General features: G+C 69.8%; 54 protein-coding genes and 1 pseudogene (1 of these 55 running past the window's edge). 36 read left to right on the forward strand and 19 right to left on the reverse strand.

From position 1 onward, the window contains the following. Positions 1-115 precede the first annotated feature (115 nt). The 4 genes and pseudogenes from ACFWPA_RS02690 to ACFWPA_RS02705 form a co-directional block, all read left to right on the forward strand. Positions 116-820, forward strand: a pseudogene (locus ACFWPA_RS02690) (alpha/beta fold hydrolase); the annotation flags it as partial. Next, the gene (locus tag ACFWPA_RS02695; RefSeq protein ID WP_378509386.1) at positions 820-2535 is read left to right on the forward strand and encodes an FAD-binding protein; all 1716 of its coding nucleotides are present in this window, start codon (positions 820-822) and stop codon (positions 2533-2535) included. The pseudogene ACFWPA_RS02690 and the gene ACFWPA_RS02695, both read left to right, overlap by 1 nt. A 64-nt stretch (positions 2536-2599) precedes the next feature. Further along, a complete protein-coding gene (locus ACFWPA_RS02700) occupies positions 2600-3772 on the forward strand; it encodes a hydroxylase (RefSeq protein WP_378509385.1) in 1173 nt (390 codons plus the stop codon). 27 nt (positions 3773-3799) lie between these two features. Beyond that, complete coding sequence (locus ACFWPA_RS02705; protein WP_378509384.1) at positions 3800-4723, forward strand: VOC family protein; 924 nt, start codon at positions 3800-3802, stop codon at positions 4721-4723. Between the two features lie 264 nt (positions 4724-4987). Here ACFWPA_RS02705 and ACFWPA_RS02710 read toward each other — a convergent pair whose 3' ends face one another. Further along, positions 4988-5464 carry a hypothetical protein gene (locus ACFWPA_RS02710; RefSeq protein ID WP_378569586.1) on the reverse strand — a complete coding sequence of 159 codons (477 nt, stop codon included), beginning with the start codon at positions 5462-5464 and terminating at the stop codon, positions 4988-4990. Between the two features lie 96 nt (positions 5465-5560). Here ACFWPA_RS02710 and ACFWPA_RS02715 point away from each other — a divergent pair, with 96 nt between their 5' ends. After that, a complete protein-coding gene (locus ACFWPA_RS02715; RefSeq protein ID WP_378569587.1) occupies positions 5561-6181 on the forward strand; it encodes a TetR/AcrR family transcriptional regulator in 621 nt (206 codons plus the stop codon). A 45-nt stretch (positions 6182-6226) separates the two neighbouring features. Here the strand turns inward: ACFWPA_RS02715 and ACFWPA_RS02720 are convergent, their stop codons facing one another. Then, a complete protein-coding gene (locus ACFWPA_RS02720) occupies positions 6227-7291 on the reverse strand; it encodes a saccharopine dehydrogenase NADP-binding domain-containing protein (protein ID WP_378569588.1) in 1065 nt (354 codons plus the stop codon). Between the two features lie 100 nt (positions 7292-7391). Here ACFWPA_RS02720 and ACFWPA_RS02725 point away from each other — a divergent pair, with 100 nt between their 5' ends. The 4 genes from ACFWPA_RS02725 (at position 7392) to ACFWPA_RS02740 (ending at position 10492) form a co-directional block, all read left to right on the forward strand. Further along, entirely contained in the window at positions 7392-8306 is a 915-nt protein-coding gene (locus tag ACFWPA_RS02725; RefSeq protein WP_378569589.1) for an AraC family transcriptional regulator, read from the forward strand. A gap of 192 nt (positions 8307-8498) precedes the next feature. Then, positions 8499-9230 (forward strand): flavodoxin family protein, encoded by a 732-nt coding sequence (locus ACFWPA_RS02730; protein ID WP_378509379.1) that lies wholly within the window; start codon positions 8499-8501, stop codon positions 9228-9230. A gap of 74 nt (positions 9231-9304) precedes the next feature. Next, positions 9305-9991 carry a glyoxalase gene (locus ACFWPA_RS02735; RefSeq protein WP_378569590.1) on the forward strand — a complete coding sequence of 229 codons (687 nt, stop codon included), beginning with the start codon at positions 9305-9307 and terminating at the stop codon, positions 9989-9991. A gap of 90 nt (positions 9992-10081) precedes the next feature. Next, positions 10082-10492 carry a VOC family protein gene (locus ACFWPA_RS02740; protein WP_378509377.1) on the forward strand — a complete coding sequence of 137 codons (411 nt, stop codon included), beginning with the start codon at positions 10082-10084 and terminating at the stop codon, positions 10490-10492. 6 nt (positions 10493-10498) lie between these two features. On the opposite strand, the gene ACFWPA_RS02745 is transcribed toward ACFWPA_RS02740, so the two are convergent. Beyond that, positions 10499-11158 carry a TetR/AcrR family transcriptional regulator gene (locus ACFWPA_RS02745; protein ID WP_378509376.1) on the reverse strand — a complete coding sequence of 220 codons (660 nt, stop codon included), beginning with the start codon at positions 11156-11158 and terminating at the stop codon, positions 10499-10501. Between the two features lie 181 nt (positions 11159-11339). Between ACFWPA_RS02745 and ACFWPA_RS02750 the strand changes: the two genes are divergently transcribed. Continuing rightward, positions 11340-13445, forward strand: coding sequence for an ABC transporter permease (locus ACFWPA_RS02750; RefSeq protein ID WP_378509375.1), 2106 nt, complete (start codon positions 11340-11342; stop codon positions 13443-13445). Between the two features lie 126 nt (positions 13446-13571). On the opposite strand, the gene dmpG is transcribed toward ACFWPA_RS02750, so the two are convergent. Genes dmpG through ACFWPA_RS02765 form a run of 3 tightly spaced genes read right to left on the reverse strand, consistent with a single transcriptional unit; the run spans position 13572 to position 16365 of the window. Further along, on the reverse strand, positions 13572-14603 hold the full coding sequence (gene dmpG, locus ACFWPA_RS02755; protein WP_378509374.1) for a 4-hydroxy-2-oxovalerate aldolase: 1032 nt from the start codon (positions 14601-14603) through the stop codon (positions 13572-13574). Continuing rightward, positions 14600-15544, reverse strand: a complete 945-nt coding sequence (locus ACFWPA_RS02760) for an acetaldehyde dehydrogenase (acetylating) (RefSeq protein WP_378509373.1) — start codon at positions 15542-15544, stop codon at positions 14600-14602. Before ACFWPA_RS02760 ends, dmpG begins: the two co-directional genes overlap by 4 nt. After that, the gene (locus ACFWPA_RS02765) at positions 15541-16365 is read right to left on the reverse strand and encodes a 2-keto-4-pentenoate hydratase (RefSeq protein ID WP_378509372.1); all 825 of its coding nucleotides are present in this window, start codon (positions 16363-16365) and stop codon (positions 15541-15543) included. Before ACFWPA_RS02765 ends, ACFWPA_RS02760 begins: the two co-directional genes overlap by 4 nt. 68 nt (positions 16366-16433) lie before the next feature. On the opposite strand from ACFWPA_RS02765, the gene ACFWPA_RS02770 reads away from it, so the two are divergent. Continuing rightward, the gene (locus ACFWPA_RS02770) at positions 16434-17195 is read left to right on the forward strand and encodes an IclR family transcriptional regulator (protein ID WP_378509371.1); all 762 of its coding nucleotides are present in this window, start codon (positions 16434-16436) and stop codon (positions 17193-17195) included. Here ACFWPA_RS02770 and ACFWPA_RS02775 read toward each other — a convergent pair. From ACFWPA_RS02775 to ACFWPA_RS02790, 4 genes are all read right to left on the reverse strand, one after another. Continuing rightward, positions 17192-18352 carry an alpha/beta hydrolase gene (locus tag ACFWPA_RS02775; RefSeq protein WP_378569591.1) on the reverse strand — a complete coding sequence of 387 codons (1161 nt, stop codon included), beginning with the start codon at positions 18350-18352 and terminating at the stop codon, positions 17192-17194. The genes ACFWPA_RS02770 and ACFWPA_RS02775 overlap by 4 nt on opposite strands. Positions 18353-18506: 154 nt before the next feature. Then, complete coding sequence (locus ACFWPA_RS02780) at positions 18507-19298, reverse strand: SDR family NAD(P)-dependent oxidoreductase (protein ID WP_378569592.1); 792 nt, start codon at positions 19296-19298, stop codon at positions 18507-18509. Between the two features lie 59 nt (positions 19299-19357). Continuing rightward, positions 19358-19618: a hypothetical protein gene (locus ACFWPA_RS02785; RefSeq protein ID WP_378509368.1), complete on the reverse strand. Its 261-nt coding sequence runs from the start codon at positions 19616-19618 to the stop codon at positions 19358-19360. Then, complete coding sequence (locus ACFWPA_RS02790; RefSeq protein WP_378509367.1) at positions 19599-20756, reverse strand: Rieske 2Fe-2S domain-containing protein; 1158 nt, start codon at positions 20754-20756, stop codon at positions 19599-19601. Before ACFWPA_RS02790 ends, ACFWPA_RS02785 begins: the two co-directional genes overlap by 20 nt. Before the next feature lie 160 nt (positions 20757-20916). On the opposite strand from ACFWPA_RS02790, the gene hsaA reads away from it, so the two are divergent. Continuing rightward, positions 20917-22083 (forward strand): 3-hydroxy-9,10-secoandrosta-1,3,5(10)-triene-9,17-dione monooxygenase oxygenase subunit, encoded by a 1167-nt coding sequence (gene hsaA / locus ACFWPA_RS02795; RefSeq protein WP_378569593.1) that lies wholly within the window; start codon positions 20917-20919, stop codon positions 22081-22083. 9 nt (positions 22084-22092) lie between these two features. Here the strand turns inward: hsaA and ACFWPA_RS02800 are convergent, their stop codons facing one another. Beyond that, positions 22093-24039, reverse strand: a complete 1947-nt coding sequence (locus ACFWPA_RS02800) for an acyl-CoA dehydrogenase family protein (protein ID WP_378569594.1) — start codon at positions 24037-24039, stop codon at positions 22093-22095. 116 nt (positions 24040-24155) lie between these two features. After that, the gene (locus ACFWPA_RS02805; RefSeq protein ID WP_378509364.1) at positions 24156-24575 is read right to left on the reverse strand and encodes a pyridoxamine 5'-phosphate oxidase; all 420 of its coding nucleotides are present in this window, start codon (positions 24573-24575) and stop codon (positions 24156-24158) included. A gap of 173 nt (positions 24576-24748) precedes the next feature. On the opposite strand from ACFWPA_RS02805, the gene ACFWPA_RS02810 reads away from it, so the two are divergent. The 3 genes from ACFWPA_RS02810 to fahA are packed head-to-tail and all read left to right on the forward strand — an operon-like array spanning position 24749 to position 28022. After that, positions 24749-25978 carry a homogentisate 1,2-dioxygenase gene (locus tag ACFWPA_RS02810; protein WP_378509363.1) on the forward strand — a complete coding sequence of 410 codons (1230 nt, stop codon included), beginning with the start codon at positions 24749-24751 and terminating at the stop codon, positions 25976-25978. Further along, entirely contained in the window at positions 25975-26850 is an 876-nt protein-coding gene (locus tag ACFWPA_RS02815) for a hypothetical protein (protein WP_378569595.1), read from the forward strand. Before ACFWPA_RS02810 ends, ACFWPA_RS02815 begins: the two co-directional genes overlap by 4 nt. Further along, the gene (gene fahA / locus ACFWPA_RS02820; protein WP_378569596.1) at positions 26847-28022 is read left to right on the forward strand and encodes a fumarylacetoacetase; all 1176 of its coding nucleotides are present in this window, start codon (positions 26847-26849) and stop codon (positions 28020-28022) included. Before ACFWPA_RS02815 ends, fahA begins: the two co-directional genes overlap by 4 nt. A gap of 119 nt (positions 28023-28141) precedes the next feature. Here the strand turns inward: fahA and ACFWPA_RS02825 are convergent, their stop codons facing one another. Then, positions 28142-29671 carry an FAD-dependent oxidoreductase gene (locus tag ACFWPA_RS02825; protein WP_378569597.1) on the reverse strand — a complete coding sequence of 510 codons (1530 nt, stop codon included), beginning with the start codon at positions 29669-29671 and terminating at the stop codon, positions 28142-28144. 163 nt (positions 29672-29834) lie between these two features. On the opposite strand from ACFWPA_RS02825, the gene ACFWPA_RS02830 reads away from it, so the two are divergent. From ACFWPA_RS02830 to ACFWPA_RS02865, 8 genes are all read left to right on the forward strand, one after another. Further along, the gene (locus ACFWPA_RS02830) at positions 29835-30452 is read left to right on the forward strand and encodes a TetR family transcriptional regulator (protein WP_378509359.1); all 618 of its coding nucleotides are present in this window, start codon (positions 29835-29837) and stop codon (positions 30450-30452) included. A gap of 90 nt (positions 30453-30542) precedes the next feature. Next, the gene (locus tag ACFWPA_RS02835; RefSeq protein ID WP_378569598.1) at positions 30543-31706 is read left to right on the forward strand and encodes a steroid 3-ketoacyl-CoA thiolase; all 1164 of its coding nucleotides are present in this window, start codon (positions 30543-30545) and stop codon (positions 31704-31706) included. A 102-nt stretch (positions 31707-31808) separates the two neighbouring features. Continuing rightward, positions 31809-34001, forward strand: a complete 2193-nt coding sequence (locus tag ACFWPA_RS02840) for an acyl-CoA dehydrogenase (RefSeq protein ID WP_378569599.1) — start codon at positions 31809-31811, stop codon at positions 33999-34001. A gap of 13 nt (positions 34002-34014) precedes the next feature. Further along, positions 34015-35220, forward strand: a complete 1206-nt coding sequence (locus tag ACFWPA_RS02845) for a lipid-transfer protein (protein ID WP_378509356.1) — start codon at positions 34015-34017, stop codon at positions 35218-35220. Between the two features lie 4 nt (positions 35221-35224). Then, positions 35225-36097, forward strand: coding sequence for a MaoC/PaaZ C-terminal domain-containing protein (locus ACFWPA_RS02850; protein WP_378509355.1), 873 nt, complete (start codon positions 35225-35227; stop codon positions 36095-36097). Continuing rightward, positions 36097-36747, forward strand: coding sequence for a PaaI family thioesterase (locus ACFWPA_RS02855; RefSeq protein WP_378509388.1), 651 nt, complete (start codon positions 36097-36099; stop codon positions 36745-36747). Before ACFWPA_RS02850 ends, ACFWPA_RS02855 begins: the two co-directional genes overlap by 1 nt. 99 nt (positions 36748-36846) lie before the next feature. Further along, entirely contained in the window at positions 36847-37635 is a 789-nt protein-coding gene (locus ACFWPA_RS02860; RefSeq protein WP_378509264.1) for an SDR family NAD(P)-dependent oxidoreductase, read from the forward strand. Positions 37636-37850: 215 nt separating this feature from the next. Next, positions 37851-38285 carry a hypothetical protein gene (locus ACFWPA_RS02865; RefSeq protein ID WP_378509189.1) on the forward strand — a complete coding sequence of 145 codons (435 nt, stop codon included), beginning with the start codon at positions 37851-37853 and terminating at the stop codon, positions 38283-38285. A gap of 39 nt (positions 38286-38324) precedes the next feature. Here the strand turns inward: ACFWPA_RS02865 and ACFWPA_RS02870 are convergent, their stop codons facing one another. The 4 genes from ACFWPA_RS02870 to ACFWPA_RS02885 all read right to left on the reverse strand — a co-directional run bounded on the left by ACFWPA_RS02870 (position 38325) and on the right by ACFWPA_RS02885 (position 41943). Continuing rightward, positions 38325-38813: a nuclear transport factor 2 family protein gene (locus ACFWPA_RS02870; protein WP_378569624.1), complete on the reverse strand. Its 489-nt coding sequence runs from the start codon at positions 38811-38813 to the stop codon at positions 38325-38327. 26 nt (positions 38814-38839) lie between these two features. Next, complete coding sequence (locus ACFWPA_RS02875) at positions 38840-39481, reverse strand: LLM class flavin-dependent oxidoreductase (protein ID WP_378569600.1); 642 nt, start codon at positions 39479-39481, stop codon at positions 38840-38842. A gap of 309 nt (positions 39482-39790) precedes the next feature. Then, positions 39791-40279, reverse strand: coding sequence for a nuclear transport factor 2 family protein (locus ACFWPA_RS02880; RefSeq protein ID WP_378569601.1), 489 nt, complete (start codon positions 40277-40279; stop codon positions 39791-39793). Between the two features lie 2 nt (positions 40280-40281). Further along, positions 40282-41943: a class I adenylate-forming enzyme family protein gene (locus ACFWPA_RS02885; RefSeq protein ID WP_378569602.1), complete on the reverse strand. Its 1662-nt coding sequence runs from the start codon at positions 41941-41943 to the stop codon at positions 40282-40284. 316 nt (positions 41944-42259) lie between these two features. Here ACFWPA_RS02885 and ACFWPA_RS02890 point away from each other — a divergent pair, with 316 nt between their 5' ends. The 3 genes from ACFWPA_RS02890 (at position 42260) to ACFWPA_RS02900 (ending at position 45564) form a co-directional block, all read left to right on the forward strand. After that, a complete protein-coding gene (locus ACFWPA_RS02890) occupies positions 42260-43933 on the forward strand; it encodes an AMP-binding protein (protein WP_378569625.1) in 1674 nt (557 codons plus the stop codon). A gap of 61 nt (positions 43934-43994) precedes the next feature. Then, a complete protein-coding gene (locus ACFWPA_RS02895; RefSeq protein ID WP_378569603.1) occupies positions 43995-44633 on the forward strand; it encodes an SDR family NAD(P)-dependent oxidoreductase in 639 nt (212 codons plus the stop codon). A gap of 49 nt (positions 44634-44682) precedes the next feature. Then, positions 44683-45564, forward strand: coding sequence for an LLM class F420-dependent oxidoreductase (locus tag ACFWPA_RS02900; RefSeq protein ID WP_378569626.1), 882 nt, complete (start codon positions 44683-44685; stop codon positions 45562-45564). A 70-nt stretch (positions 45565-45634) separates the two neighbouring features. Here ACFWPA_RS02900 and ACFWPA_RS02905 read toward each other — a convergent pair whose 3' ends face one another. Beyond that, entirely contained in the window at positions 45635-46195 is a 561-nt protein-coding gene (locus ACFWPA_RS02905) for a helix-turn-helix domain-containing protein (protein ID WP_378509194.1), read from the reverse strand. A 67-nt stretch (positions 46196-46262) separates the two neighbouring features. On the opposite strand from ACFWPA_RS02905, the gene ACFWPA_RS02910 reads away from it, so the two are divergent. Then, positions 46263-46973: an AzlC family ABC transporter permease gene (locus tag ACFWPA_RS02910; RefSeq protein WP_378509195.1), complete on the forward strand. Its 711-nt coding sequence runs from the start codon at positions 46263-46265 to the stop codon at positions 46971-46973. Next, complete coding sequence (locus tag ACFWPA_RS02915; RefSeq protein WP_378509196.1) at positions 46970-47293, forward strand: AzlD domain-containing protein; 324 nt, start codon at positions 46970-46972, stop codon at positions 47291-47293. The genes ACFWPA_RS02910 and ACFWPA_RS02915 overlap by 4 nt, the downstream gene beginning before the upstream one ends. A gap of 24 nt (positions 47294-47317) precedes the next feature. Here ACFWPA_RS02915 and ACFWPA_RS02920 read toward each other — a convergent pair whose 3' ends face one another. After that, positions 47318-47746 (reverse strand): nuclear transport factor 2 family protein, encoded by a 429-nt coding sequence (locus tag ACFWPA_RS02920; RefSeq protein WP_378569604.1) that lies wholly within the window; start codon positions 47744-47746, stop codon positions 47318-47320. A gap of 123 nt (positions 47747-47869) precedes the next feature. On the opposite strand from ACFWPA_RS02920, the gene ACFWPA_RS02925 reads away from it, so the two are divergent. The 8 genes in view from ACFWPA_RS02925 to ACFWPA_RS02960 are tightly spaced (at most 41 nt apart) and all read left to right on the forward strand, a layout consistent with a single transcriptional unit that may run on beyond the window. Further along, the gene (locus tag ACFWPA_RS02925) at positions 47870-49363 is read left to right on the forward strand and encodes an MFS transporter (RefSeq protein ID WP_378569605.1); all 1494 of its coding nucleotides are present in this window, start codon (positions 47870-47872) and stop codon (positions 49361-49363) included. Positions 49364-49404: 41 nt separating this feature from the next. Next, positions 49405-50571, forward strand: coding sequence for an acyl-CoA dehydrogenase family protein (locus ACFWPA_RS02930; RefSeq protein WP_378509199.1), 1167 nt, complete (start codon positions 49405-49407; stop codon positions 50569-50571). Continuing rightward, complete coding sequence (locus ACFWPA_RS02935) at positions 50568-51506, forward strand: bifunctional MaoC family dehydratase N-terminal/OB-fold nucleic acid binding domain-containing protein (RefSeq protein WP_378569606.1); 939 nt, start codon at positions 50568-50570, stop codon at positions 51504-51506. Before ACFWPA_RS02930 ends, ACFWPA_RS02935 begins: the two co-directional genes overlap by 4 nt. Then, positions 51506-52618, forward strand: a complete 1113-nt coding sequence (locus ACFWPA_RS02940; RefSeq protein ID WP_378569607.1) for an acyl-CoA dehydrogenase family protein — start codon at positions 51506-51508, stop codon at positions 52616-52618. Before ACFWPA_RS02935 ends, ACFWPA_RS02940 begins: the two co-directional genes overlap by 1 nt. Further along, positions 52615-53052: a MaoC family dehydratase gene (locus tag ACFWPA_RS02945; protein ID WP_378569608.1), complete on the forward strand. Its 438-nt coding sequence runs from the start codon at positions 52615-52617 to the stop codon at positions 53050-53052. The genes ACFWPA_RS02940 and ACFWPA_RS02945 overlap by 4 nt, the downstream gene beginning before the upstream one ends. Next, positions 53052-54230 carry a lipid-transfer protein gene (locus tag ACFWPA_RS02950; protein ID WP_378509203.1) on the forward strand — a complete coding sequence of 393 codons (1179 nt, stop codon included), beginning with the start codon at positions 53052-53054 and terminating at the stop codon, positions 54228-54230. Before ACFWPA_RS02945 ends, ACFWPA_RS02950 begins: the two co-directional genes overlap by 1 nt. 27 nt (positions 54231-54257) lie before the next feature. After that, on the forward strand, positions 54258-55064 hold the full coding sequence (locus ACFWPA_RS02955; protein WP_378509204.1) for a MaoC/PaaZ C-terminal domain-containing protein: 807 nt from the start codon (positions 54258-54260) through the stop codon (positions 55062-55064). Between the two features lies 1 nt (position 55065). Beyond that, positions 55066-55549 carry the 5' portion of an SDR family oxidoreductase gene (locus ACFWPA_RS02960; protein ID WP_378569609.1) on the forward strand. It continues 296 nt past the right edge of the window, so the window shows 484 of its 780 coding nt (coding positions 1-484); its start codon is at positions 55066-55068; its stop codon lies off the right edge, out of view.

Genomic DNA, 55549 nt, shown 5'->3' on the forward strand with positions numbered 1-55549 from the left:
GGGTGTGACCGCCCCCCGGGGGGCCGGCGCGGGCCGGGGGGGGGGGGGGGGCCCGCCCCCGGCCGGGGCGGCCCGGGGGGGGCCCAGCGCGGGGGGGGGCCGCGCCCCCGCCCCCCCCCACTTCCGGTGCCTGGTCCTCGAGTTCCCCGGCTTCGGCGTCAGCGACCCCGGCGACGGGCACCCGATGATGATGGCCGGCGCCTCCGTCGGGAAGTTCCTCGACGCGCTCGGCATCGACGAGCCGGTGCACGTGATCGGCAACTCGATGGGCGGCATCGTCGGCACCAACCTGGCGATCAACGCCCCGCACCGGGTCCGCAAGCTCGTCACCATCGGCGGCGTCGGCAAGAACGTCTTCGCCCCCGGCCCCGGTGAGGGCATCAAGCTGCTGATGGAGTTCACCGACGACCCGACCAGGGACCGCCTCGTCCGCTGGCTGCAGTCGATGGTCTACGACCCGGCCGTGGTCACCGACGAACTGATCGAGGAGCGCTGGCAGCTCGCCACCGAGCCGACCACCCTCGAGATCGCCGCGCGGATGTACAGCAGCAAGGCGTTCGCCGCCAACGCGGCCGCCGCGAAGGCGTCCGGCGCCACCCCGTACTGGGCGCAGCTGCACAAGGTGCAGGCGCCGACCCTGCTCACCTGGGGCCGCGACGACCGGGTCAGCCCGGTGGACATGGCGATGCTGCCGATGCGCGACATCCCGAACGCGGAACTGCACGTGTTCCCGAACTGCGGACACTGGACGATGATCGAAGCGAAGGCGGCATGGACGTCCGCGGTCCTGGCCTTCCTGCTCCGCGAGGACGCGAACTGATGACTGAACAGAGCGAGCACATGACTGCAGAGCAGTGGGACACCACCGTCGACTTCCTGATCGTCGGCAGCGGCGGCGGCGGCATGTCCGCGGGCGTCACCGCGGCCGAGCTGGGCCTGAACGCCCTGATCATCGAGAAGGGCAAGAAGTTCGGCGGCTCCACCGCGATCTCCGGCGGCGGCATCTGGATCCCCAACGCCCCGACGCTGACCCGCAAGGGCATGGTCGACGACCCGAACGAGATCAAGCACTACCTGCGCACCCTCACCGCGGGCACCGGGGTCAGCGACGCCCGGATCGACGCCTACGTCGACAACGGCCCGAAGCTGATGGAACTGCTCGACCGCAACAAGAACATGCAGCTCTACTGGGTGAAGGGCTACTCCGACTACCACCCGGAGGAGCGCGGCGGCAGCCCGCTCGGCCGCACCATCGAGTGCACGCCGTTCGACACCCGCAAGCTGAAGGAGGACGAGCAGTACCAGCGTCCGAACAGCATGAAGGGCCCCCTCGGCCTGTGGGTCACCTCGAAGGACTACCACGACCTGGCGATGGTCAAGCGGACCTGGGCCGGCCGCCGCGCGTCCCTCGTCGCGGCCTGGCGGGTCGCGTCGAACACGGTGCGCCGTCGGCACATGTCCACCGGCGGCCGGGCCCTGGCGGCCCGGATGCGCATGGTGCTCAAGGACTACGGCGTCCCGCTGTGGCTGCGCACCTCGATGACCGAACTGATCACCGACGCCAACGGCGCCGTGATCGGTGCCGTCGCCGAGCGTGAGGGCACGACCGTCCGGATCCGTGCCACCCGCGGCGTGCTGCTCGCCACCGGCGGCTTCGACCACAACCAGCAGATGCGCGACCGGTACCTGCCCGAGCACGGCCGGGCGAACATCAGCGCGGGCGCCAAGGAGAACACCGGCGACGGCATCCGGGTCGGCCAGGACGTCGGTGCCGCGGTGGACCTCATGGACGACGCGTGGTGGATGCCGTCGGTGTTCCACCCGATGGGCGCGGTGATCCCGCTGGTCTCGGAGCGGTGCATCCCGCCGTCGGTGATTGTCAACGGCGAGGGCGAGCGGTTCACCAACGAGTCGTCGCCGTACGTGAACTTCGTGCACGACCAGCTTGAGGGCGGACACGTCCCTGCCTGGTTCGTCATGGACACCAAGGCGAAGAACCGGTACCCGTTCGCGCAGGTGCTGCCGAACATGCCCTTCCCACAGGGGTTCTACGATTCGGGTGTCGTCCACAAGGCCGACACCCTGCGTGAGCTCGCCGAGCAGATCGGCGTCCCCGCCGACAAGCTGCTCGCCACGATCGACCGGTTCAACGGCTTCGCCAGGTCCGGCAAGGACGAGGACTTCGGCCGCGGCGACAGCGCCTACGACCGGTACTACGGCGACCCGACCATGAAGAACCCGAACATGGACGAGATCGTGAAGGGTCCGTTCTACGCGATCAAGTGCGAGGCGGGCGACCTCGGCACCAAGGGTGGACTCGTCACCGACGAGAACAGCCGGGTGCTGCGCGCCGACGGCACCGCGATCACGGGCCTGTACGCGACCGGCAACACCACCGCCTCGGTGATGGGCAACGAGTACGCGGGCGCAGGCGCCACCATCGGACCGTCGATGGTCTTCGGGTATCTCGCCGCGAAGTACGCCGCCGCGAATACGCTCCCACTGACCGAGAGCACCGAAGCCACGTCCGCCTGACGGCTGGGACGTTCACAACCAAGAGGCGGCCTCGCCGCCGGATCAGCGAAAGTTGAGGGAAGTCATGGGAGAGGTCCTGGACCGGATCATGCAGCACGCGGACGAGATCCGCGAGGGCGGCATCGAGGGCGAGAAGCTCATGCGCCTGTCGGACGGCAACGCCAAGCGGCTGCGTGACGCGGGCGTCATCCGGATGCTGCAGCCGAAGGAGTTCGGCGGCCTCGAGGCGCACCCGCGTGAGTTCGCCGAGACCGCGATGGGCATCGGCGCCGTCGACGGCTCCACCGGCTGGGTCTCCGGCATCGTCGGCGTGCACCCGTGGGAGATGGCGTTCTTCGACCCCAAGGCCCAGCAGGAGGTGTGGGGCGAGGACGTCAACACCTGGATCGCGTCGCCGTACGCGCCCATGGGTGTCGCGGTCCCCGTCGACGGCGGCTACATCCTCAACGGCCGCTGGTCCTTCTCGACCGGCAACGACCACTGCGAGTGGGTCATGATCGGCGCCGCGCTCGGCGACAAGGACGGCAAGCGCACCGGCAAGAACCTGCACGTGCTGGTGCCGAAGTCGGACTACACCGTCGACCACGACAGCTGGAACGTCGTCGGCCTGCGCGGCACCGGCTCGAAGGACTTCGTCGTCAAGGACGCGTTCCTGCCCGCCTACCGCACGATCGACGCCGACATCGTCCTGCAGGGCAACGGTGCCGCGCACGCTGGCCGCGACGAGACGCTGTACAAGTTCCCGTTCTCGTGCATCTTCCCGCTCGGCATCTCCTCGTCGCTGATCGGCATGGCCGAGGGCGGCCTCGGGCTGTACATCGCCATGCAGAAGGAGCGGGTCGCGGTCACCGGTGTCCCGATCAAGGACGATCCGTACGTCATGTACGCGATCGGGCAGGCCGCGGACGAGATCAACGCGTCCCGGGTCGCGATCCTCGAGACCGTCGACCGGTTCTGGGACAAGACCGAGAAGGGCGAGAAGATCACCTTCGAGGAGCGTGCGATCGGTCGCCGCACCCAGACCAACGCCGCGTGGCGCGCCGTCAGCGCCCTCGACGAGGTCTTCGCCCGCGCCGGTGGCGGCGCGATGAAGGTGACGCTGCCGCTGCAGCGTTTCTGGCGTGACGCGCACGTCGGCCTGTCGCACGCGATTCACGTGCCCGGCTCGATCAACCACGCATCGGCGCTGACCCAGCTCGGCGGCGAGCCGCAGGGCATCCACCGCTCGATGATCTGATCTGTCGACAAGGATTGGTGAACATTCATGGCTGACATCCGATCTCTCGGATACCTGCGGGTCCAGTCCCAGGACCTGCCCCGCTGGCGTGAACTGGTCGTCGACGGCCTCGGCATGGCCGTCGGCACCGGCCCCGACGAGGACGCGCTGTACCTGCGCGTCGACGAGCGGACCTCGCGACTGCAGGTCCTGCCCGGTGACGTGGACAAGGTCCTCGCGGTCGGTTGGGAGGTGCGCGACGAGTTCGGGCTCCAGGCCGTGCGCGAGCGGGTCGAGAAGGCGGGCGTCGAGGTCCGCGAGCTGACCCAGGAGGAGGCCGACTACCGGCGCGTCGAGCGGGCGATCACGTTTGCCGACCCGTCCGGCACGGTGCTCGAGGTGTTCTTCGGGCCGGTTCTCGACCACAGCCCGCTCGTCACCCCGCACGGTGGCCGGTTCGTCACCGAGGCGGCGGGCCTCGGCCACGTCGTGCTGCCGACGACGCAGTACCAGGAGACCTACGACTTCTACACGCAGGTCCTCGACTTCCTGCCGCGCGGCGCGATCCGGCTCGGCGGGCTCGACGCGCCCGGCCCGCCGCGTCGGGTCCGGTTCCTCGGCATCAACCAGCGGCACCACAGCCTGGCGATCTGCCCGGCGCCGCCGTCCGAGGCGCCCGGCATGGTGCACCTGATGATGGAGGTCGACACCCTCGACGCCGTCGGTCAGGCGCTGGACCGGGTCACCAAGAACGGCTTCTCGCTGTCCTCGACGCTGGGTCGGCACACGAACGACAAGATGATCTCGTTCTACGTGCGGGCGCCCGGCGGCTGGGACCTCGAGTTCGGTACCGAGGGCATGCTGGTGGACGAGAGCCACTTCACCGCGGAGGAGATCACCGCGGACAGCTACTGGGGTCACGACTGGTCCGGGTCGGAGCCGCTCGCGGCGTTCGCCCCGCCGAAGGCCTGACCCGACGGGCAGGATTCACCAACGCCGAACGCGGCGGTCGCTCACGAGGCGACCGCCGCGTTCGGCGTTTCACGGGTGGACGGGCGGGTCGCAGGACACGGTCCGGAGCGGTAGCCGGGCGGTGCGACCGAGGTGCTGTGCACACCGCTTCTGCAGCACGCGCAGGGGCGTTCGACGCAGAAAACCCCTGCGCACACCCGAAAAGGTATGTGCACAGGGGCTTTGCGCGTGGTGTGGGGGAGGGGCCGGAATCGGCCACCCGGTTCAGGCGCGGGCCAGTTCCTCGGCCATGCGGGCGGTGATGGTGGTCAGCACCCGGGCGGCGGTGGCCAGATCCTCGGGGGCGACCGCGCCGTAGGCTGCGGCCACGATTGCGCTCGATTCGCCGCGGACCTTGCCCGCGAGCGCCACACCGTCCTCGGTGGGCTCGACCAGATCACCCGAAGTCGCCCGCAGCAGGCCGCTTTCGAGCAGCGTGGTCAGGGCGATCCCGGTGTCGGCGGGATTCCACTGGGTCATGGCGGTGACGCGGGTGACGTGGGCGGCCGGATCGACCGGTGTGCCCACGGCCAGGGCCTGGTTGAGCACGATCCACTGCTTCTCGTCCAGCGTGGTACCGGCCAGTGCACGGGTCAGCACCGCGGTGTGGTGCTTCTCGGCCTGGCCGATGATCGACGGGTTCAGGGTGGCCGGTGCGGTGGTGTTCATTGCGCGCTCCTTGTTCGAGGCGATGCTGGACATGGGACGATTCTGACACTGAGTCTCATAAATGTTCAAGTGTCAATTTCGACTGAGTTACTTTCGTGCCTGAGGTTCGTATCGGGCTAGGATCCCGGCATGCCCATCGACGACCGCGCGCTGCCGCTGCGTGAACGCAAACGGCTCCGCACCCGCCGCGCTCTCGCCGACGCCGCGCTCCGGCTGTTCACGGAGAAGGGTTTCGCCGCGACCACCGTGGAGGAACTGGTCGATGCGGCCGAGGTGTCGCGGAGCACCTTCTTCCGGGCCTTCCCCACCAAGGAGGCCGTTGCCGTCGAGGCCGAAACCGAGCTGTGGGCCAGCTATCTCGACGCCCTGGACGCCACCGACCTCGGCGGCCCGGTCCTCGCCGCGCTCCGCGACATCCTCACCGGCGCGGTCGCCGAGCTCGCGGATGACTGGGACGTCCGCTACGTCGCCACCCGCAAGCTGGTGCTCACCGCCCCCAGCCTGCTCGGCCACGTCGACTACGCGCGATCAGGGGTGGAAACTCAAGTTGCCCACCAGATGGCGCGAAAGCTTGCCCTCCCTGACGGAGACCTGCGCCCCCGTGTTCTCGCCGAGCTGACCACCACCGCATGGAGTATTGCCGGGCGCGGCTGGGTCGCCGTCGATGCGAGCGGGGGCCGGGCCGAGCTCATCGAACGCCTGCACCAGGCATTTGCGGTCATTCCCGACGCACTCGGACTGTCGGCGTGAACAGGTGCGACCCAGGACGAATGGGGGTCGGCAATACGCCCTCGTTTACCGGACCGGGGTGATCTGCCACGTGATGTCGTGACCGGCCAGGGAATTGAGGAACTCGGTGGGGTCGAAGGCTTCGGCGGGGGCCAGTGCGCCGGGCTTGAGGTCGTCGGTCGCGAGGCGGGTGGCCGCCTCCACTGCCATGATCGCGGTGTCGCGGTAGGCGTCCGGGCCGGTGAGCACGCCGCGTACCGCGGTGCCGTCTGCTCCGATGGCGTCGAGTACCAGCTCGTAGCGGAGGTCGGTGCTCGGCTCGGGCAGTGCATCCAGCAGTTCCGGGGTGAAGCCGGCGAGCTGGGCGAGCATGTCGGCCTCGACGACGCCCGCCACGAAGGACACGTCGGTGTGCCGGGGAATGGTGAGAACCGGGGGTTGCTGGAATTTGGCGACCACGGTCGGGTCCGCGTCGCCAGGGAAGGTCATCAGCGCGTGCCGGTCGATCGGGCCGGTGCGCAGTGCGCCGTCCGCGAAGTGCCAGCCGCCCGAGCGGAACCAGTCCAATCCGGCCAGAACGGTTTCCGCGCTGCCGCGCGATCCTCCGCCCTCACCCCGGGTGACCAGGCTCATCACGACCTCGGCCGGTGCTGCCACCTCCCGCGCGGCCAGGTGACCGAGCAGGTCACCGGGCAGGTTGCTGTTGGTGATGCCGCCGAGGATCGTCACGCTGGCGGCTTCGGCGCGTGGACCATACTCGTCGAACACCTTCCGCAGGAACAGTTGCTCACCGGAGGTGTCGGTGTAGTGCGCACCGGCCGCGATGGCCGCGGCCAGCACCGGTTCGCCGAAGGCGACGTAGGCGGGCAGAGTGCTGATGACCACGTCGGCATCGGTAAACGCGGTGGTGAGAGTGGCCGGGTCATCCAGGTTGGCGAGCCGGATCTCGGCGTCGGGTAGGCCGGCGGCGGCGGCCGCTACTTGCAGACGGGTAGCGTTGCGGCCCACCAGAATCGGAGTGAGGCTACGACGCCGGAGTTCGTGCAGGACGTATCCGCCGGTATGGCCTGTGGCTCCGTACACCGCGATGGTGGGGCGGTGGCCATTCGGGTGCTGTGTGCTGTTCGTCATGAGTACGAAGCTATGGGGGAGCGCTCGGGGATTGAATGGCTCATCGGCTCACCCCGATGCCCGAATGACTCACCTGTCGGTCGATCAGTAGATTGGCGCCGTGGACGTGCTCAGTGACACCATCACCGCCATCCGCACAGGTGCTCCGACCTGCGGCGTGTTCATTCGGCACGCACCCTGGGGTCGGGACTATCCCGTGGTGCCGGGCACCGGATTCCACGTGGTCCTCGCGGGTTCGTGCTGGCTGGTGCCACCCAGCGGTGCTCCGATCGCGCTGGGCGCCGGGGATGTGATCCTGATGCCGCGCGGGTCAGGCCACGTGCTCGTGGACAGTCTCGACAGTGCGGTGACCGAGCAGGCCCACCTCGGGGAACCCCGCGAGCTCAGCGGCCCCGGTGTGCGTAGCGAATTGATGTGCGGCGCCTACGCATTGGGTCGGCAGCGTAGCCATAGACTGCTCGACGAGTTGCCCGATTTCGTGCACATCCCCGTGCGGCCGGGTGCTGATCCGGGGTTGCGTGGGCTCGTCGACGTCTTGGCCATGGAGCTGGCGCGGCCGCGCGCTGGAACCGACGCCGCCGTTCCGGCGCTGCTGGAGACGCTGCTGCTGTTCGCGTTGCGCGCCTGGTTCGAGAAGCAGGCCCCCGCCCGGACGGGCTGGGCCGGAGCATTCGCCGATCCGGGCGTGCTCGCCGCCCTCCGCGCCATCCACGATGCACCCGAACGAGCCTGGACGGTACCTGAACTCAGCGCCGTCGCCGGGGTGAGCCGGGCGACGCTGACCCGCAGATTCGCCGCCACGGTCGGTGAACCGCCGCTGTCCTATCTCACCCGCTGGCGCATGCTCACCGCGGCCCGGTTGCTCCGTGACACCGACACGCCTCTGGCCGGTGTGGCCCGCAAAGTCGGCTATCAGAGCGAGTTCGCCTTCGCGAAGGCGTTCAAACGTGAATACGGTCTTGCGCCCGGTCAGTACCGGCGCGGCGACGATGGCGAGAGCGTCGTCGCCGTCTGAACACGCAACCCCCGCCGTCACCAGCGCCGTGAATCGCGTGGAATGGCCATCTGGCTGTGCAGGCCTCCGACGCGCGAGAACCACGGGACAGGGGCGGGGTCGCGTCGCGGCCGGGCCAGGTTTGGCGTGCGACTGCCCGGGGACCCGCCTATCGTGGAAGCTCGGATCCGCCGTCCTACTCGGAGGTGCCCGATGTCCGGTCCCGCGTCCCCGGAGTCGCGTCCCGACTTCACCGGCCTGCTTGCGGTGTATGTCAACTGCACCCTCAAGCGGTCCCCGGAGCGCAGCCACACGCAGGGGCTGATTGATCGGAGCGTGTCGCTGATGCGGGAGTCAGGGGTTGCGGTCGACCAGATTCGCGCGGTCGACCACGACATCGCGACCGGCGTGTACCCGGACATGACCGAGCACGGGTGGCCGAGCGACGAATGGCCGCGCCTGTTCGACCGGATCCTCGCCGCCGACATCCTGGTGCTGGCCGGCCCGATCTGGTTGGGCGACAACAGTTCCGTGATGAAGCGGGTGATCGAGCGGCTGTACGGCTGCTCGGCGATCCTGAACGACAAGGGGCAGTATGCCTACTACGGCCGGGTCGGTGGGGCGCTGTTCACCGGCAACGAGGACGGCGTCAAGCATTGCGCGATGAACGTGCTGTACAGCATGCAGCACCTCGGGTATGTGATCCCGCCGCAGGCCGACGCGGGCTGGGTGGGGGAGGCGGGCCCCGGCCCGTCCTACCTGGACGAGGCGTCCGGCGGACCGGAGAACGACTTCACCAACCGCAACACCACGTTCATGACCTACAACCTGATGCACCTTGCGGCAATGATCAAGGCGGCGGGGGGAATTCCCGCGTACGGCAATCAACGGTCGCTGTGGGACGCGGGCTGTGCGCCGACCTTCCCCAACCCGGACTATCGCTGACGCTGGAACCGGCGGTTCGTGGACCGGCATCGTCTGCTAGCTTCGAGCACCCGATTCCCCACGAAAGGGTCGCCGTGCCGCGAACTCCGGAACTGCCCGCCGCCGACACCGTAACCCCCAACGAGGCAACGGTGCCGCTGCTGCCCTGCCTGTCGGTGGACGACACGCTCGCGTTCTACCGGGCACTCGGATTCGAGGTCACCTACGAGATGACCCGCCCGTACCTGTACCTTGCGCTGTCGTTCAGCGGATTCGAGGTGCACTTCGGAACGGCGCCGGAGGGTCTGGATCCCACCAGGGAGACCTCGGGTGGTTGTCTGGTGCTGGTGGACGCGGTTGCCCCGTACCACCGGGCGTTCAGCTCCTCGCTGCGCACGGCACTCGGGCGGGTTCCCGGCCGTGGCCTGCCCCGGATCACCCGATTTCGGGAGGGGCAGAGCCGCTTCACCGTCGTCGACCCCTCCGGCAATAGTCTGATCTTCATTCAGCGTGACGAGCCGGACGTCGAGTACGGCGGATCGAGCGGACTGGACGGGTTGGCCAGGGCGGTCGACAACGCCCGGATCTTCCGGGAGTTCAAGAACGACGACGCGACCGCGGCGCGGGTGCTGGACGTGGCGCTGCGCAGGTTCGGTGAGGCGGCGGACGACGCGACTCTGCTCGGCGCCCTCACCGCCCGCGCCGAGGTGGCGATCGCGCTGGACGACCCGGCCACCGCCGACGAGCTGGCCGGCCGGATCCGGGCGCTCCGAGCGCAGTAGCGCTCGCGGTCGCCTGCGGGGCTTGCCAAGGCGGCTCCGGGGCGGTAGTTGTGGAGCAGCGTCGCGTGCCGGTGGCGGACTGCGTCAGGCATGGAGGCGTCGGACCAAGGGGTTTCCTTGACCATCTCGCTCAACCACACGATCGTCGCTGCGAAGGACCGGCAGCATTCGGCCTACTTTCTCACCTGGCTCCTCGGGCTCCCGGACCCGGTGCCCGCGGGCCACTTCCTCGCCGTGCGGCTCGAAAACGGGGTGACGCTCGATTACGCCGAACCGCCGGACGGCGTCGTGCCCGCGCAGCACTACGCCTTCCTGGTCTCGGAGGAGGACTTCGACGCCATCTACGGCCGCATCGGCGAGATCGGTCTCGAGCACTGGGCGGACCCGCGCCAATCTGCGCACGGAATCAACCGGAATGATGGCGGGAGGGGAACGTACTTCCTCGACCCGTCCGGACACTTTCTCGAGATCATCACCCGGCCGTACGGTTCCGGGGGGTAGTGGGCCTCAGAGCAGCGTCGACGAATCCGGGTGGAACGGACTGGGTTCCGACACCGGGGCGCCGAGTAGTCCCGCGGCGGCATCGGTAAGGAAGTTGCCAAGCGCCGCCCAGTCGGCCGGGCGGTTGCCCGCGGCAATGCCCGACTCGTACTCGGCGCACACGTCGAAGATCATCCGGCTCAGGATCCAGGCCCGCCCGACCATCACCTCACGGTCGAGGTGGCCGAGGTGTGTCATGGCGAGGGCCCGGATCCGCTCAGATTCGGCGGAGATGCTCGCCGCCCGCTGCGCGAACAGCGCCGCCGCCGTCGGGTTGTGTCGGGCCTGGTTGATGAACCGGGCCCGCCACGATGGCGGTGGGAGCAATGAAAATGCCTGTGTCGCAGGAAGGATCATGCATCGCAGGTAGTCAGTGAGGCTGCCGTCGGTGCCGATGTCGTGGAGCATGGCGGTGCGTAGTGCGCCGGTGCTCGCCGCCTGCCGGTCGAACAGTGCCCGGATCAGGCCGTCCCGGTCACCGAAGTGGTAGGCGACCGCGGAGTGATTCGAGTTCCCCGCCTGCTCGGCGATGCGCCTGCTGGAGATCTGGTCGATGCCGTACCGGCCGAACAGTTCCTCGGCCGCGTCCATCAGCGCGGTCCGCGCCTGCTCGCTCTTGCGCGCCATCTCGCTCCCGTTCGTCGGTGGCACCGACCGATGTGGTCGTCGGTGAACCGTGTCCATGATCCCGCGCGCGGTGAGACCAACGTCATGGCGGGCCGATATGGCACGATTTAAGACACGTGGCGTAAATTTGGGGGGTGTCCGGTAGGCGCCGGGCTCCCAGCCACGCAGACGAGGAGTATTCGTGACCGAACACGTGCAGCCGCTGTCCGAGGAGGTGGAACTGGTGGATCCCGCGGCCGAGGCGGCGCGGGAACGCAAGATGCGGATCGCCCGCTATGTGGGCATGCTGATCTTCCCGTTTCTGATGGTGACGATGCTGGTTGGCGGCTACCTCGGCGCGATGCATGCGCCGACGCCACACGACCTGCCGGTCGCCGTGGTCGGCGCGAGTCCCGCCGACTCCGCCCGCCTCGCGGATGCGCTCGACGCCACCGACCCGTCCGCGCTCGCCGCCAGGGTCGCCGACGACGTCGATCAGGCACGCGCACTCGTCACCGACCGCGAGGTCGTTGGTGCCGTCGTGTTCTCCGGCACCGGCGAGGCCACCGTCCTCACCGCGGGCGCGGCCGGCGCGTCCCAGGCGTCCACCGTCACCAACCTGCTGGTGCCGTTCGCGGCCGAGCAGGGCGCCACCGTCCAGACGGACGACCTCGCACCGCTGCCCGCGCACGACGGCGCGGGCCTCGCCGTCATGTTCATGACCACCGCCCTCGCGCTCGCCGGCTACATGCCGCTGAGCCTGATCCTGTCGGCGGCCCCGGAACTGCTCCGCAAGCGCCGCATCTTCCCGCTGCTCGCGGGCTGGGCCGCACTGGTCGCCGCCGTCGTCTGGGTGGTCGCGGACCCACTCCTCGGGGCCGTCCAGGGCCACACCGCCGCGGTCCTCGGGATCTGCTGGCTCGGCGTGTTCGCCATCTCGGCGGTGCAGTTGTTCCTCACCCGGATCTTCGGGCCGCTCGCCGTGCTCGTCGGCATGCTCTTCCTGATGGTGCTCGGCATCCCCGCCTCCAATTTGGGCATGTCGGTGCACACGATGCCCGGCATGTTCTCGGTGCTGTACACCTTCCTGCCGTCGCCCGCGATCGGTGAGGCACTGCGTTCGGCGCTGTACTTCGGCGGAACCGGCCTGACCGGACACCTCGTTGTTCTCACCGTCGGTGCCGTGGCGGCCATCGCGTTGACGGTGGTCGTCGACGTCCTGCGGCGGCGCAGGAACCCCGAGACGGCACCGCCCGAGGTGACGATCGCGTCCTTCACCGGCGGTCGTCCGCAGTCCCGGCGGGTCCGCTACGCCACGATCGTGCTGTTCCCGCTCGCGATGGTCGTGATGATGCTGTCGATCATGACGTCGGCGATGTACCAGCCGTCGCCGCGGGAACTACCGGTCGCGGTCGCCGCCGCAGACCCCGTCGAGGCCGAGCGGATGGCCGCGGGCCTGGACGGGTCGATGGCGGGCATGTTCGACGTCCGGATCGCCGCCCCCGACGAGGCGGAGCAACTGGTCGTCGACCGAACGGTGGTCGGTGCGTTCGTGCTGCCGAGCGTCGACAGCCCGACGGCGACGCTGATCACCGCGGGAGCCGCAGGCATGAGTCAGCAGCAGGTCGTCACCACCGTGTTCACGCAGGTGGCGCAGCAGCAGGGCATGGCGCTGACTACCGCGGACGTGACGCCGCTCAGCGCCGATGACACCGTCGGCACGGTGAGCATGTACCTCGCGATCGGCTGGATGATGTCCGGATTCATGCTGATCATCGTGATGTCGACGGCGGCACCGGAGCTGCTGACCCTGCGTAGGCTGCTGCCGATCGCGGCAGGCTGGGCGGTCGCGATGTCCGCGGTCGTGTGGCTCATCGCGGGACCGGTCGTCGGGGCGGTGTCCGGGCACGCCGGGCAGCTCATCGGTGTCGGTGCGCTCGCGACGTTCGCGATCTCGCTGTTCACCACCGTTTTCGCGCGGCTGATCGGCATGCTCGCCGTGCTCCCCGTGATCCTGGTGGTCATGTTCCTCGGCGTGCCCGCCTCGGGCGGCGGGATGTCGATCTACCTGTCGCCCGAGATCTTCCGGACGCTGCACGACATCCTGCCGATGCCCGCCGCGGTCGAGTCGGCCCGCTCGATCCTCTACTTCGGCGGTGGGGGCGTCGGTGGCCACCTGGTGACGTTCCTGGTCTGGGCCGCCGTCGCCCTCGTCTGCGTGCTCGGCATCGAATGGTTCACCGACCGCAGGCAGGGCACACCGCCCGCCGAACCGGTGACCGAGGAGAAGGTCGCCGCGCTGGTCTGACGGACGGCGCGAATGCCCCTGTGCACACCGCTTCTGCGGCACGCGCAGGGGCGTTCGACGCAGAAAACCCCGGTGCACACCCGAAGAGGTGTGTGCACAGGGGTTCTGCGCGTGGCGTGGGGGACGCTACTTGGCGGCCGCCTCGCGCTCGGCGACGATGTTCAGCGCGATGTCGATGAGCATGTCCTCCTGGCCACCGACCAGCTTGCGCTTGCCCGCCTCGAGCAGCAGGGTGCGCACGTCGACGCCGTAGCGCTCCGACTGGATCTCGGCATGCCGCAGGAAGGACGAGTACACGCCCGCGTAGCCGAGGGTCAGCGTCTCGCGGTCCACCCGGACCGGCCGGTCCTGCAGCGGGCGGACGATGTCGTCGGCCGCGTCCTGCAGCTTGAACACGTCGCAGCCGTGCTTCCACTCGTACAGGTCCGCGACCGCGATGAAGGGCTCGATCGGGCAGTTGCCCGCGCCCGCACCGTGTCCGGCGAGTGACGCGTCAACGCGGTAGACGCCCTCCTCCACGGCCACAACGGAGTTGGCGACCGACAGCGAGAGGTTCTCGTGGGCGTGGATGCCGATCTCGGTGCCCTCGTTCAGCACATCCTTGTAGGCGCGGACCCGGTCCCGGACCCCACCCATGGTCAGGCGTCCACCCGAGTCGGTGACGTAGACGCAGTGCGCGCCATACGATTCCATCAGCTTGGCCTGCTTCGCGAGCTCCTCAGCGGGTGCCATGTGGCTCATCATCAGGAAGCCGGAGACGTCCATGCCGATCTCGCGGGCGGTCTCGATGTGCTGCGCGGAGACGTCGGCCTCGGTGCAGTGCGTCGCGATGCGCACCGAGCGCACACCCAGCTTGTATGCGTGCTTGAGCTCCTCGATGGTGCCGACACCGGGCAGCAGCAGCGTGGTGAGCCGCGCGTGCTGCAGAACGTCGGCCGCGGCCTCGATCCACTCCCAGTCGGTGTTCGAGCCCGGGCCGTAGTTCACCGAACCGCCGGCGAGTCCGTCGCCGTGCGCGACCTCGATCGCGTCGACGCCCGCCTCGTCGAGCGCCTTGACGATCCGCTTGACGTTGTCCGTCGAGATCCGGTGGCGCACCGCGTGCATGCCGTCACGGAGGGTGACGTCCTGGACGAAGATGGTGGGGTTGGTGCTCATCGGCCTGCTTCCTTCTGCTGTGCGATCCGCTCCGCGATCTGCTGTCCCGCCGAGGTCATGATGTCGAGGTTGCCTGCGTAGGCGGGCAGGTAGTGGCCCGCGCCCTCCACCTCGAGGAAGATCGACACCTGGTGCGTCGGGCGGTTGCCGTCCACGATCAGGGTCTCGACCGGCTGGTCGGCCGGGATCTCGGTGATCTGCACCTGCTGCTTGAGGCGGTAGCCGGGCACGTAGGCGGCGACGTCGCCGACCATCTTCTCGACGGACTGGCGGATCTCGTCGTGGGTGGCCGGGTCCGGCGCGTCCACGAGGCAGAAGACCGTGTCGCGCATCATCAGCGGCGGCTCGGCCGGGTTGAGGATGATGATCGCCTTGCCGCGCTTGGCTCCGCCGACGGAGACGATCGCGGCCGAGGTGGTCTCGGTGAACTCGTCGATGTTCGCGCGGGTGCCCGGACCGGCCGACTTCGACGCGATCGACGCGACGATCTCGGCGTACGCCACCGGAACGACGCGGGAGACCGCGGCGACCATCGGGATGGTGGCCTGGCCGCCACAGGTGACCATGTTGACGTTCTCGGCGCCCAAGTGCTCGTCGCCGTTGACGGCGGGGATCACGTACGGGCCGATCGCGGCGGGCGTCAGATCGATCATCCGCTTGCCGAGCGGGCGCAGCCGGGCGTCGTTGGTGACGTGCGCCTTGGCCGAGGTGGCATCGAAGACGATCTCGATCTCGTCGAAGTTCGGCAGGTTCACCAGACCCTCAACACCCTCCGCGGTGATCGGCACGCCCAGCGCCGCGGCGCGGGCCAGACCGTCCGAGGCGGGGTCGATGCCGACCATCGCACCCATCTCCAGGTGCTCCGAGTGGTTCAGCACCTTGATCATCAGATCGGTGCCGATGTTGCCCGATCCGATGATCGCGACCTTGACCTTGCTCATGCGTTCACTCCTTCCGTGAAACGTGTTGTCACGGAACCGAGTCCGGACACTGTGACGGTGACGGTGTCGCCGGCCTGCACCGGCGCCATCGGGCCGAGTGCGCCGGACAGGATCACCTGTCCGGCACGCAGCGGCTGACCGAGTTCGCGGGCGGTCTGTGCCAGCCACACGACGGCCTCGATCGGATCGCCGAGGCAGGCCGCGCCGTTGCCGCTGGAGACCTCGACGCCATTGACGGACATCGACATGGTGACGTTCACCGGCTCGACCTCGTCGAGGGTGCGCCGCTCGGTGCCGAGGACGTACACGCCGGACGAGGCGTTGTCGGCGACGGTGTCGCTGAACCGGATGTCCCAGCCCTGGATCCGGCTGTCACAAATCTCCAGCGCGGTGACCGCGTAGTCGACGGCGTCGCGGACCTGCGCGGCGTCGAGCGGGCCGTCGATCAGATCCTTGCCGAGAACGAAGCCCACCTCCCCCTCGATCTTCGGCTGGATCAGCCGCGACATCGGGATGTCGGACCCGTCGGCGAAGTCCATGTCGTCGAAGAGCACACCGAGGTCGGGCTGGCCGACGCCGAGCTGCTCCTGCACGGCCTTCGAGGTCAGGCCGATCTTGCGGCCGACGATCCGGGCACCGGCCTGCACCCGGCGCTCGTTGAACTGCTGCTGGACCGCGTAGGCCGCCTCGAGGTTGGCCTCGCCGATCAGGTCCCGGATCGGGGCGCACGGCACACCGTCCGCCGCGGCGGCCGCGAGGCGGTCCGCTGCGGCGGCGATGTCGGATTCGCTCGCTGCGATGGAGTTGGTGGGCTGGCTCATGCTCCAACTGTTACGGGATTCCGTCGCCCGGACCAGGCCTGCGTCTCACTCAGCGATACGCTCGGCTGATGACCGGAGGCGTGAACCTCGACACCGTGCTCGGCAAGGCGGTGACGATCCTGCGCGCCTACCGCCCGGACGATCAGGTGCTGCCGCTCGCCGAGCTGGTCCGCCGGACCGGACTGCACAAGGCCACGGTGCACCGCCTCGCGGGTGAACTGGTCGCCAACCGGCTCCTTGACCGGGTGGACGGCGGCTACCGGCTCAGCGGCGGCCTGTTCGAACTCGGCATGCTCGCCTCGCTCGAACGCAGCCTGCTGGAGATGGCGATGCCGTTCCTGCAGGACCTGTACGAGCGGACGCACGAGACCGTGCACCTCGGGGTCCGCGACGGGCACGACGTGGTGTACGTCGCGAAGATCGGCGGCCATCGACAGGCGAAGTCCCCGTCCCGCACCGGCGGCCGCATCCCGCTGCACTGCTCCGCGATCGGCAAGACGCTGTTGGCCTTCGCCGCCCCCGAGCTTCAGCGCGAGGTGCTGGCGGGGCCGTTGGTCCGGCGGACCCCGCATACCATCGTTGCGCCGGGAATCCTTGGCCGCCAACTGGATAGGATTGTCGAGACGGGTGTCGCGTTCGAACACGAAGAGTCCGCGCTCGGCATCAACTGCGTCGCTGCCCCGGTCGTCGGCCGCGGTGGGGAGACGGTCGCCGCGATCAGCGTCACCGGACCGACGGGGCGGTTCCGTCCGGAGACCCAGGTCGCGGCCGTCCGCGCCGCCGCCGCCGGGCTGGGTAGCACGATGGCCCGCCGGGACCAGTTGCGCTAGGCGGTCATCCCGAACGATCGGGCCAGCGTCGGCCACGCCTGCGGCAGCTGGTCCCGCCAGTACACCCACGCATGGACACCGTCCGGCTGATATCGGACGGTCGCCGGAATCCCGAGGTCGTCGAGTCGCGCGTCGAGCCTGCGGGTGCAGGCGTTTGCCGAGGCCTCGATGGTCGCGCCGACCGTCACCCGGTCCTGGTAGTCCGGAATGTCGGGGGTCTCGTACCGGCCCGGTGATCCCGGCATCACGGACAGGAAAATGTCCATGCCGCGCAGCGCCTCGGCGCCCCGAACGCTGTCATGCGCCGCCCATCCGGGGCCGCCGACCTCGCCCCATGCGTTGACCGGGTCGCCGCCGCGGGACGAGATCGTCCACAGCACGCTGAGCTTGCCGACGTCGTCCATCGTCGAGTAGCAGCCGCTCATCGCCGCGATGCCGCGGTACATGCCGGGATGCCGGTGCGCGAGCATCATCGCGCCCTGCGCACCCATCGAGATGCCGAGCAGCGACTTGACCCCGTTCGTGCGCAGCCGGGCGTCGAGCAGCGGCGGCAGTTCCTCGGTGAGGAACGTCTCCCACTTGTGCAGCCCGACGGCGGGGTCGATCCGATCCCAATCGGTGTAGAGGCCGGACACCCCGCCGTTGGGCATCACGACGTTGACGTTCTTGTCCGCGAAGAACGCCGGGACGCCGCCCATCGTGACCCAGCCGGACGTCTGCTCGTTCGCGTCGACCCCCTCAAGCGCGTAGAGCGACGGCCTCGGCACCGAATTATCCTTCGGCAGAAGAACTTCCACTCCTACCTCGCGGCGGAGTGCGGGCGAGGCGACGGTGAACCGGACGAGCCGGTCGGTCATGCGCTCCTCGCCGACGATCGCCGCCGCCGTGATGTCGTCGCGTAGTTCGGGGAGGACGGGGTGCTCGTTCTGCAGCGGGCCAGGGATCGTGGATCCGCCGGTCACGCTGCCGCCGTCCGAGCCGGCGGCACTTCCGCTGCTGCCGAGCAGGTCGCTGCTGCCCGGCACCGCGACGGCGGGCGCGACCGGGACCGCGAGCAGCGCGGCAACGGCGACGGCGCAGGCGCAGGCCCGCAGCGTGCGGGGACGCCGGTCGAGCGTTGCCGCGGCGTGGATCGGTGCGGGACGGGTCGAACGCACGGCGGCTCCCGGATTCGGTTGTTGGTGGGCGCGCTGAACCTACACCGTCGGTGCGGCGTCCCCGACCGGAACGGGTGAGGACCCGATCACCGGTCGCCAACGAGCAGTGGCCGCACCCGGGACGGGTGCGGCCACTGCCGGGGAGCTCGAGAAATCAGCCGCGGTTGAGCAGCTTGCGCATCGCGACGGCGGCACCCTTGACCATCTTGTCGCGGGGGAAGCCGCTGCGCTTCTGCGCGGCCTCGTAGTTGCCGCCCGCCACCCACACCGGGCCGTCGGCAAGGTGCTCAAGACCCTCACGGGCCGCGTCCTCCGGCTCCTGCACGATCATGCCGGGGATGTCGAAGTTCAGCCCGGCGCGGACCATCGCCGGGGTCCGGGTGACGCCGAGGATGAACTCGACGACGTGCACGCCGTGCGGCTCAAGCTCGAGCCACAGCGACTCGGCGAACACCCGGCTGAAGGCCTTCGACGCCGCGTAGATGCTCTGGTGCTCGGAGCCCATGTAGCCGGCCAGCGAGCCGAGCAGCATGATGCCGCCGCGACCGCGCTCGCGCATCAGGCCACCGAAGTGGTGCGAGAGTTCGAGCTGCTTGAGAATGTTCAGCTCGATCACGCCGCGGAAGCCGTCCAGCTCGCCGGTGACGAACTCGTGGCCGTAGGAGTTCGCGCCCGCGTTGAAGATCAGCAGCCCGACCTCGACGTCGTCGGTGACGGCGCGGATCTGCGCGAGCGCGTCGCCCACCAGCAGGTCCAGCGACAGGGTCCGGACCTCGACGCCGTGGGAGCGGACCTTCTCCGCGGTCTCCTCGAGCGGGCCCGGCTTGCGGGCGATCAGCACGAGATTGAAGCCGTCGGCGGCCAGCTGGTCCGCGAACGCCGCGCCGACGCCCTCGGAGCCGCCTGCGATGACGGCCCACGGGCTGTACTGGTTGATGTCGACCATGGAAGATCCTCTCGGACGGGCGCCGACGATGCGCCCGCGGTTGTCGGTGTGCCGGACGGTCAGTCCACGACCTGCGGCGCGGGGACCGGGTCCTCGTTGGTGATGGGCAGCCGGCCGTCGTTCGCGGCCTTGTCGATCGTCGCGGTCAGCGCCTCGCAGCGCATCACGGGAGCCCCGGGGCGGCCCTCACGCCCGGTCCACTCGTGGATCTCCCGGCAGGCGTCCTGCGCGGCCTCGTCCCACTGAATGGCAGTGTGCTCCCAGCTGTGCTTGAGGACCCGCACGCGGGCCCCGCACGCCTCACACGCCAGCGGCTGCATTCTCCAGCGCCTTCTTCTCGAGGTTCGCGTCGACCTCCTTGCGCCACGCGGCGACCGCCTTCGTGGTGTCCATCTCGTGCTCGAACCGCTCGACCATCTCCGGCTGCACGTCGGCGCGGTCCACGTAGAACTGCTCGTACCAGCGGCGCAGCTGGTAGACGGGGCCGTCCTCCTCGCACAGCAGCGGGTTCTCGATCCGGGTCTTGTTCTTCCAGATCGCGATGTCCTGCTCGAAGCCCTTCGCGATGAACGTGCCGAAGTTCTTCGCCATGTCGGTGGCGGCGGTGCCCTGGAACTTGTCGGACTTCTTGACGATGATGCCGTACATCAGCACGAACTTGTCCGGGGTGACCGGGTAGTGGCAGTTCAGCAGGACCGACTCGACGTTGTGGTCCTCGTACTCGTAGACCAGGTCATCGATCATGAACGACGGGCCGAAGTACGACGCCGCCGAGTTGCTGCCCTTCATCCGCGGGGTGCCTGCGGCGTGCGGGCGCTCGTCCTCACGCGCGGTGCCGCGCATGAACTGGCTCGCGACCTGGCCCTCGAAGACGTTCTTGAAGAACGTCGGGAACGAGTAGTGCACGTAGAAGAAGTGCGCCATGTCGACGATGTTGTCGACGATCTCGCGGCAGTTGATGTCGACCTCGGTGGTGAACCAGACCCAGTCCGACCACTCGTCGGACAGCGCGCCCTCGATGCGCGGGATGTACATGTCCTCGTCGGTCGGGGCCTTGCCCTCCGGGTCGTGCCAGACGAAGAGCATCCCGTCCTGGTCGAGGGTGTGCCACGACCGGGTGCGGGCCAGCGGGGGAACGCGGCGGGCGTAGGGGATCGAGGTGCACTTGCCCTTGCCGCCCCAGCGCCAGTCGTGGAACGGGCAGGCCACCGAGTCGCCCTTGATGGTGCCCTGGCTCAGGTCGCCGCCCATGTGCCTGCAGTATGCGTCGAGGATGCTGAGCTTGCCCTCGCTGTCGGCGAAGACGACGAGCTTGGTGCCGAACGCATGGACGCTGTGCGGCTTGCCGTCACGGAAGTCCTCGGCGAGTCCGAGGCAGTGCCAGCCCCGCGCGAACCTCGTAGGTGCGGCGCCCGCTTCGATCACGCGAACTTCGTCGGCAGACTGCGTGCTGGTCACGGTTCATCCTTCCGGTCGAGGTACCGCACGTGGCGGCACGATTCATGACCTCGGACGCTAACGACGCGGGTCACCGGGTTCGCCGAGTATCTCACTGGCCGGGACCTCCCGCAGTGCGCGACCATCGGCGCGCGAACGGCGAGCCGATAACATCGAACGAATGGACAACGAGGTACTCGGTCGGGTGCGGGAGTTGCTCCCCGCCATCGCGGAACGGGCACGCGGAACGGAGGAGTCTCGTCGGGTACCCGACGAGACGATCCGGGCGCTGGTCGACGCCGGGGTGTTCCGGATGCTTCAGCCGACCCGATACGGGGGACTCGAGTCCGATCCGGTGCACTTCTACGAGGCCGTGCGGGCGATCGCGGGGGCGTGCGGATCCACCGGGTGGGTCACCGGCGTCCTCGGGGTGCACCCGTGGCACCTCGCGCTGTTCGACCATGCCGCGCAGTCCGACGTGTGGGGCGCCGACCCCGACGTCCTCATCGCGTCGTCGTACGCCCCGGTCGGCACGATGGTCCGGGTCGACGGCGGCTACGAGATCATGGGGTGCTGGCGGTTCTCGTCCGGCGTCGATCACTGCGGGTGGGCGCTGCTCGGCGGGATGCTCGTCGACGACCGCGGCGACCCGATCGACAACACCACGATGCTGGTTCCGCGATCGGACTATCAGATCCGGGACGTCTGGGAGTCCGTCGGGTTGCGCGGCACCGGAAGCAACGAGATCTTCGTCGAGCGGGCGTTCGTTCCCGATCACCGGGTGATGCGCAACTACGAGTTCTCCCAGCTGCGCGGTCCGGGCCAGAAGGTGAACACCGGGCCGCTGTATCGAATCCCGTTCGCGACGGTGTTCTCGTCGGCGATCGCGGCCCCCGTCCTCGGCGTCGTCGCGGGCTGCTACGAGGAGTTCCTGGCCCGGATGCGGGACCGGGTGCGGCTCAGTCTCGGCGGCGGCCGGTTCGCGGAGGACGTGTTCGCGCAGGTGACCGTCGGGCGGGCGTCGTCGGACATCGACGCGTCGATCCTGCAGATGGACCGCAACGTGCGGGCCCTGATGGAGGTGGCTGCCGCGGGCGACCAGATCCAGATGCAACTGCGGCTGCGGGCCCGGCGCGACCAGGTGCGCGGCACCGAGCGGGCGCTCGCCGCCATCGACAAGCTGTTCAAGATGTCCGGCGGCAACTCGCTCGACACCGGCAACCCGCTCGAACGGGGCTGGCGGGACGCGCACGCGGGCGGGGTGCATGTCGCGAACGACACCGAACGCGCCCTCGCCCTCTACGGGCGCGGCGCGTTCGGGCTGCCGGTCGAGGACAACATGGTCTGACGCCCGGCGTCACCCCGGTCCCGCGCCGTCGGGGTCGGTGCGGAACCGCCGGGCCAGGTTCGGCTCGGTGGACGGCCCCGGCGACCAGGAGGCGATCCACGGCCCGGTGCCCTCACTCTGGTCGAGGACACCCGATTCGAGCCAGGCGTACTCGCCGCCGAGAACATTCGACGCGATCCGGTGGTCGAGGTCGTCGGTGTTCTCCCACAGTCCGGCGAACAGGCGGTCGATGCGCAGCCTCGCCTGCTGGCAGAACACGTCGGCCAGGTCGGCGGCGCCGGTGCCCGGGTCCCGCGCCCGCTCGGAGTCCGCGCGCACGCACGCCGCGGCCATCGCGAACAGCTCGGCGCCGATGTCGACGATCCGGCCGAGGAACACCTGATGCTTCTCCATGCCCGCCTGCCAGCGGGCCATCCCATAGAACGTTGACCTGGCCAGCTTGCGTGCGTTGCGTTCGACGAACCGCAGGTGCGTCGCCAGGGAATCGAAGTCGCCGTACGACGCGGGGAGCTGCCCCTTGCCGGACACCAGGTGCGGCAACCACTTGGCGTAGAAGCCGCTCGCCCCGAGGGCAGCCTTGGCCTTGTGCTGCAGGTCGGCCCCCGGATCGGCGAGGTCACCCGCCGCGGTCAGGTGCGCGTCGACGGCCTCCCGCGCGATCAGCAGCCGCATGATCTCGCTCGACCCCTCGAAGATCCGGTTGATCCGCAGGTCCCGCAGCAACTGCTCGGCCGGGACCGCCCGTTCACCGCGGGCGGCGAGGGACTCCGCGGTCTCGTAGCCGCGGCCGCCCCGGATCTGGATCAGTTCGTCGGCGATCCGGCACGCCATCTCGCTGGCCCACAGCTTCGCCAGCGCCGCCTCGATCCGAATGTCGTTGCGGCCCTCGTCGGCCATCTGACCCGACAGTTCCAGCGTCGCCTCCAACGCATACGTGGTGGCCGCGATGAACGAGATCTTGCCGGCGACCGCGCCGTGCTCACCGACCGGTCTGCCCCACTGCACCCGCTCCGCGGACCACTCTCGTGCGATCTTGAGCGACCACTTCCCGGCCGCCGTGCACATCGCGGGCAGCGCGAGGCGCCCGGCGTTCAGTGTGGTCAGGGCAATCTTCAGGCCGTCACCCTCGCGGCCGATCAGGTTCTCGGCTGGTACCCGCACCCGGTGCATCCGGGTGACCCCGTTCTCGATGCCGCGCAGCCCCATGAACGCGTTGCGGCGTTCGACGGTGATGCCGGGGGCGTCGGCCTCGACGACGAACGCGCTGATGCCGCCGGGGTGCCGCCCCTCGGTTCGCGGTACCCGCGCCATCACCACCAGCAGTTCGGCGACCACACCGTTCGTGGTCCACAGCTTCACGCCGTCGAGGAGGTAGGCGGTGCCGTCCTCGGTGGGGGTGGCCGTCGACGCCATCCGCGCCGGGTCCGACCCGACATCCGGTTCGGTGAGCAGGAACGCGGAGACCGCGCCTTTCGCGCAGCGCGGCAGGAACTTTCGCTTCTGCTCGTCGGTGCCTGCCAGCTTGAGTGGCTCGGGGACGCCGATCGACTGGTGCGCGGACAGCAGCGCGCCGAGGCTGGGATGCACCGACCCGACGAGCATCAGCACCCGGTTATAGGCGACCTGCGACAGGCCTAGTCCGCCGTACTCCTCCGGGATCTTCAGCCCGAAGCAGCCGAGGTCGGCGAGCCCGCGCACGTACTCGTCGGGGATCGCCGCGTCGCGTTCGATCACGCTGCCGTCCAGCCCGGCGCAGTAGTCGCGCAGTGTCCCGAGAAACCGCTCGGTCCGCGCCGCGTCCTCGGGTGTGGGGCGGGGAAACGGGTGCACCAGGTCGAGCCGGAACCGGCCGAGGAACAGTTCCTTCGCGAACGAGGGCTTCTCCCAGCCGCTTTCGCGGGCCTCCTCGGCGACCGCGCGTGCCTGTTCCTCGCTGACCTGGGTCGGTGACACCATGATCCGCCTCCTCGACGAGAGCGATCGGCAACCTACTGGCGAGTATCCGCCTCGATCCGGGTTTTCGGAACCCATGCCGGAACGACGCGGGGGTGTCCGGTCGGCCGCGCCGGGGGCTACAGCTTCGAGTAGTCCGTGCTCAACCACCGCTGCGGACGCATGCGGACCAGGATCGACCGCGGGGTGAGGTTCTGTGCGGCGTACGCGGTGCCCTCCTCCTCGCCGAGATACCGCACCGCGATCGCGGTGGCCTGATCCGCGGTGATCGGCGCAATCGAGGTGATCGGGCCCTCGGCGCTGACGTACTTGTACGGCACCTGCTCGAGCTGCGCGGTGAGGGTGAACCGCCCGGCCGCCCGAAACAGCGGCTCCTTGATCGTGTCGGTCTCGGTCCAAATCAGGACCTCCCCGCCCGGCTCGTACCCGTACCAGACCGGCACGGCCAACGGTGCCCGGTCCGGCCGCTCGACCGCGACCACCCCGACATGAATGTCCGCGAGGAACGCCTCGCGCTCGGCACTGCTCATCGTCGGCATCGATCGATCCTCTCGGGTCGGAACCTCCGGTGTCACCAACAGTAGGGGATCCGGCGGGGGCGGACGGGCTCGACGATCGGGCCGGTGGGCCCGGCGCCGCCGCGCGTGTCGACAAGCGGGTCGGGAGCGGTCACAGTGGAGACCGGGAGCGCGCTACACCGAGGAGGCCGGTCATGGCGTTCTATCGACGGCTCGGCAGCATTCCCCCGAAGCGGCACACCCAGCACCGCGGCGAGGACGGCAGTCTGCGCTTCGAGGAACTGATGGGCGAGGAGGGCTTCGCCTCCGACTCGGCGCTGCTGTATCACCGCGCGGTCCCGTCGGCGATCGTGGATGCGACCGTGTGGGGGCTGCCCGACCAGGCAACGACGCCGAATCATCCGCTCAGGCCGCGCCATCTCAGGCTGCACGAGCTGTTCCCCGAGCGGGGGTGGGCCGAGACCGATCCCGTCACCGGTCGGAGGCTGATCCTCGGCAACGCCGATGTCCGGCTCTCGTACGCCGTCGCGGCGGCCGAATCGCCGCTGTACCGCAACACGATCGGCGACGAGTTGGTGTACGTCGAGGCGGGGGAGGCGCTCGTCGAGACCGCCTTCGGTGCGCTGCCCGCACGCCAGGGCGACTACGTGCTGCTGCCGATGTCGACCACCCACCGCTGGCGGCCGGTGGGGGCGGAACCGTTGCGGGTGTATGCGATCGAGGCCAACGGCCACATTGCGCCGCCGAAGCGGTACCTGTCGCGATTCGGGCAGTTCCTGGAGACCGCCCCCTACTGCGAACGCGACCTGCACGGTCCCAGCGCGCCGCTGCTCGTCGAGGGCACCGACGTCGAGGTCCTCGTCAAGCACCGGACCTCCCGCGGCATTGTCGGCACCCGGATGGTGCACGCGACGCACCCGTTCGATGTCGTCGGCTGGGACGGCTGCCTCTACCCGTACACCTTCAACATCGCCGACCACGAACCCGTCACCGGTCGCGTGCACCAGCCGCCGCCCGCGCATCAGGCGTTCGAGGGTGCCGGCTTCGTGATCTGCAACTTTGTTCCCCGCAAGGTCGACTACCACCCGCTGTCGATCCCGGTGCCGTACTACCACTCGAACGTGGACTCCGACGAGGTCCTGTTCTACTGCGGTGGCGACTACGAGGCGAGGAAGGGCTCCGGCATCGGGCCGGGCTCGGTCTCCGTGCACCCCGGCGGGCACACCCACGGACCCCAGCCGGGCGCGTACGAACGCAGCATCGGCGTCGACTTCTTCGACGAGCTCGCCGTCATGGTCGACACCTTCCGGCCACTCGAACTCGGTGCGGGGGCGCTGGCCTGCGAGGACCCGGGGTACGCCTGGTCCTGGGCCGGACGGGGTCCGGCGTCGCCGCCGTCGTCGGGCAGGGGGCAGGCGCGATGAGGATGATCCCGCCGCTGCTGGCCGGGCTGTGCGACGACGCCGCGCTGTTTCCGCCCGGCGCCGTGCCCCTCGCCGTTGCGGTGCCCGCCCACTTCGCCCACACCGACAGCGCGTACGCGGATCTGGTGGGGCCGTTTGTCCTTCCGGCGACCAGGCTCGCCGAACTGGCCGCCGTGCTCGGCGGCCGGGTCCTGCCGGTGAGCCTGACCGTCCCCGGTGGCACCGACGCCGCCGCGGCGGCACTGGGTCGGCTGCGCGCGATCGACGCCGTGCACCTGGTTGGCCTCGAGATCGCCGTGCCGGACGGGCAGCCCGTCCCCGCACTTCTCCGTGCGGTGAGCAAAATCTGCGGTGCCGCACCGGGAGTGGCGGTCCATGTTGAGGTGCCCCGGGACCGGCGCCGCGACGAGGTGCTCACCGGTCTCGCCGACCTCGGGGCCCGCGCGAAGGTCCGCACCGGAGGTGTCGTGGCCGACGCGTATCCGGACGAGGCCGAGCTCGCGGCGGTGATCGCGGCCGCCGGGTCCCTCGGGGTGCCGTTCAAGGCGACCGCGGGTCTGCATCGCGCGGTCCGGAACACCGACGCCGACACCGGATTCGAGCAGCACGGGTTCCTGAACCTGATGCTCGCCACCCGCCTCGCCGCGGACGGTGCGGACCCGGACACCGTCGCCGCGGCGCTCGCGGACCGCGACGGACCCGGCATGGCGGACACCCTCGCCGGGTTGACGGAGGCGGAGTCCGCCGCGGTGCGCCGCCGATTCGTCTCGTTCGGCACCTGCAGCATCGCGGCTCCGCTCGCCGACCTCACCGCGCTCGGCCTGGTGCATCCCCTCGGCCTCCCGGCCGCCGACGAACGAGCCCCGGCATGACCGTCATCCCGATCCCCGACGGCTCCCCGTTCGGCGTCGACAACCTGCCCTACGGAGTCTTCTCGACCGCGGGGACGGAGCCGCGGGTCGGCGTGCGGGTGGGTGACCACGTTGTCGACCTGGCGGCGGTGCTCGGCGACGCGGTGTTCGCCAACCCGACGCTCAACCCGTTCATGGCCCAGGGGAGTGCCCGGTGGGCCGAGGTCCGGGACACGATTGCCGTCCTGGTCTGCGGTGAGGTCGCGGACGATGCGGTGCTGCCCGTCGGCGACGTGACGATGCACCTGCCGATCGCGGTCGCCGACTACGTCGACTTCTACGCATCCGAACAGCACGCGACCAACCTCGGGCGACTGTTCCGCCCGGACAGCCCCGACCCGCTGATGCCGAACTGGAAGCACCTCCCGGTCGGCTACCACGGCCGGGCGTCCACCGTCGTCGTGTCGGGTACCGACATCGTCCGGCCACGCGGCCAGCGCAAGGCGCCAGCCGACAACGCGCCGACGTTCGGCCCCTCGCTGAGCCTCGACATCGAGGCCGAGGTGGGGTTCCTGGTGGGGGTCGGCTCCCCGATGGGGGCCTCGATCACGCCGGATCGGTTCGCCGAACACTGCTTCGGCGCGGTGATCCTCGACGACTGGTCGGCCCGCGACATCCAGGCGTGGGAGTACGTGCCGCTCGGCCCGAATCTGGGCAAGAGCTTCGCCACCTCGATCTCCGCATGGGTGGTTCCGCTGGCGGCTCTCGAGGCCGCCAGGGTCGCCACCCCGGTGCAGGATCCGGTGCCGCTCCCGTACCTGCGGGGCGGTGAGAAGTGGGGACTGGGCATCGATCTGGTGGTCGAGTGGAACGGTGACGTGGTCAGCCGCCCGCCGTACGCGCAGATGTACTGGTCGCCCGCGCAGATGCTGGCGCACCTCACGGCGAACGGTGCAGCCGCCAGCACCGGCGACCTGGTCGGCTCCGGCACCGTCTCCGGCGCGGAGCGGAACCAGTGCGGTTCCTTCATCGAATTGACCTGGGGCGGAACAGAACCCGTGACGGTGTCCGGCGAGAAGCGCACCTATCTGCTGGACGGCGACGAGGTGACGATCACCGCGACCGCGCCGGGCGCGAGCGGCGGACGCATCGGCTTCGGTGAGGTGCGCGGCCGGATCCTGCCCGCACGCTGATCAACCCCACCCCCGCCACCCCGAGTAAACGGACGCATTCGGTCGATCCGATCTGATTCGACCGAATGATCCGTTCGCTCGGGCCGGGCGGCGGGGAGGGGCTCGACGAGCGCGGCGTCCTACGCCATGTGATTGGCGGCGCGGTAGCCGAACACCATTGCGGTGCCGAGCGGAACACCCGGGCCCGGGTACACCTTGCCCGCGACCGAGGCGGCGGTGTTGCCCGCCGCGTACAGGCCGGCGACGGCGGTGCCGTCGGCGCGCAGCACGCGACCGTCGATGTCGGTGACCAGGCCGCCCTTGCAGCCGAGGTCGGACAACACGATCCGGGCCGCATAGAACGGGCCGGTCTCGACCGCGGTCAGTGCCCGGTTCGGGTTGCCGTTCGGGCCGCAGAAGAACAGGTCGTAGGGGTCCTCGCCGCGGTGGAACGACTCGTCGACGCCGCGCTTGGCGTAATCGTTGAACTCCTCGACGCTCGCGCGCACGGCGTCCGCGGGCAGCCCGGCCTTGGCGGCGAGCTCCTCCAGGGTGTCCGCCTGCACCCAGGTGCCCGCCTCGAGGTGCTGTGCCGGCGGGGTGTTCGGGATGGAGATGCCGGGCAGTCCGCCGCCCTCCCTCGAGTCGAAGATCATCCACGACGGGATGGCGTGACCGGCGTCGTTGTGGGCGAGCATGGCCCGACCGAAGCGGTCGTAGGGCAGCGACTCGTTCAGGTATCGGTTGCCGTTCGTGTCGACGACGATGCCGCCGCGGATGCCGACCAGGAAGGCTGCGGTGCCGTCCGGCTGTTCGACACCCGGGCAGAACCAGGCCTGATCCATCAGCGAGGTCGCGCCGCCCGCGGCAGCCCCGGCGGCGATCGCGTCACCGGTGTTCGCCCCGATCGGGCCCATCGACCATTCCGCCTTGCCGGGGGTGCCGTGTTCGGCGCGGGCCTGCGCGTTGCCCTCGATGCCGCCGGCGGCCATCAGCACACCGCGGGTGGCCTTGATGCGGACCTCCGCGTCGCCGGACCGGGCGACGACGCCGACGACGCGGCCGTCCTCGACGACCAGCTCGGTCAGCGCGGTGCCGGTGCGCAGGTCCGCGTTGCCGGTGCCGTCGATCGCGGCGAGCAGGCGCCCGATCAGGGCGCGGCCACCGATCATCTTGCCGGGGGCGTGGCCCTTGCCAGCCCGGTCCGGGTTCAGCTCGGGGCGCACCTTGGCGGCCAGTTCGCCGATGTCCGCCGGGTCGAGGTCGAGCGGGTTGATCGAGCGGCCGGTGTCGAGGCGGCCCTCGGCCCGGTAGTAGTCCGGGAACGCGCGGAACTCGAACTCGATGTTGGGGTCGCGTTCGAGCAGCTCGACGACGGCGGGCGCGGTGTCGACGTACGCGTCCTGTCGCTCGGCCTCGGCGACGCCGAGCAGGGTGCGCAGGAAGGTCCGGGCGTTCTCGGTGGAGTCCTCGAGCCCCGCGCGCTCCTGAACCTGGGTGCCGGGCAGCCAGATGGCCGCGCCGGAGTAGGAGGAGGTGCCGCCGAACAGGTCGGTCTTCTCCAGCACCACGGTGCGCAGGCCACGCGCGGCCGCGGTGTATGCCCCGGTCAGGGCGCCGCCACCGGACCCGACCACCACCACGTCGTATTCGTCCGTCCAGTCCTGCATGTCTCCTGCTTCCTCCATCGCATCGGGTGTGGTCACAGGCAATCGCAGCGGGCCGAGCGGGGGTGCGGCGGCTCCCACTGAGCGGAACGGGAGTCCGGCAACCCGCGACAGCTGCCAGGATCTACCCTCAGATCGTCGGAAGTGGAAGAAGTGGGGGACGAGGATGCCGAGGCTTGCGGAGGCACGCGACGCGGCTGAGCCGAGCTCGGTGGAACAGCGGGCGCGACACGGCCGGATCCTGAAGGTCGCCGCCCAGTTGGGTGCCGAGAAGGACCTCGAGCGGGTGCAGATGCAGGAGGTCGCGAAGCTCGCAGGCGTCGCGATCGGCACCCTGTACCGCTACTTCCCCTCGAAGACGCACCTGTTCGTCGCCGTCATGGTCGACCAGATCCAGCGGATGGGTGATCAGCTGTCCCGGCGGTCGCGCGCCCACCTGGCGGCGCCCGACGCCGTCTACGACGCGCTGCTGCACGCGACGCGGGCGCTGCTGCGCACCCCGCTCCTCGCGACCGCGATGATCCAGTCCGCCGCGACCTCGAACGCCGCGACCATTCCCGACGTCGCGAAGATCGACCAGCACTTCGACCGGCTGCTGCTCGACGCCGCCGGGATCGAGGAACAGACCATCCGGGACGCGACCGTGCTGCGGCTGGTGGTCGCGCTGTGGTTCGGGCTGATCCAGGCCGCGCTCAACAGCCGCACCTCGATCCCCGAGATCGAATCGGACCTGCGGACCGCGTGTGACCTGCTGCTCGCGGACCTGTCCGGTCGGATGGTCTGAGCCCGATCCCGTTCGGTGGGACTCTCACCGCCCCGCCCCCCGACGAGAAATAGAATACGTTTCAGAAATCGTATTCGTCAGGGAGCACACATGAGCAACGTCGTCATCGTCGAGGCCGCGCGGACGCCGATCGGCCGGCGTCGCGGGCAGCTGGCCGGGGTGCACCCCACGGTTCTGCTCGGGGCAGCACAGAAGGCGGTCCTCGACCGCGCCGGACTGCCCGCCGAGCAGGTCGGCCAGGTCGTCGGTGGCCTCGTCACGCAGGTCGGTGAGCAGTCCAACAACGTCACTCGCAACGCCTGGCTGCACGCGGGACTGCCCTATGCCACGGCTGCGACCACCATCGACTGCGCCTGCGGGTCCTCCCAGCAGGCCGTGCACATCATCGCCGGCCTGATCGCGTCCGGTCAGATCGATGCCGGCATCGGGTGCGGCGTCGAGGTGATGAGCCGGGTGTTCCTTGGGCAGGCGCTCGCCCCCGGCACCGGGATGCCTTACCCGGACGACTGGTCCCTCGACCTGCCCGACCAGTTCGTCGCGGCCGAACGGATCGCCGACAAGCGGGGCATCACGCGCGGCGACGTCGACGCGCTCGGTCTGCGTTCGCAGCAGCGCGCCGCGCAGGCGTGGGCGGAGGGCCGCTTCGACCGCGAGATCGTGCCCGTCGAGGCGCCGCAGGTGACCAAGGAGGGCGAGCCGACCGGTGAGACCCTCACCGTCACCCGCGACGGCGGCCTGCGGGAGACCACCGCCGAGGCCCTCGCCGGCCTCAAGCCCGTCGCCGAGGGTGGCATCCACACCGCGGGCAACTCGTCGCAGATCAGCGACGGTGCCGCGGCGGTGCTGCTGATGAGCGAGGAGAAGGCGTCCGCGCTCGGCCTGCGTCCGCGCGCCCGCATCGTGTCCTCGGGCATGGTCGGCTCCGATCCGTACTACCACCTCGACGGCCCCATCGACTCCACCCGCCACGTGCTCGCCAAGTCCGGGATGTCGCTCGCCGACATCGACCTGGTCGAGATCAACGAGGCGTTCGCGTCGGTCGTGCTGTCCTGGGCGCAGACCCTCGACGCCGACATGGACAAGGTCAACGTCAACGGCGGCGCCATCGCCCTCGGACACCCGGTCGGCTCCACCGGCGCCCGGCTGATCACCACCGCGCTGCACGAGCTGGAGCGGTCCGACAAGTCCACCGCGCTGATCACCATGTGCGCCGGCGGCGCGCTCTCCACCGCCACCATCATCGAGCGCATCTAGGCGCCTCCGGCGCCCGTGAGTCCTTTTGGCCCTCATCCGGGCCAAAAGGACTCACGGGCGCGAAGCGCCACTCCTAACTTCTGAAACCCGAGGACGACTTTCATGACCATTGGACTGAGTGACGAGGACCGCGAGCTCCGCGACTCCGTGCGCGGCTGGGCCGCCCGATACGCCACCCCGGCCGTGATCCGCGAGGCCGATGAGGCGAAGGCGGAGGCCCGTCCGGAGTACTGGGCCTCGCTCGCCGAGCTCGGCATGCTGGGCCTGCACCTGCCGGAGGAGGTTGGCGGCGCCGGGTTCACCCTGCTCGAAACCGCAATCGTCGCTGAGGAACTCGGCCGCGCGATGGTGCCCGGCCCGTTCCTGCCGACCGTCGTCGTCTCCGCGGTCCTGAACGCGGCAGGTCACACCGCCGAACTCGAGGGTCTGGTCGACGGCTCCACGTTCGGTGCCGTCGCGCTCCAGCCCGGAACCCTCGCGCTGGCCCAGGCGGAGGGCGCGACCACCCTGTCGGGCACGTCGAGCCTGGTTCTCGGCGGTCAGGTTGGCGACCTGTTCCTGCTCGCCGCGACCGACGCCGCCGGTGACCGCGTGTTCGTCGTCGTCCCGCGAGACCGGCTCACCGTCACCGACCTGCCCAGCCACGACGTGATCCGCCGCAACGCCGAGGTCACGGTCGACGGCCTTGCGCTGGCCGACGGCGAGGTGCTGGCGCTCGATGCGCAGCGCGTCCTGGACATCGCGGCGACCCTGTTCGCGGCCGAGGCATCCGGGCTTGCCGACTGGGCCACCACCACCGCGGCCGACTACGCCCGCGTGCGTAAGCAGTTCGGTCGGGTCATCGGCCAGTTCCAGGGCGTCAAGCACAAGGTCGCGCGGATGTTCGGTCGAACCGAGCAGGCCCGTGTCACCGCGTGGGACGCCGCCCGAGCGCTCGGCGAGGAGGTTCCCGCCGAGGAGGCGTCGCTCGCGGCGGCGGTCGCCGCATCGGTCGCCCTCGACGCCGCCTTCCAGGTGTCGAAGGACTGCATCCAGGTACTCGGCGGCATCGGCTACACCTGGGAGCACGACGCGCACCTGTACCTGCGCCGCGCCCAGTCCCTGCGAATCCTGCTCGGCTCCACCGGATCCTGGCAGCAGCGGGTCGCGGAGCTGACCCTTGCCGGGGCGCGCCGGGTGCTCACCGTCGAGCTGCCCGCCGAGGCCGAGCGGATCCGCGCCGACGTCCGGGCCGAGCTCGAGCCCGCGAAGGCCAAGACCGGCGCCGACCGCACCACCTACCTGGCCGAGAAGGGCTACACGTCCCCGCACCTGCCCGCACCGTGGGGCAAGAGCGCGGATGCCGTCACCCAACTCGTGATCGCCGAGGAGCTGGCGGCGGCCGACGTGAAGCCGCACGACATGATCATCGGCAACTGGGTGATCCCGACGCTGATCGCGCACGGCAACGCCGAGCAGCTCGACCGGTTTGTGCCGGGATCGCTGCGCGGCGACATCGTCTGGTGCCAGCTGTTCTCCGAGCCCGGCGCAGGCTCCGACCTGGCCAGCCTGTCCACCAAGGCCACCAAGGTCGAGGGCGGCTGGAAGCTCAACGGCCAGAAGGTGTGGACGTCGATGGCACGCGACGCGCACTGGGGCATCTGCCTGGCCCGCACCGACGCCGACGTCCCCAAGCACAAGGGCCTGTCGTACTTCCTGGTCGACATCCGGAACTCGGAAGGCCTCGACATCCGCCCGCTGCGGGAGATCACCGGCGAGGCGCTGTTCAACGAGGTGTTCATCGACGACCTGTTCGTCCCCGACGACTGCCTGGTCGGTGAGCCCGGTGACGGCTGGAAGCTGGCTCGTACCACCCTCGCCAACGAGCGGGTGTCGATGACCGGTGGGTCCTCGCTCGGTGACGGCGGCGAGGCGCTCGTCGCGCTGGCCGACACCCTGCCCGGAGGCATCGACGCCCATCAGCTCACCGTGCTCGGTCAGATCCTCTGCGACGCGCAGTCCGGTGGGATCATGGGTCTGCGGACGACGCTCCGGTCGCTGGCGGGATCGCAGCCCGGAGCCGAGTCGTCCGTCGCGAAGCTCCTCGGCGTCGAGCACATCCAGCAGACGTGGGAGGTCGCGATGGAGTGGGCGGGGCCGTCGTCCCTGCTCGGTGATCAGGAACGCACCTCGGCCACGCAGATGTTCCTCAATTCCCAGTGCATGTCCATCGCCGGTGGTACGACGAATGTTCAGTTGAACATCATCGGCGAGCGGATCCTCGGACTGCCTCGCGATCCCGAACCAGGAAAGTAGGCACTGCAGCCCCATGAACCGCACCTTCGTCGTCGGCGTCGGCATGACCAAGTTCGAGAAGATCGAGTCCCGTGACTGGGAGTACCCGGACATGGTCACCGAGGCCGTGAGCAAGGCGCTCACGGACGCGGGCATCGACTACTCGCAGGTCCAGCGCGCCGCGGCGGGGTACGTGTTCGGCCCGTCGGCGGCGGGGCAGCGGGCGCTGTACGAGACGGGGCTGACCGGTATCCCGGTCGTCAACGTCAACAACAACTGCGCGACGGGGTCGACGGCCCTGCTGATGGCCCGCGAGTGGGTCCAGGCGGGGTTCGTCGACTGCGCGCTGGCCGTCGGCTTCGAGAAGATGACGAAGTCGTCGATGGCGGGCACCGGCGAGCTGCCGAAGGTCACCACCCTCGATGACCATCTGAGGGTGATGACCACTAAGCACGGCTGGGGCAAGGGCCCGATGACCGCGCAGCTGTTCGGCAACGCCGCACTCGAGCATATGGAGCGCTACGGCACCACCGCCGAGCAGATCGCGGCCGTCGCGGTCAAGAACCACAAGCACTCGGTGAACAACCCGTACGCGCAGTTCCAGGACGAGTACACCCTTGAGCAGGTGCTGGGCGACAAGATGATTCACGCCCCGCTGACCCGGTCGCAGTGCTCGCCCACCTCCGACGGGGCCGGTGCCGCGATCGTCGTCAGCGAGAAGTTCGTCCGCGAACACGGCCTCGAGGGCCAGGCAGTGGAGATCGTCGCGCAGGCGCTCACCACGGATACCGCCGAGGCGTTCGCGGACCAGTCGATGATCGACGTCGTCGGCGCGCCGATGACCCGGGCCGCGGCCGAGCAGGTGTTCGCCGAGTCCGGGCTGAGCATCGACGACGTCGACGTCATCGAACTGCACGACTGCTTCGCGATCAACGAGATCATCACCTACGAGGGCCTCGGCCTGTGCGCACCCGGTGAGGGCGGCAAGCTCGTCGAGTCCGGCGCCACCACCTACGGCGGCCGCTGGGTCGTCAACCCGTCCGGTGGGCTGATCTCCAAGGGTCACCCGCTCGGCGCCACCGGTCTCGCACAGTGCGCGGAACTGAACTGGCAGCTGCGCGGGCAGGCCGATGCACGTCAGGTGGACGGTGCTTCCGTTGCCCTGCAACACAATCTGGGTCTCGGTGGCGCGTGCGTCGTCACGCTCTACCGGTCCGGAACCATTTCCAAGGAGTCATAGACACATGCCGATCGACGTGAGCGCCGCCCTGGCGGCCGCCCCCACCGTCCGCGAGGCCAGCTGGACCGAGCGCGACGTGATCCTGTACCACCTGGGTCTCGGGGCGGGCGTCAACTCGCTGGACCCGGCCGAACTGGGTTGGGTGTACGAGAAGGGTCTGAAGGTGCTGCCGACCTTCGCGATGGTCGCCGGGCAGGGCGTCTCGGCGGGCACCCTGAAGCCGGCCGGGATGAACCTGCCCGGCATCGACATCGACCTGCGCAAAATCCTGCATGCGGGGCAGGCGCTCACGTTGCACGCCCCGATTCCGACGTCGGGGACCGCGACCATCTCGTCGCGTGTTGCCGACGTCTGGGACAAGGGCAAGGCCGCCGTCATCGTGCTCGAGCAGGCGGCCGCCGACTCGGACGGAAACCCGTTGTGGACCACCGCGATGCAGATCTGGGCCCGTGGTGAGGGTGGCTTCGGCGGCGAGGCCGGACCCGAGCTGGCCGCGGGCGTGCCGGAGCGGGCTGCGGACACGGTGCTGGTCTCGCCGACGAGCACCGCGCAGGCGCTGGTGTACCGGCTCAGCGGAGACCTGAACCCGCTGCACGCGGACCCCGAGTTCGCGAAGATGGCCGGATTCGATCAGCCGATTCTGCACGGCCTCGCGTCGTACGGTGTCGTGTGCAAGGCCGTCGTCGACGGTGTCCTCGACGGGGATCCGGCACGGGTGCAGTCGTTCTCGGTGCGGTTCGCCGGATCCCTGTACCCGGGGGAGACCATCGAAACCGCCGTCTGGCGGGACGGTGACACCCTCACCCTGCAGGCCACCTGCCCCGAACGGGACGGGCAGCCGGTGCTCACCCACGCCACGATGGAGGTTCGCTCGTGATGGAATCCGGGGACCACCCCACCGCTGCGACCCATCCGCACCGGACGGTGCTGACGTCGGCGCCGCAGGACGCGCCGGTGGACCGCGCGACCGCCGCGGCCCGCCGCGTCATCGACGCGATGATCCGCACGGACCGCGGCAACGCGAACCTGGACCGGGTCGCGGAGGAACTGAACAGCATCGCCGACCATCTCGAGGAGCACGCCCCCGAGGTCGCCGACCGGATGGTCGACATGTGGAGCGGTGAGGGCGTCACCCGCCACGACCCGATCACCGGTCCGGAGAACGCAATTGCGCCGCCACTGGTGATCGAGGGACTCGAGGACGGGTCGGTGCAGGGCGTCGTGACGCTGACCCTGCCCTACCAGGGGCCTCCCGGATGCGTGCACGGCGGCGTCTCCGCGATGCTCCTCGACCACGTCCTCGGCGTCGCGAACGCGTGGGGCGGCACGGCGGGGATGACCGCGCAGCTGAACACGCGGTACCACAAGCCGACACCCCTGTTCGAGCCGCTGACCATCACCGGCAAGCAGATCTCGATGGAGGGACGCAAGATTCGTACCATCGGTGACATCAAGAACGCGGCCGGAGAGGTCTGCGTCTCCGTCGACGCACTGTTCATCCACGCGGGCGTCCCGCGCCCGCGGTAGCGGGTTCACGTATTCACGGGGTGAGGGGAACCTTCGGCCGGTCCAACCGGCTGAAGGTTCCCCTCACCCGTATCTGGAGGTCGAGAGATGGGAGCAGGAATGGGCAAGCTGGACGGGCGCGTGGCGATCGTCACCGGAGCGGGGATGGGTATCGGTCGCGGGGTCGCGGGCGCACTCGCGCGTGAGGGCGCGAGCATTGTCGTCGCCGAGATCGACGAGACCGCGGGCGCGGACACCGCGCGATGGCTGACCGAGGAGTGGGGTGTCGGGGCGAGTTTCGTCCGCACCGACGTCACCGATCGCGAGCAGGTGCACGCGATGGTCGACGTCGCCACCGAGCAGTTTGGCCGGCTCGACATCCTCGTCAACAATGCCTGGCGCCCACTCGGTTACGCGCGGTTCGAGAAGACCGCGGACGAGAACATGCGCGCCGGGTTCGATATGGGTGTCATGTCGGCGTTCTGGGCGATGCAGCACGCCTACCCGGCGCTGGCCGAGCACGGCACCGGACGCGTCGTGAACATGTGCAGCCTCAATGGCGTCAACGCCCACATGTACTCCGTGTACTACAACGCCGCGAAGGAGGCGTTGCGCAGCATGACCCGCACCGCCGCACGCGAGTGGGCGCCGAAACAGATCTGCTGCAACGTCATCTGCCCGGGCGCGCAGAGCGCAGCCTACAAGAGGGTCGCCGAGGCCAACCCGCAGATGGCCGCCGCGCAGGAAGCAGCCAACCCGATGGGACGCATCGGCGATCCACTCGACGACATCGGCACCGTCGCCGCGTTCCTGGCGAGCGACGACTCCCGCTATCTCACCGGCAACACCCTGTTCGTCGACGGCGGCAGCCACATCAACGGCGTTCAGTGGGCGCCCAACGTGGATTGACGGCGGCTGCGCCACCTGTGCGCGCGGCGGCATTCCCGCCGGATCCCTCGTTGCTTTCGCCATCGAATCGAATCCAACTGTTAGACACAATGTTTCCGCGGCGACGACAGATTTCGCGAATCGCTGCTCAGGGCGTGCGAGGCGTGCATGATGGCTGCGGTCTCGTGCGGAGATCGGCACGGGCCGCCCCGACACCCTTGAGGAACGGACACGCTGTGGACACGTCACGCAAGAACATCGCCCGAGTGGCCGTGATCGCCGGAATGGCGACCGCGGCATTGGTCGCCACCCCCGCCGTCGGCTCCGCCGCGGTCACCGGGAACGCGGCCGTCACGACCGGCGGCAACACCATCACCGTCAAGTTCACCGACATCGCCTCGCCGAGCCTGGTCGGGTGCGTGGTGCGGGCGGACAACGCGAGCGGCACCGAGATCACCGTCAACCCCGTCCTGATCGTGGGAAATCCGGGTACCGGCCTGTACGTCTCGCAGCCGCTGTCCAGCGGCGACTACACCGTCCACGCCTCCTGCCTCGACGCCGACGGGGCGACGACGCTCACCCCGGAGGGCGGGGTACCCGTGTCGCTGGGGATCAGCTTCGGCAGCCTCACTCTCGACACCGGCAGCCTGGGGGCACTCTTCAGCAGCTGACGCCGCGGTGCTGCCCGTCGTCCGGGACGGGCAGCACCGTCACGTCGACCTCTCCACTCGGGCGCGCAGCGCATCGAGCAGGTCGCGGCCCCCGCGGGCCCCGCGCGGGCCGGCCGCCTCCGGTGCGATCATCCGGCCCGCATCCGAGCGGGTCCACTCCCGCACCGCCCAGCGCTCCGCGATGGCCCAGCGGGCGCCGCGCCGCTCCATCAGGTCCACGAACCGGGCGCCGCTGGTGAAGTCACCGCGCGTCGCGTGCCCCCAGTGCACGTTCGTCGCGTACGCCTCGCTGAGTGCGGTGTCGCCGTACAGTTCCACCAGGTGATTGCCAACGTGGTGCATCGTGCCGCCGAGCTGCGTCAGCTTCGGCTGCACCCAGGCGATGTACTCGTCGACCGTGCCGTCGAATCCGGTGTGGTGGTCGATGCCGTCCGGGTGGTAGCAACTGCGGACCAGGTCGAAGTCGAGGCGGTCGATGCCGCGGCAGTACCGCAGGACCACCTCGCGAATCTCTTGCTTGTCGCACATTTCCCGCAGAGCGCGCGCCGTGTCCGTCACCGGGTTCCCTCCTTCACTCCGACCATCCAGTCGAGCAGGCTCGCGAGGCCGTCGGTCGCGGTGCCGAACGACGCCGGCCGGAACACGGCGACCGTTGCCCCGGCCCGGTGCCAGCCCCGGACCTGTTCAGCCGTGGCGTCGAGGTCGACGGCCCCGGCCGCGGTCCGTACCGGAGCCACCGACACCTGGACCCGTGCCGTACCCGGATCCCGGCCATGGTCCGCGAAGCATTCCCGCAGCAGGGCAACGGATTCGGGGAACGATTCCATGTCGGTGGGGTTGACGGTCCAGCCGTCCGCCACTCGGGCGATCCGGTCGAAGTTCCGCCTACTGGGACCGAACCCAAACAGCACCGGGACCCGGGCCTGCACCGGGACCGGGTACGCGTGGAAATCCTCGAACGAGTAGTCGCGCCCGGTGAAGGTCGCGGGCGGCGCCCACAGTGCCCGGCACGCGGCGACCGTCTCCTCCAGCCTGCCGAATCGGGCGTCGAACGGCACACCGACAGCGGCGTACTCGGCCTCCTGCCACCCGACCCCGAGTCCGATCGTGACCCGGCCTTCCGACAGGCCGTCGAGCGTGGCGAGCTGCTTGGCCAGCAGCACAGGTGGGCGGACGGTGCCGACGAGCACGGACACCCCGAGCCGGGTCGCCGGGTCACCGCCGCGACGGCCGACAGCAGCGCGAGGGGCTCGGGCCACGGGTGGTCGAGGGCGAACGGGAATCCGTGGCCGGTGACCCGCTCGGCGTGCGCGGCCCCGTTGAACCCGAGATGGTCTCCGGTGGAGATCAGATCGATTCCGGCTCGATCCGCATCCGCGGCCAGGTCCACCACCGGTCGGACCCGACCGTCGTAGAACGCCTCGGCACCGAGCAGGTTGAGGCCGATCTCCAGCGGTGCCACGTGTGTCCGTCCTTGTCGAGCGGTCGAGGGGTCGGCCCGCGGATCAGGTCAGGGTACGCCGGGCGTGCTCGGTCAGGTTTCCCGTGTGGTCGATGCAGCACAGCCGCTGGGTGAATCGCCAGCCGCCGTCCACGCACTCGAACCGATCGAAGTAGCGTCCGGTAAGGATCGGCTGCAGCGGAAGGTCCGTGGTGCCCTGCAGCACCGTCACATACGACACGGCGGACGCCTCGGAGTTGTTCTCCGCCACGGTGACCCGGACGTTGGTGGTGACGTGTTTGGTGCGCGGCGACGGCGGCGCACCGTGCATCCGGACGAACGACTCGATCGCGTGGTGCACCGCGGCCCGGTCCCGCTCGATGGGATCACCGGCCGGGACGCCGTCGCCGTCGCACCGGCCGTAGCGCGCGTCGGCGAACAGGGCGGCCACCGACTCGAGCTCCCCGCGGTCGATCAGATGCGAGTAGGCGAAGATCAGGTCCCGCACCGCCTCGGTCGCCGCGAGACGCTCGATCGTGTGCCGCAGGTCCACCGCTAGAACTTCACCTGCGCGCGGGACACCTTCCCGGTCGCGTTGCGCGGCAACGGTTCCGTGGTGAGCCGCCACCGCGTCGGCACCTTGAAGTAGGACAGGCGATCGGCGACGAACTGGCGCAGCTCCTCCTCGCTCACGGTCGCGCCCGCGCGGACAACGACGATCGCGGCGACCTCCTGCCCGAGGTCCTCGTGTGCCTCGCCGACGACCGCGCACTCGGCGACGTCGGGATGCTCGTCGAGGACCTGCTCGATCTCGGTCGGGTAGATGTTCTCGCCGCCACGCAGGATCAGGTCGGAGCGCCTGCCGGTCAGGCGGAGTCGGCCGCCGTCCAGTCGGCCGAAATCGCCGGTGTGCAGCCAGCCGCCAGCCCGGATCGACGCGGCGGTGGCCTCCGGGTTGTCCCAGTAGCCGAGCATCACGTAGGGGCTGCGGACGCAGACCTCGCCCTCCTCGCCCTCCGGCAGCACCTCGCCGAGGGGGTCACGGATCTCCAGGGCCACCCCGAAGACCGGCTTGCCGAGGGTGCCGGGGAACTGCTGGACGTCGATCGGGGTTGCGACCGCGATGCCGGTCGAGCACTCCGTCATTCCGTAGCTGTCGACCAGGGAGTTCGTCGCGAACGGCACCTCCTCGCGCAGCCGCTGCTTGAACGCGATCGACGAGGGGGCCGACGCGAGCGAGAACGCGGTCAGCGAGGAGGTGTCGTAGCGGCGGACGTTGCCGTGCTCGATCATCCGGGCCGCCATGGTGGGGACCGCCCCCCAGTTGGTGACCTTCTCCCGCTCGACGAGGCCGAGCGCCCGGTCCACGTCGAACGCGCCCTGGTACATGATCACCGCGCTGCCGGACACCAGCTTCGGCACGATGATGTTGTGCAGGCTCGCGATGTGGAACAGCGGCGAGGTCAGCAGGTACCGCAGCTCGCTCGGCGTGTTCGGGTCGTACTCGCGGCCAGCGAACGCGTCGATCTGGGCGTCGCTGAACCGGTGATAGTCGGAGACCGCGATCAGGTTCCGCTGGGAGTGCAGCGCGCCCTTCGGCTTGCCGCTGGTGCCGCTGGTGAACAGGATGACCGCCGGGTCGTCCTCGCCGACGTCGGCGGTGCGCAGGTCCGCCCCCCGATGGGCGTCGATCAGCCGCGGGACGTCCTCCTCCATGGTCAGCACCGGAACGTCGATGTCGGTCTCGGCGACCAGCGCGGCCCGCTTGGCGTCGACGATGAGCACCTTCGGCGTGGTCAGGGTGACGCCGTACTCGATCTCGCGCGGCACCCACCAGGCGTTCATGCCGACCGTGATCGCGCCGAGCGACTGCGTCGCCCAGAATGCGATCACCCACTCCACCGTGTTCGCGGCGAGGATCGCGACCCGGTCGCCGACGCCGACGCCGTAGTCGTCGGCGAGCACCGTCGCGAACGCCGCCACCTGCTCGGCGTGCTCACGGAACGACAGGCGGCGATCCGCGGTGACGAGGTAGTCGCGGTCGCCCCAGGCGAGCGAGCCGGTCAGCAGCTCGTGCACCGCGTGCTTGCGCTCCCGCATCACCGGCATCCGCGAACCCCGCACGTCCTCCTCGGCCAGCTCGAAGGGAGCTCCGGGTCCCGTCAGTCGGGACACGACGGCCGCGAGGTACGCCTGGGGATCGGTGGATGTGGTCATCTGATCGGGACCTCTCTGTACTCGAATTGCAGGGAAGGATCACACGGGCGGAGGGTTCGGCGGACGGCATTTCCACTGACCGGGACTGGCTCGGTTCGGCACTCGGGGCCTCGTTAGCGTCGCTCCGACAACGTTGTACGAGGAACAGCATCCAAGCCTAGCCAAGCGCGGATCCGGGACGGAACCTCCTCGTGCAACCACGGCAGCAAGGGCGCCTTGGCCTCTACGGTGGGATCCGCCGTCGTCGGCCGCGGACCCTCGCGCTCGCACCGATGCGCGCGACATGACCGCCGTGGTGCAGGACTCGAACACAGGAGTGAAGTTGGAACGCGCGACGATCGCCGAGATGCTGCTCGACCGCCTCGGGGACGAGCACCTGGGCACCCGGACCCGAGACCGGGACTGGACCTGGGACGAGACCGTCCGCGAGAGCGCCGCCCGCGGCGCCCTTGCCGCGTCGCTGCGGCGCGAGGGCCCGTTCCACATCGGGGTGCTGCTCGAGAACGTTCCCGAGTTCCTGTTCTGGCTCGGCGGCGCCGCGCTGAGTGGGGCGGCGATCGTCGGGATCAACCCGACCCGCCGCGGCGCGGAACTCGAGGCGGAGATCCGCTACGTGGACTGCCAGCTCATCGTCACCGACGCCGACGGCATGGCCAAGCTCAAGGGGCTGGACCTGGGGTTGACCGACGACCGGTTCGTCCTGGTCGACGACCCGGCCTACCCGGCGACCATCGACGCGCACCGCGTCGCGCAGCCGGTGGCGGACCCGTCGGTCGACGAGTCGACGCTGATGCTGCTGCTGTTCACCTCGGGGACCACCGGCATGTCGAAGGCGGTGCGCTGCAGCCAGGGCAGGCTCGCGCGGCTCGCGTACGCGAACAGTGCCAAGTACGGGCACGTCCGCGAGGACGTCGACTACTGCTGCATGCCGCTGTTCCACGGCAACGCCCTGATGGCGCTGTGGGCGCCCGCGCTGGCCAATGGCGCCACCGTGTGCCTGCCCGCCGCCCGCAAGTTCTCCGCGTCCGGGTTCCTGCCCGACGTGAAGTACTTCGGCGCGACCTTCTTCACCTACGTCGGCAAGGCGCTGTCCTACCTGATGGCGACGCCGGAAAAGTCCGACGACATCGACAACACCCTGGTCCGCGGGTTCGGCACCGAGGCGTCGCCGGAGGACCAGGTGGAGTTCGTTCGCCGCTTCGGCGCGCGGCTGATGGAGGGTTACGGCTCCTCCGAGGGCGCCGGATCGGTCACCCTCGACCCGGAGGCGCCCGAGGGCGCGCTGGGCCGTCCCGCCCACGACGAGATCGCCGTCGTCAACCCGGACACCCGGGTCGAGTGCGCCCGCGCGCAACTCGACGAGCACGGCCGGGTCCTGAACCCGGACGAGGCGATCGGCGAGATGATCGACAAGGGCGGCGCGAAGCGGTTCGAGGGTTACTACAAGAACGAGCAGGCCGTCGCGGACCGGATCAAGCACGGCTGGTACTGGACCGGCGACCTCGGCTACATCGACGAGGCCGGGTTCATCTATTTCGCGGGCCGCAAGGGCGACTGGATCCGAGTCGACGGCGAGAACACGTCCGCGCTGATGATCGAGCGGATCATCCGCAGGCACCCGAAGGTCGTCGCGACCGGCGTGTACGCGATCCCGGACCCGCAGTCGGGCGACCAGGTGATGGCCGCGATCGAGGTGGCGGACCTGTCCGACTTCGACCCGACGGAGTTCGCGTCGTTCCTCGGCGCGCAGGACGATCTGGGCACCAAGTCCGCCCCCCGGTTTGTTCGGGTGTCAACCAACCTCCCGGTCACCGGATCGAACAAGGTGCTCAAGCGGGAGCTGCAGGCGCAGTTGTGGCGCTGCGACGAACCGGTGTACCGCTGGGAGGGACGCGGCGAACCGGTGTACGTCCCGATGGCTGAGGATGGAAAGCGTGATCTGGAAGCGCAATTCGAGGCGTCCGGCCGGCAACGGTTCCTCGGAGCCTGACCCCCGGCCGTCCGCCGGTGCCGCGCCTCGCGCGTGGCCAAGCGGGCGCCGGGTCGCCCTGGTGGCGGGTGTCCCGCACGGCATCGGCGCGGACGTGGCTCTGGCGTTTGCCCGCGACGGCTTCGACGTGGCGCTGGCGATCGGTGACGGGGCAGGGGACCGGGCGGAGGCGGAGCGGATCGCGGCCGCGGTCCGCTCGTCCGGTGTCGCTGCGTTGATCGTCCCGATGGACCCGAGCGACGGCGCCAGCGTGCTGGCCGCCGCGGACCGGATCCTCGAGGCATGGGGCCGGGTGGACGTGCTGGTCAACAACGCCCGTACCCGCGCATCCGGCCACTACCGGCACCAGTTGGCGCTGATCCAGCGGCTGCTGCCCACAATGGTCGACCGCGCTGCCGGGGTCGTGATCAACCTGCTGTCCAGCCCGGACCCGGCGGCGCAGGATGCCAACGACGCCGCATCGCAGGACGCGTTCCGGCGTATGACGAACACGGTGAACGCGCAGTACCGCGGCCGGGGGGTGCGCGCGTTCAACCTCGGGCCCGACGAACTGCTCGCCGATCCCGGCCACGGGGTCGACACCCTGCCCGCGGAACTGGTTGCGGCGTCCGCCGTCTGGTTGGCGACCGATGCGGAGGCGGATCGGTTCCTGCACAAGGACGTGTGGGTGCCCAAGCGGGTGGGTACGCTCGCGGCGTGAGCGGCCACATCGGGTGCGCCGCCAATGAACCCGATGGAGGCGGTGCGTGGTGAAACTCGGAGTGGTGATCCCGGTCGAGCTCGGGATGGCAGCCGATCCCGAGCGGGTGCTCGAATTCGCCCGCACGGCAGAACGGTTGGGTTTCGACGAGATCTCCGCGGTCGAACACGCGGTGGTGATTGCGAACACCGCGAGCGACTACCCGTACTCCCCGACGGGCAAGTCCCACCTGCCGGACGACTGCCCTCTTCCCGACCCGCTCGAACTGCTCTCGTTCGTCGCCGGTGCCACCACCCGACTCGGTCTGGCCACCGGAGTTCTGGTGGCGCCCAACCATAATCCGGTCGTCCTCGCCAAGCGGCTGGCCACCCTCGACCGGCTCTCCGGCGGGCGGACGCGGATCTGCCTCGGTGTCGGATGGATGCGCGAGGAGATCGAGGCCTGCGGCGGCGACTTCACCCGCCGGGGGAGGTCCACCGACGAGGCGATCGCCGTGATGCGGGCCCTGTGGGCCGGAGGTGCCGACGGCGCGTCGTTCGCAGGCGAGTTTCATTCGTTCGCGGGCGCCTACTCGTTCCCGAAACCGTTGCACGACAACCGGGTTCCGTTGTACATCGGTGGCCACAGTGCGGCAGCAGCGCGCCGTGCGGGACGGCTCGGGGACGGCTTCCAGCCGCTGGGGCTCGGCGGCGACGACCTTGCTGGCGCGGTCGCGACGATGCGGGCGGCGGCGGCGGACGCGGGTCGTGACCCGTCCGAGGTCGCCCTCGTCCTCGGCGCGACGCTGCCGCGGATGGACGAGTCGAAGGTCGAGTGGGCGCGCTCGCTCGGCTCCGACCGGATCCTGCTGTCCGCGTCCCGTCACGCCACCACCCTTGAGGCCGTCCTCGACGAGATGGCCGCCTGCGCGGACCGCATGCGGCTCTCCTGACACCCGCAGGGGTCGTTGTCACCGTGGCTGACGGGGCGATTCCCGGTGTGACATGCGGGAACGTCCCGGCTCAGGTGTGCTCGGACACGAGCACCGCGCGGGTGCCCCGCTCCAGGGCCTGGAACACGTGGGCGACGTCGCCGGGGTAGGCGATGTAGTCGCCGGGGCCGAGTTCGACGGGGTCGTCGAGCAGCCCGACGAGCGCGCGCCCGGAACCGACGAGCACGTGCTCGACGGTGCCGGGCAGGTGCGGTTCGGATTCGCGCGGCGGCCCGGGCTCGACGTCGATGCGGTAGATGTCGCGACGCGCGTTCGGGGGGCAGGACGCGACGAGGGTTGCGCTGTAGTCGGTGCGTTCGGACCGCAGGATCGGCCCCTCATCCGCGCGGATCACCTGGACCCGCGGTCGCGGTGGGTCGATTAACTGGGCGAACTGAATGTCGAGGGCGACGCTGAGCGCCCACAGCGTTTCCACGCTGGGATTCCCGGTGCCCGACTCGAGCTGCGACAGCGTCGACTTCGCGATGCCCGCGCGCCGCGCCACCTCGGTCAGGGACAGTCCCGCGCGGTCGCGTTCGCGGCGCAGGGATGCCGCGATGACGTCGAGTGGTGCCTTCGCATCCGGAGCCATGCGTTCACTATATCGGCACGAGTGTTCGACTTGACGAACATGTGGACGAGTGTTCACCATAAAGATCATGCGTTCGATATGGCGAACACTCGATCCGGGGCTGAAGCGGGACATCGCGCTGGTGTCCCTGGCCGATGGCCTGGTCGGCGTCTCCTACGGGGCCATCGCCGTCGGGCTCGGGTTCGCGCCGTGGGTGCCGGTCCTGATGTCGGTGGTGGTCCTCGCGGGCGCCTCCGAGTTCCTGTTCGTGGGGATCGTCGCCGCGGGCGGCAGCCTGCTGGCGGCGCTCGCAGGCGGACTGCTGGTCAACGCCCGGCACCTGCCGTTCGGGCTCGCGGTCGGCGACGTCGCGGGCCGCGGCTGGCGACGCATCCTCGGCGCACACCTGCTCAACGACGAGAGCACCGTCTTCGCGCTCGGCCAATCCGATCCCGCCCGCAGGCATGCCGCCTACTGGCTGTGCGCGATCGGCATCGGGGTCTGCTGGCCGCTCGGCGCCCTGATCGGCGCGACCGCGGGCACCTTCATCGACGACATCGGCGCGTTCGGGCTGGACGCGATGTTCCCGACCGTGCTCCTCGCGCTGGTGTTCCCCGCGCTGCGGGACCGCGCGACCGCCGGGATCGCGCTGCTCGGGGCGGTCATCGCGGTCGCGGCCACACCGTTCCTGCCGACCGGGATCCCGGTCCTGCTGGCACTGCTGGCGCTGGTCGCCTCGATCTGGGCCACGCCGGGAACCCCCGGATCGCGGTCGTCCGACGCGGCGGACGCTCGATGACGGCGGGCCTGCCGCTGATCGTGGCCGTCCTCGTGCTCGGCGCGGGCACCTTCGCGTTCCGATTCGCCGGACCTGCCCTGCGCTCGCGCGGCATCGTCCCGGACCGGCTCGACACCGTCCTCGCCCTCGGCGCGATCGTGCTGTTGGCCGCCGTCGCGGCAACGCAGGCACTCACCGAGGACGGTGGGGCCGCGGGCATCGCGCGTCCGGCGGGCGTCCTCGTCGGGGGAGTGCTCGTCTGGCGGAGGGCGCCATTCGTCGTCGCCATCCTCGCCGCCGCCGCGACCGCCGCCCTCCTGCGCCTGCTCGGCGTCCCCTGACCACGGCAGGGGAGCGCGCCGGGGTCAGGGGACCGTGACGACGCGGTCCTCGGCGTAGTCGACGACCAGCTCACGGCGGGCGATCAGCCAGCGCCCGTCCACCCGCCGGTACCGGTCCAGGTAGCGGATCGCGATCGCGTTGTCGCGCATCCCGTCGCGGCCTCGATACAGGTGATGTGCCAGGCAGTACGCCCGCCCGGTCGCGGTGTCGCCGTCCAGGTCCACCACGGACTGGTGCACGTCGTGGCGGGTGGCGTGCAGGTGCGCGGTGCCGTCCAGCACGGCAGCGACGATCGCGTCGACACCCGCCGCGACGACCTTCCCCGCGCCGCGGGTCAACGCGGGCGGCTGGACCAGGGCGGCGTCGACGGTGAACAGGGCGGCCAGGGCGGCCGCGTCCCGGTCGTCCACCGCCACCGCGTACCGCCCGGCCAGGTCCGATGGATCACTCATGACGACGAGTATGCGGGCCGCGGGCCGGCGTCGTGGTCGCAACCCGCTCAGCGGAACAGCGGCATGACCACCGGCCCTCGGGTGGCCTAGGGTCCGAGCTGAACAGATCGTTGGGAGGGGTCCGTGCCGTCACCACAGCGCGCCGCGTCCGGCAGGCTCGTTGTCCTCGCCCTCGCCTCCTGCGGCATCGTCGTCTCGCTGATGCAGACCATTGTGATGCCGCTGCTGCCCGAGTTCCCGAGGCTGCTCGACACCACGCCCGGCGGCGCGGCCTGGCTGGTGACCGCGAACCTGATCGCCGGCGCGGTCTGCGCCCCGGTGCTCGGCCGTCTCGGCGACATGTACGGCAAGCGCCGGCTGCTGCTCGTCGCGCTGGCGGTGATGGTCGCCGGGAGCCTGATCGGCGCGGTGTCCGACGCGTTCGCCGTCGTTCTTGGCGCTCGCGCCCTCCAGGGCGCCGCGATGGGGGTGGTGCCGCTCGGCATCAGCATCATGCGCGACGAACTGCCGCCGGAACGGGTGGCGGGCGGAATCGCGCTGATGAGCTCCACCCTGGGGGCGGGCGGCGCGATCGGGCTTCCGCTCACCGGGGTGGTCGCCGAGCACTTCAGCTGGCATTGGCTCTTCGGTGGCGCCGCGGTGACCGGATTGCTCGGGATGGCGGCGATCTGGCGGATCGTCCCCGAGTCGCCGGTTCGATCGGGCGGACGGTTCGACCTGGTTGGGGCGCTTGGACTGTCGGCGGCGCTGGTGTGCCTGCTGCTGGCGATCACCCAGGGCAACGGCTGGGGTTGGGGCAGTATCCCGGTCGTCGCCCTGTTCGCCGCCGCGGCGATCCTCTTCGCCGGGTGGGGATGGTACGAACTGCGACTCGCGCCGCCCGGCCGGGGCGAGGCCACCCGGCAGCCGCTGGTCGACCTGCGGGTCTCCGCGCGCAGGCAGGTCCTGCTGACGAATATCGCGTCCGTCCTGGTCGGCTTCGCGATGTTCACCTCGTTCATGGTCAGCGCCCAGATCTTCCAGGCCCCTGCCGAGACCGGATACGGGTACGGCATGTCGCTGACGCTCAGTGGGGTCGCGCTGCTGCCCGGCGGCCTGATGATGATCGCGTTCTCGCCGGTGACCGCGCACCTCTCCCGCAGCCGGGGTCCGCGGATTACCTTCCTGATCGGTGCCGCGGTCCTGATGGTGGCGAACCTCGCCAGGGCCGTGACGCCGCCGCAGCTGGGCGTGGTCATCGCGGCGACCACCGTCACCTCGATCGGCGCGGCCCTCGCCTACGGGGCGATCCCGGCGATGATCATGCGCGCGGTCCCGGTCTCGGAGACCGCCGCCGCGAACAGTCTCAACGCCCTCGCCCGGTCCCTGGGCACCTCCACCTGCAGCGCGGTGGTGGCGGCCGTCACAACCGGATCGGTGATGCACATCGCGGGCGTCGAGTTCCCGACCAACGCCGCGTATGCGGTGGTGTTCGGGATAGGCGGTGCGGCAGCCCTGTTCGCGATCGTGATCGGCGTGTTCATTCCGCGTGACCGGGACGTCGCGGGCGGAGACCGGAGGCGCGACGATCTACCGCTCAGTGAGACTGACAACGACCAGGTCCGCATCACTCCGTAGCGTCCGACGTTCGCGGGATCGCGGGATGGGAGAGCCAAACGATGGAGTTGAGGGAGTCGGCGGCGCAGCAGGAGCTGCGGCGGGAACTGCGCGCGTACTTCGCGAACCTGCTGCCGGAGGAGAAGCGGCGCAAGGCGGGCGAGGAGGGCGTCGGCGGCCAGTACTTCCGTGAGGTCGTCAAGCTGCTCGGCAAGGACGGCTGGCTGGGCATCGGCTGGCCCAAGGAGTACGGCGGACAGGGCCGGTCCATCGAGGAACAGTTCGTGTTCTTCGACGAGGTGCAGCGCGCCGGGCTGCCGTTCCCGTTCGTCACCGTGAACACCGTCGGCCCGACGCTGATGAAGTACGGCACGCAGGAGATGAAGGACCGGTTCCTGCCGGGGATCCTCTCCGGCGACATCGTGTTCGCGATCGGCTACACCGAGCCGGAGGCGGGCACCGACCTCGCGTCCCTCAAGACCCGTGCGGTCCGCGACGGCGACGACTTCATCGTCGACGGCGCCAAGATCTTCACCTCCGGCGCCAACACCGCCGACTACGTATGGCTGGCCGCCCGCACCGACCCGGACGCCCCCAAGCACAAGGGCATCTCGATTCTGGTGGTCCCCACCGACGACCCCGGCTTCTCGTGGTCGCCGATCAACACCGTCGGCGGCCTGATGGTCACCGCGACGTACTACAGCGGCATCCGGGTGCCCGCGTCCGATGTCATCGGTGACGTCAACGGCGGTTGGCAGCTGATTGCCGCGCAGCTCAACCACGAGCGCATCGGCCTTGCCGCGATCGGCGGCCGCACCTACGGCCTGTGGCACCAGGTGCTGGACTGGGCCAAAGACAACGGCGCCATCGAGATCCCTTGGGTGCAGCAGGAATTCGCGCGGACCCACGCCAAGCTTGAGGCGATGCGCCTGCTGAACTGGAAGATGACGGCCGCGGTCGCCGCGGACACCCTCTCCGGCGCGGACGCGGGTGCCACCAAGGCGTACGGCACCGAGACGCACATCGACGTCTACCGGTCGCTGCTCGCGATCCTGGGCGCCGCCGGACGCATCCGGCCCGAGTCGCCGGGCGCGCTGCTCGCCGGTCAGGTGGAGCAGATCTCCCGCCAGGGCATGGTCAACACGTTCGGCGGTGGCGTCAACGAGGTCCTGCGCGACATGGTCGGCACGATGGGCCTTGGCCTGGTCCGGGAGAAGAGGGTCAAGTGAGCGAATTCGCTACCAAGATCAAGGAATTCGAGGGTCAGATCCTGACCCCGACGACCTGGGGTCCGGACGCGGTCAACACCCCGATGATCCGGCACTGGGTCGAGACGATGGGCGACACCAACCCGATCTACCTTGATGACGAGGCCGCCCGCGCCACCGGCCGGGACGGCGCGGTCGCGCCCGCGCTGATGGCGCAGGTGTGGATCATGCGCACGTTCACCGACAAGATGGCGAACAACGATCCGTCGCAGGTGTGGACCGACATGATCGCCGCCTTCGACGAGGCCGGATTCAGCTCGGTCGTCGCAACCGACTCGGACTTCGAGTTCTTCGCCGAACTGCGCGCCGGTGACCGGGTTTCGGTCACCGAGACCATCGAGGCGATCTCCGAGGAGAAGACGACCGGCCTGGGTACCGGGCACTTCGTCACCACCCTCAAGACGTACTGCAACGGCGACGACGAGGTCGTCGCGACGCAGCGCTGGCGGACCCTGCGGTTCGCGCCGAAGCCGAAGAAGGCCGATGTGGGCCTGCGCCCGCGCCCGGCCCTCAACCACGACAACGCCTTCTGGTTCGAGGCCGCCAAGGAGCACCGCCTGGTCATCCAGCGCTGCACCGCCTGCGGCGTGCTGCGGCACCCCACCGGACCGATGTGCGGCGAGTGCCAGTCGCTTGAGTGGGACACCGTCGACGCCTCGGGCCGGGGCACCGTCTACAGCTTCGTCGTCAACCACCACCCGAAGATCCCCGGCTTCGAGTACCCGCTGATCGTGGCGACCATCGAACTCGACGAGGGCACCCGACTGATCGCGAACATGACCGGCATCACGCCGGACGAGGTCGAGATCGGCATGCCGGTGGAACTGGACTGGATCGACGCCGACCCGGATCTGACGCTGCCCGCGTTCCGGCCGGCCGCACGGGAGGAGCACTGATGGACTTCAACTTCAGCGAAGAGCAGGACGCGATTCGCACCCTCGCCGACGAGGTCTTCACCAGCAAGGCCGACATCGACCGGGTCAAGGCGATCGAGCTGAGCGACGAGCGCCTCGACCGCGACCTGTGGCGTGAGCTCGCGAACACCGGCCTGCTCGGTATCGCCCTGCCCGAGAATCTCGGCGGCGGCGGCATGGGCCTTGCCGAGCTGTACGTGCTGCTCGTGCAGCAGGGCAGGCACGTGGCACCGGTGCCGATCTGGCCCGCCACCCTCGCGGCGGCGGCGGTCGCCGAGTTCGGCACCCCCGAGCAGGCGTCGGCGCTGGTTCCCGGTGTCGCCGAGGGCAGTTCGTTCCTCACCGTCGGTCTCGAGGAGTTCGGTCCGTACGTCGATGGCGACCCGCAGACCACCGCCACCGAGGCGGGCGGAGCGTGGACGCTGACCGGTGCGAAGGCCGTCGTCCCGATCACCCACGTTGCTGACCGCGCGATCGTCTCGGCCACCACCGAGTCCGGTGCCGCGCTGTTCGTCGTCGACCTCGCCGCTGCCGGTGTCGTGGTGGAGCAGACACAGTCGACCGACTGGGAGATCTGCGGCAACCTCACGTTCGAGGCGGCCCCGGCGGAGCTGCTCGGTCCCGCCGACGGCACCGCCGCGCAGTGGCTGCTCGACCGGGTCGAGCTGGCGCTCGCCGCGATCCAGTTGGGTGTTGGCGAGGGCGCCGTTGCGCAGGCCGTCGAATACCTGAACGGCAGGCAGCAGTTCGGTCGTCCGCTCGCCACGTTCCAGGCCGTCAACCATCAGCTGGCCGACTGCTACATCGACCTGCAGGCGATGAGCGTGACGCTGTGGCAGGCCACCCAGAACCTCGTCGATGGGATCGACCCGGGCACGTCGGTGCTCGTCGCGAAGTGGTGGGCCACCGACGGCGGCCAGCGCATCGTGCACCGCACCACCCACGTCCACGGCGGCATGGGTGTCGACACCGACTACCCGGTGCACCGGCACCTGTTGTGGGGCAAGCAGATCGGCGCCACCCTCGGCGGCTCCGCCTCCGACCTCGCGCGTCTGGGCGCGCAGCTCGCCGCCGGTGTCGAGGTGGTCGCATGACCGCCGCCATCACCGGACGCAGCTACGACGACATCACCGTCGGCGAGACGCTGCCCGAGCTGGCCATCCCGCTCACCCGCACCCTGATCGTCGCGACGGCCCTGGCCACCCGCGACTTCCAGGACGTGCACCACGATCCCGAGCTGGCGCAGCAGCGTGGCAGCAAGGACGTGTTCATGAACATCCTCACCAGCAACGGGCTGGCCGGACGGTTCGTGACGGACTGGGCGGGTCCGTTCGCGCAGGTGCGCCGCGTCAAGATCCGGCTCGGCGCACCGAACTACCCGGGCGACACCATGACCATGACCGGCGAGGTCGTCGGCAAGGAGAACGGCACCGTTGAGGTGAAGATCGTCGGCGCCAACAGCCTCGGCAACCACCTGGCAGGCACCGTCACCGTCGCCTACCCGGCCCACGAAGGGAAGGACGCCTGATGGCCGTCAGCCCGCTCTCCGGTGCCGCCGCGATCGTCGGCATCGGCGCCACCGAGTTCTCCAAGAACTCGGGCCGCAGCGAACTCCAACTCGCCTGCGAGGCCATCGTCGCCGCGCTCGCCGACGCGGGCATCGACCCGTCCGAGGTCGATGGCCTGTCCACCTACACGTCCGAGACCAACGGCGAGGCGATTGTCGCCCGCAACTGCGGCCTCGGCGAGCTGAAGTTCTTCTCCCGCGTGCACTACGGTGGCGGCGCAGCCTGCGGCACCGTGCAGCAGGCCGCGATGGCCGTGGCGACCGGCGTCGCTGACGTCGTCGTCGTGTACCGCGCGTTCAACGAACGCTCCGGCGTCCGTTACGGTCTCGGCCAGCATGACCGCCCGATGGACTCCACCGCGGACCGCGCCGCGTACGCGTGGATGACGCCGCAGGGCCTGTCCACTCCGGCGCAGTGGGTCGGCATGTTCGCGCGCCGATACATGCACCAGTACGGCGCAACCAGTGAGGACTTCGGTCGGGTCGCCGTCGTCGCCCGCAAGCACGCGGCGAACAACCCGAAGGCGTGGTTCTACGGCAAGCCGATCACGCTCGAGGACCACCAGAACTCGCGCTGGATCTCCGAGCCGCTGCACCTGCTCGACTGCTGCCAGGAGACCGACGGCGGCCAGGCCCTCGTCATCGTCTCCGCGGAACGCGCCAAGACCCTGACGAACACGCCCGTTGTCATCAAGGGCGCGGCGCAGGGCTCCGGCAAGGACCAGCACATGATGACCAGCTACTACCGTCCCGACATCACCGGCATCCCGGAGATGGGCCTGGTCGGCCGCCAGCTGTACGCGCAGTCCGGGCTCACCCCGGAGGACATCGGTGCCGCGGTTCTCTACGACCACTTCACTCCGTTGGTGCTGCCGCAGCTCGAGGAGCTCGGTTTCTGCGGCGTCGGCGAGGCCAAGGACTTCATCCGCGAGGGCAACCTGGAGATCGGTGGCCGGCTGCCGTCGAACACGCACGGCGGCCAGATCGGTGAGGCGTACCTGCACGGCGTCAACGGCATCGCCGAGGCCGTCCGTGTCCTGCGCGGCACCTCCACCAACCAGCCGGGCAGCGTCGAGAACATGATCGTCACGGCGGGAACCGCGGTTCCCACGTCGGGCCTTATTCTCGGCGTGGCCTGACAGAACACTCGGAAGGACTACAGGAGAATGACGGCAGTGGAGCAGAAGCCGGCCGGTGCCTGGAAGGGTGTCGATCTCGGCACCCGCACGGTGAGCTACGACGAGCGCGACGCGATCCTCTACGCGCTCGCCGTCGGTGCGAAGGCCACCGACCTGGACCTCGTGATGGAGGACCGGCTGCGGGTGCTGCCGACGTTCGCCCTGACCCTCGCCCAGTGGGCACCCGACGAGCTCGGCTCGCGGGGTGCGTTCGACACCAAGACGGCGTTGCACGGATCGCAGGAACTGACCGTCCGCAAGCCGCTGCCCCGCTCGGGCGAGGTGACGCTGTCCGCCCGCGTCGGTGAGGTCTGGGACAAGGGTGCCGCCGCGGTGTTCGAGGTGGTCGTCGAGAGCGAGTACTTCGTCGCCACCTGGTCGCTGTTCGCTCCCGGCGCAGGAGGATTCGGCGGCGAACGGGGCCCGTCCAAGCCGGCCGGACCGCAGGGTGATCCGAACCTCACCGTTGACCTGGTGACCGCCGCCAACCAGACGGCCCTGTACCGGTTGCTCGGCGACATGCACCACATCCACATCGACCCGGCGGCCGCCGCGGTGATCGGGCAGCCCCGGCCGATCATGCACGGACTGTGCACCCTCGCCGCCGGAACCCTGCCGCTGGCCAAGGAACTCGGTGTGCACCCGGCCGACCTGACCGGGCTGTCCGGACGCTTCGCTGCCCCCGCCTTCCCCGGCGACACCCTGGTGGTGCGTGCCTGGCGGGCAGGCGACGGTGTCGACTTCGAGGTCGGCGGCGCGGTCACCGGCGCCCACGCCGAATTCGGAGGATGGTGACATGGCAGTGCACAACCCCGCCGATTTCACCGGCAAGAAGATCCTGATCACCGGCGGCACCAAGGGCATCGGTCGGGTCACCGCCGAGACCTTCCTCGCCGCCGGGGCCGAGGTCACCGTCTGCGCACGCAGCGAATCCGAGTCCCCGATCGAGAGTGGCGGACGCCGAGCGCATTTCCTGTCCGTCGACGTCCGTGACGCCGACGCGGTCAAGGAGATGGTTGGCACGGCCGCCGCCGCGATGGGTGGCCTGGACGTGCTGATCAACAACGCGGGCGGCTCCCCGGACGCGGATGCCGCGACCGTGTCCACCCGGTTCGTCGACAAGATTGTCGCACTGAACCTGCTGGGCCCCTTCTACGTTGCGCAGGCCGCGAACGCGATCATGCAGCAGGAGGCGGGCGGCGCGATCGTCAACATCGGATCGGTGTCCGCGCACGACCCGCAGCCCGGCACCGCCGCCTACTCCGCGGCCAAGGCCGGAC

Origin of the sequence: Rhodococcus sp. NPDC058505, from assembly GCF_042720095.1 — a bacterium.
Taxonomy (GTDB): domain Bacteria; phylum Actinomycetota; class Actinomycetes; order Mycobacteriales; family Mycobacteriaceae; genus Rhodococcus_G.

What these genes read in the sequence shown, in the direction of transcription:
- ACFWPA_RS02940 (WP_378569607.1), top strand. Translation starts at nt 51,506, where the DNA reads ATGGACTTCAACTTCAGCGAAGAGCAGGACGCGATTCGCACCCTCGCC.
- ACFWPA_RS02700 (WP_378509385.1), top strand. Translation starts at nt 2,600, where the DNA reads ATGGGAGAGGTCCTGGACCGGATCATGCAGCACGCGGACGAGATCCGC.
- ACFWPA_RS02780 (WP_378569592.1), bottom strand. Translation starts at nt 19,298, where the DNA reads ATGGTCGACATCAACCAGTACAGCCCGTGGGCCGTCATCGCAGGCGGC.
- ACFWPA_RS02760 (WP_378509373.1), bottom strand. Translation starts at nt 15,544, where the DNA reads ATGAGCAAGGTCAAGGTCGCGATCATCGGATCGGGCAACATCGGCACC.
- ACFWPA_RS02845 (WP_378509356.1), top strand. Translation starts at nt 34,015, where the DNA reads ATGAACCGCACCTTCGTCGTCGGCGTCGGCATGACCAAGTTCGAGAAG.
- ACFWPA_RS02770 (WP_378509371.1), top strand. Translation starts at nt 16,434, where the DNA reads ATGACCGGAGGCGTGAACCTCGACACCGTGCTCGGCAAGGCGGTGACG.
- ACFWPA_RS02730 (WP_378509379.1), top strand. Translation starts at nt 8,499, where the DNA reads ATGTCCGGTCCCGCGTCCCCGGAGTCGCGTCCCGACTTCACCGGCCTG.
- ACFWPA_RS02870 (WP_378569624.1), bottom strand. Translation starts at nt 38,813, where the DNA reads ATGTGCGACAAGCAAGAGATTCGCGAGGTGGTCCTGCGGTACTGCCGC.
- ACFWPA_RS02945 (WP_378569608.1), top strand. Translation starts at nt 52,615, where the DNA reads ATGACCGCCGCCATCACCGGACGCAGCTACGACGACATCACCGTCGGC.
- ACFWPA_RS02800 (WP_378569594.1), bottom strand. Translation starts at nt 24,039, where the DNA reads ATGGTGTCACCGACCCAGGTCAGCGAGGAACAGGCACGCGCGGTCGCC.
- ACFWPA_RS02785 (WP_378509368.1), bottom strand. Translation starts at nt 19,618, where the DNA reads ATGCAGCCGCTGGCGTGTGAGGCGTGCGGGGCCCGCGTGCGGGTCCTC.
- dmpG (WP_378509374.1), bottom strand. Translation starts at nt 14,603, where the DNA reads ATGAGCACCAACCCCACCATCTTCGTCCAGGACGTCACCCTCCGTGAC.
- ACFWPA_RS02765 (WP_378509372.1), bottom strand. Translation starts at nt 16,365, where the DNA reads ATGAGCCAGCCCACCAACTCCATCGCAGCGAGCGAATCCGACATCGCC.
- hsaA (WP_378569593.1), top strand. Translation starts at nt 20,917, where the DNA reads ATGGACAACGAGGTACTCGGTCGGGTGCGGGAGTTGCTCCCCGCCATC.
- ACFWPA_RS02810 (WP_378509363.1), top strand. Translation starts at nt 24,749, where the DNA reads ATGGCGTTCTATCGACGGCTCGGCAGCATTCCCCCGAAGCGGCACACC.
- ACFWPA_RS02855 (WP_378509388.1), top strand. Translation starts at nt 36,097, where the DNA reads ATGGAATCCGGGGACCACCCCACCGCTGCGACCCATCCGCACCGGACG.
- fahA (WP_378569596.1), top strand. Translation starts at nt 26,847, where the DNA reads ATGACCGTCATCCCGATCCCCGACGGCTCCCCGTTCGGCGTCGACAAC.
- ACFWPA_RS02745 (WP_378509376.1), bottom strand. Translation starts at nt 11,158, where the DNA reads ATGGCGCGCAAGAGCGAGCAGGCGCGGACCGCGCTGATGGACGCGGCC.
- ACFWPA_RS02720 (WP_378569588.1), bottom strand. Translation starts at nt 7,291, where the DNA reads ATGACGAACAGCACACAGCACCCGAATGGCCACCGCCCCACCATCGCG.
- ACFWPA_RS02905 (WP_378509194.1), bottom strand. Translation starts at nt 46,195, where the DNA reads ATGGCTCCGGATGCGAAGGCACCACTCGACGTCATCGCGGCATCCCTG.
- ACFWPA_RS02885 (WP_378569602.1), bottom strand. Translation starts at nt 41,943, where the DNA reads ATGACCACATCCACCGATCCCCAGGCGTACCTCGCGGCCGTCGTGTCC.
- ACFWPA_RS02835 (WP_378569598.1), top strand. Translation starts at nt 30,543, where the DNA reads ATGAGCAACGTCGTCATCGTCGAGGCCGCGCGGACGCCGATCGGCCGG.
- ACFWPA_RS02715 (WP_378569587.1), top strand. Translation starts at nt 5,561, where the DNA reads ATGCCCATCGACGACCGCGCGCTGCCGCTGCGTGAACGCAAACGGCTC.
- ACFWPA_RS02920 (WP_378569604.1), bottom strand. Translation starts at nt 47,746, where the DNA reads ATGAGTGATCCATCGGACCTGGCCGGGCGGTACGCGGTGGCGGTGGAC.
- ACFWPA_RS02840 (WP_378569599.1), top strand. Translation starts at nt 31,809, where the DNA reads ATGACCATTGGACTGAGTGACGAGGACCGCGAGCTCCGCGACTCCGTG.
- ACFWPA_RS02915 (WP_378509196.1), top strand. Translation starts at nt 46,970, where the DNA reads ATGACGGCGGGCCTGCCGCTGATCGTGGCCGTCCTCGTGCTCGGCGCG.
- ACFWPA_RS02710 (WP_378569586.1), bottom strand. Translation starts at nt 5,464, where the DNA reads ATGTCCAGCATCGCCTCGAACAAGGAGCGCGCAATGAACACCACCGCA.
- ACFWPA_RS02830 (WP_378509359.1), top strand. Translation starts at nt 29,835, where the DNA reads ATGCCGAGGCTTGCGGAGGCACGCGACGCGGCTGAGCCGAGCTCGGTG.
- ACFWPA_RS02860 (WP_378509264.1), top strand. Translation starts at nt 36,847, where the DNA reads ATGGGCAAGCTGGACGGGCGCGTGGCGATCGTCACCGGAGCGGGGATG.
- ACFWPA_RS02815 (WP_378569595.1), top strand. Translation starts at nt 25,975, where the DNA reads ATGAGGATGATCCCGCCGCTGCTGGCCGGGCTGTGCGACGACGCCGCG.
- ACFWPA_RS02695 (WP_378509386.1), top strand. Translation starts at nt 820, where the DNA reads ATGACTGAACAGAGCGAGCACATGACTGCAGAGCAGTGGGACACCACC.
- ACFWPA_RS02955 (WP_378509204.1), top strand. Translation starts at nt 54,258, where the DNA reads ATGACGGCAGTGGAGCAGAAGCCGGCCGGTGCCTGGAAGGGTGTCGAT.
- ACFWPA_RS02705 (WP_378509384.1), top strand. Translation starts at nt 3,800, where the DNA reads ATGGCTGACATCCGATCTCTCGGATACCTGCGGGTCCAGTCCCAGGAC.
- ACFWPA_RS02825 (WP_378569597.1), bottom strand. Translation starts at nt 29,671, where the DNA reads ATGCAGGACTGGACGGACGAATACGACGTGGTGGTGGTCGGGTCCGGT.
- ACFWPA_RS02930 (WP_378509199.1), top strand. Translation starts at nt 49,405, where the DNA reads ATGGAGTTGAGGGAGTCGGCGGCGCAGCAGGAGCTGCGGCGGGAACTG.
- ACFWPA_RS02805 (WP_378509364.1), bottom strand. Translation starts at nt 24,575, where the DNA reads ATGCCGACGATGAGCAGTGCCGAGCGCGAGGCGTTCCTCGCGGACATT.
- ACFWPA_RS02950 (WP_378509203.1), top strand. Translation starts at nt 53,052, where the DNA reads ATGGCCGTCAGCCCGCTCTCCGGTGCCGCCGCGATCGTCGGCATCGGC.
- ACFWPA_RS02740 (WP_378509377.1), top strand. Translation starts at nt 10,082, where the DNA reads ATGGAGGCGTCGGACCAAGGGGTTTCCTTGACCATCTCGCTCAACCAC.
- ACFWPA_RS02850 (WP_378509355.1), top strand. Translation starts at nt 35,225, where the DNA reads ATGCCGATCGACGTGAGCGCCGCCCTGGCGGCCGCCCCCACCGTCCGC.
- ACFWPA_RS02910 (WP_378509195.1), top strand. Translation starts at nt 46,263, where the DNA reads ATGCGTTCGATATGGCGAACACTCGATCCGGGGCTGAAGCGGGACATC.